This window comes from Rhizobium sp. RSm-3 (assembly GCF_001854685.1).
In the GTDB taxonomy this organism is placed as follows: domain Bacteria; phylum Pseudomonadota; class Alphaproteobacteria; order Rhizobiales; family Rhizobiaceae; genus Rhizobium; species Rhizobium ecuadorense.
This window is the reverse complement of sequence record NZ_MAWZ01000002.1, coordinates 569,507-624,497: the sequence shown is the minus strand read 5'-3', so window position 1 is coordinate 624,497 and position 54,991 is coordinate 569,507. Positions and strand designations below refer to the sequence as shown.

At 62.6% G+C, this 54,991-nt stretch carries 54 protein-coding genes (2 of these 54 cut by a window edge); 24 read left to right on the top strand and 30 right to left on the bottom strand.

The window, feature by feature from the left end:
- On the bottom strand, positions 1 to 1,584 hold the 5' portion of the coding sequence (locus BBJ66_RS06125; RefSeq protein ID WP_071085665.1) for a pseudouridine synthase. The gene continues 444 nt to the left of window position 1, outside the view; 1,584 of the gene's 2,028 nt are visible here — the first part of the coding sequence; it begins with the start codon at positions 1,582 to 1,584; its stop codon lies beyond the left edge, outside the window.
- Between the two features lie 90 nt (positions 1,585 to 1,674).
- Here BBJ66_RS06125 and BBJ66_RS06120 point away from each other — a divergent pair, with 90 nt between their 5' ends.
- Positions 1,675 to 2,112, top strand: coding sequence for a nucleoside deaminase (locus BBJ66_RS06120; RefSeq protein WP_071085658.1), 438 nt, complete (start codon positions 1,675 to 1,677; stop codon positions 2,110 to 2,112).
- 225 nt (positions 2,113 to 2,337) lie between these two features.
- Here the strand turns inward: BBJ66_RS06120 and BBJ66_RS06115 are convergent, their stop codons facing one another.
- Together BBJ66_RS06115 and ileS are read right to left on the bottom strand one after the other, a co-directional pair.
- On the bottom strand, positions 2,338 to 2,967 hold the full coding sequence (locus BBJ66_RS06115) for a hypothetical protein (RefSeq protein WP_049735938.1): 630 nt from the start codon (positions 2,965 to 2,967) through the stop codon (positions 2,338 to 2,340).
- A 131-nt stretch (positions 2,968 to 3,098) separates the two neighbouring features.
- Positions 3,099 to 6,026, bottom strand: a complete 2,928-nt coding sequence (gene ileS / locus BBJ66_RS06110; protein ID WP_071085656.1) for an isoleucine--tRNA ligase — start codon at positions 6,024 to 6,026, stop codon at positions 3,099 to 3,101.
- Positions 6,027 to 6,369: 343 nt separating this feature from the next.
- Here ileS and BBJ66_RS06100 point away from each other — a divergent pair, with 343 nt between their 5' ends.
- Together BBJ66_RS06100 and BBJ66_RS06095 are read left to right on the top strand one after the other, a co-directional pair.
- Complete coding sequence (locus tag BBJ66_RS06100) at positions 6,370 to 6,633, top strand: type II toxin-antitoxin system Phd/YefM family antitoxin (protein ID WP_071085652.1); 264 nt, start codon at positions 6,370 to 6,372, stop codon at positions 6,631 to 6,633.
- Entirely contained in the window at positions 6,630 to 7,088 is a 459-nt protein-coding gene (locus tag BBJ66_RS06095) for a type II toxin-antitoxin system VapC family toxin (RefSeq protein WP_071085650.1), read from the top strand. The genes BBJ66_RS06100 and BBJ66_RS06095 overlap by 4 nt, the downstream gene beginning before the upstream one ends.
- A gap of 27 nt (positions 7,089 to 7,115) precedes the next feature.
- Here BBJ66_RS06095 and BBJ66_RS06090 read toward each other — a convergent pair whose 3' ends face one another.
- Together BBJ66_RS06090 and BBJ66_RS06085 are read right to left on the bottom strand one after the other, a co-directional pair.
- Positions 7,116 to 8,099 (bottom strand): bifunctional riboflavin kinase/FAD synthetase, encoded by a 984-nt coding sequence (locus tag BBJ66_RS06090; RefSeq protein WP_049735935.1) that lies wholly within the window; start codon positions 8,097 to 8,099, stop codon positions 7,116 to 7,118.
- Positions 8,100 to 8,113: 14 nt separating this feature from the next.
- Positions 8,114 to 8,962, bottom strand: a complete 849-nt coding sequence (locus BBJ66_RS06085) for a TIGR01459 family HAD-type hydrolase (RefSeq protein WP_049735934.1) — start codon at positions 8,960 to 8,962, stop codon at positions 8,114 to 8,116.
- A 285-nt stretch (positions 8,963 to 9,247) separates the two neighbouring features.
- Here BBJ66_RS06085 and groES point away from each other — a divergent pair, with 285 nt between their 5' ends.
- Positions 9,248 to 9,544 carry a co-chaperone GroES gene (gene groES, locus BBJ66_RS06080; protein WP_003545797.1) on the top strand — a complete coding sequence of 99 codons (297 nt, stop codon included), beginning with the start codon at positions 9,248 to 9,250 and terminating at the stop codon, positions 9,542 to 9,544.
- A 71-nt stretch (positions 9,545 to 9,615) separates the two neighbouring features.
- Entirely contained in the window at positions 9,616 to 11,256 is a 1,641-nt protein-coding gene (gene groL, locus BBJ66_RS06075; RefSeq protein WP_049735933.1) for a chaperonin GroEL, read from the top strand.
- 64 nt (positions 11,257 to 11,320) lie between these two features.
- Here groL and BBJ66_RS34550 read toward each other — a convergent pair whose 3' ends face one another.
- Entirely contained in the window at positions 11,321 to 11,581 is a 261-nt protein-coding gene (locus BBJ66_RS34550; RefSeq protein ID WP_128146127.1) for a hypothetical protein, read from the bottom strand.
- A 331-nt stretch (positions 11,582 to 11,912) separates the two neighbouring features.
- On the opposite strand from BBJ66_RS34550, the gene BBJ66_RS06070 reads away from it, so the two are divergent.
- Positions 11,913 to 12,359: a hypothetical protein gene (locus BBJ66_RS06070; protein ID WP_049735931.1), complete on the top strand. Its 447-nt coding sequence runs from the start codon at positions 11,913 to 11,915 to the stop codon at positions 12,357 to 12,359.
- Between the two features lie 62 nt (positions 12,360 to 12,421).
- On the opposite strand, the gene BBJ66_RS06065 is transcribed toward BBJ66_RS06070, so the two are convergent.
- Positions 12,422 to 13,132: a glutathione binding-like protein gene (locus tag BBJ66_RS06065; protein ID WP_071085648.1), complete on the bottom strand. Its 711-nt coding sequence runs from the start codon at positions 13,130 to 13,132 to the stop codon at positions 12,422 to 12,424.
- A 211-nt stretch (positions 13,133 to 13,343) separates the two neighbouring features.
- On the opposite strand from BBJ66_RS06065, the gene BBJ66_RS06060 reads away from it, so the two are divergent.
- Entirely contained in the window at positions 13,344 to 13,757 is a 414-nt protein-coding gene (locus BBJ66_RS06060) for a DoxX family protein (RefSeq protein ID WP_049735929.1), read from the top strand.
- A gap of 194 nt (positions 13,758 to 13,951) precedes the next feature.
- On the opposite strand, the gene hisG is transcribed toward BBJ66_RS06060, so the two are convergent.
- The 3 genes from hisG to hisS form a co-directional block, all read right to left on the bottom strand.
- A complete protein-coding gene (gene hisG, locus BBJ66_RS06055; RefSeq protein WP_071085645.1) occupies positions 13,952 to 14,647 on the bottom strand; it encodes an ATP phosphoribosyltransferase in 696 nt (231 codons plus the stop codon).
- Positions 14,644 to 15,765: an ATP phosphoribosyltransferase regulatory subunit gene (locus tag BBJ66_RS06050; protein ID WP_071085643.1), complete on the bottom strand. Its 1,122-nt coding sequence runs from the start codon at positions 15,763 to 15,765 to the stop codon at positions 14,644 to 14,646. Before BBJ66_RS06050 ends, hisG begins: the two co-directional genes overlap by 4 nt.
- 177 nt (positions 15,766 to 15,942) lie before the next feature.
- The gene (gene hisS / locus BBJ66_RS06045; RefSeq protein ID WP_071085642.1) at positions 15,943 to 17,463 is read right to left on the bottom strand and encodes a histidine--tRNA ligase; all 1,521 of its coding nucleotides are present in this window, start codon (positions 17,461 to 17,463) and stop codon (positions 15,943 to 15,945) included.
- A gap of 135 nt (positions 17,464 to 17,598) precedes the next feature.
- Here hisS and BBJ66_RS06040 point away from each other — a divergent pair, with 135 nt between their 5' ends.
- From BBJ66_RS06040 to copM, 3 genes are all read left to right on the top strand, one after another.
- Positions 17,599 to 18,354: a hypothetical protein gene (locus tag BBJ66_RS06040; RefSeq protein WP_071085640.1), complete on the top strand. Its 756-nt coding sequence runs from the start codon at positions 17,599 to 17,601 to the stop codon at positions 18,352 to 18,354.
- A gap of 80 nt (positions 18,355 to 18,434) precedes the next feature.
- Positions 18,435 to 18,803 carry a hypothetical protein gene (locus BBJ66_RS06035; RefSeq protein ID WP_071085638.1) on the top strand — a complete coding sequence of 123 codons (369 nt, stop codon included), beginning with the start codon at positions 18,435 to 18,437 and terminating at the stop codon, positions 18,801 to 18,803.
- Positions 18,804 to 18,879: 76 nt separating this feature from the next.
- Complete coding sequence (gene copM / locus BBJ66_RS06030) at positions 18,880 to 19,236, top strand: CopM family metallochaperone (RefSeq protein WP_071085636.1); 357 nt, start codon at positions 18,880 to 18,882, stop codon at positions 19,234 to 19,236.
- 186 nt (positions 19,237 to 19,422) lie between these two features.
- On the opposite strand, the gene BBJ66_RS06025 is transcribed toward copM, so the two are convergent.
- A complete protein-coding gene (locus BBJ66_RS06025) occupies positions 19,423 to 20,472 on the bottom strand; it encodes an aldo/keto reductase (RefSeq protein WP_071085635.1) in 1,050 nt (349 codons plus the stop codon).
- A 341-nt stretch (positions 20,473 to 20,813) separates the two neighbouring features.
- Here BBJ66_RS06025 and BBJ66_RS06020 point away from each other — a divergent pair, with 341 nt between their 5' ends.
- Positions 20,814 to 21,518: an HAD family hydrolase gene (locus tag BBJ66_RS06020; RefSeq protein ID WP_003588314.1), complete on the top strand. Its 705-nt coding sequence runs from the start codon at positions 20,814 to 20,816 to the stop codon at positions 21,516 to 21,518.
- Between the two features lie 13 nt (positions 21,519 to 21,531).
- Here the strand turns inward: BBJ66_RS06020 and BBJ66_RS06015 are convergent, their stop codons facing one another.
- Both BBJ66_RS06015 and BBJ66_RS06010 read right to left on the bottom strand, forming a co-directional pair.
- Entirely contained in the window at positions 21,532 to 22,041 is a 510-nt protein-coding gene (locus BBJ66_RS06015) for a hypothetical protein (protein WP_071085633.1), read from the bottom strand.
- Complete coding sequence (locus BBJ66_RS06010) at positions 22,038 to 22,667, bottom strand: DNA-3-methyladenine glycosylase I (protein ID WP_049735921.1); 630 nt, start codon at positions 22,665 to 22,667, stop codon at positions 22,038 to 22,040. Before BBJ66_RS06010 ends, BBJ66_RS06015 begins: the two co-directional genes overlap by 4 nt.
- Before the next feature lie 263 nt (positions 22,668 to 22,930).
- Between BBJ66_RS06010 and BBJ66_RS06005 the strand changes: the two genes are divergently transcribed.
- From BBJ66_RS06005 to BBJ66_RS05995, 3 genes are all read left to right on the top strand, one after another.
- Positions 22,931 to 23,680 (top strand): L,D-transpeptidase, encoded by a 750-nt coding sequence (locus tag BBJ66_RS06005; protein ID WP_049735920.1) that lies wholly within the window; start codon positions 22,931 to 22,933, stop codon positions 23,678 to 23,680.
- 135 nt (positions 23,681 to 23,815) lie between these two features.
- A complete protein-coding gene (locus BBJ66_RS06000) occupies positions 23,816 to 24,502 on the top strand; it encodes a L,D-transpeptidase (protein WP_049735919.1) in 687 nt (228 codons plus the stop codon).
- A gap of 123 nt (positions 24,503 to 24,625) precedes the next feature.
- Entirely contained in the window at positions 24,626 to 25,300 is a 675-nt protein-coding gene (locus BBJ66_RS05995) for an outer membrane protein (RefSeq protein WP_049735918.1), read from the top strand.
- A 155-nt stretch (positions 25,301 to 25,455) separates the two neighbouring features.
- On the opposite strand, the gene BBJ66_RS05990 is transcribed toward BBJ66_RS05995, so the two are convergent.
- From BBJ66_RS05990 to BBJ66_RS05975, 4 genes are all read right to left on the bottom strand, one after another.
- Positions 25,456 to 25,896 (bottom strand): hypothetical protein, encoded by a 441-nt coding sequence (locus tag BBJ66_RS05990; protein ID WP_049735917.1) that lies wholly within the window; start codon positions 25,894 to 25,896, stop codon positions 25,456 to 25,458.
- A gap of 39 nt (positions 25,897 to 25,935) precedes the next feature.
- Entirely contained in the window at positions 25,936 to 27,246 is a 1,311-nt protein-coding gene (gene glcF, locus BBJ66_RS05985) for a glycolate oxidase subunit GlcF (RefSeq protein ID WP_071085632.1), read from the bottom strand.
- 221 nt (positions 27,247 to 27,467) lie between these two features.
- A complete protein-coding gene (locus BBJ66_RS05980) occupies positions 27,468 to 28,670 on the bottom strand; it encodes an FAD-binding protein (RefSeq protein ID WP_071085630.1) in 1,203 nt (400 codons plus the stop codon).
- Positions 28,667 to 30,106, bottom strand: a complete 1,440-nt coding sequence (locus BBJ66_RS05975) for an FAD-linked oxidase C-terminal domain-containing protein (protein WP_071085627.1) — start codon at positions 30,104 to 30,106, stop codon at positions 28,667 to 28,669. Before BBJ66_RS05975 ends, BBJ66_RS05980 begins: the two co-directional genes overlap by 4 nt.
- A 142-nt stretch (positions 30,107 to 30,248) precedes the next feature.
- Between BBJ66_RS05975 and BBJ66_RS05970 the strand changes: the two genes are divergently transcribed.
- Positions 30,249 to 31,145, top strand: coding sequence for a LysR family transcriptional regulator (locus BBJ66_RS05970; RefSeq protein WP_049735913.1), 897 nt, complete (start codon positions 30,249 to 30,251; stop codon positions 31,143 to 31,145).
- A 76-nt stretch (positions 31,146 to 31,221) separates the two neighbouring features.
- Here BBJ66_RS05970 and BBJ66_RS05965 read toward each other — a convergent pair whose 3' ends face one another.
- Positions 31,222 to 32,073 carry a LysR family transcriptional regulator gene (locus tag BBJ66_RS05965; RefSeq protein ID WP_071085625.1) on the bottom strand — a complete coding sequence of 284 codons (852 nt, stop codon included), beginning with the start codon at positions 32,071 to 32,073 and terminating at the stop codon, positions 31,222 to 31,224.
- Between the two features lie 138 nt (positions 32,074 to 32,211).
- On the opposite strand from BBJ66_RS05965, the gene BBJ66_RS05960 reads away from it, so the two are divergent.
- Positions 32,212 to 33,225, top strand: a complete 1,014-nt coding sequence (locus BBJ66_RS05960; protein ID WP_071085623.1) for a zinc-dependent alcohol dehydrogenase family protein — start codon at positions 32,212 to 32,214, stop codon at positions 33,223 to 33,225.
- Between the two features lie 109 nt (positions 33,226 to 33,334).
- Here the strand turns inward: BBJ66_RS05960 and BBJ66_RS05955 are convergent, their stop codons facing one another.
- Both BBJ66_RS05955 and BBJ66_RS05950 read right to left on the bottom strand, forming a co-directional pair.
- Positions 33,335 to 34,492, bottom strand: coding sequence for an adenosylhomocysteinase (locus BBJ66_RS05955; RefSeq protein WP_071085621.1), 1,158 nt, complete (start codon positions 34,490 to 34,492; stop codon positions 33,335 to 33,337).
- Between the two features lie 65 nt (positions 34,493 to 34,557).
- Positions 34,558 to 35,469 carry a LysR substrate-binding domain-containing protein gene (locus tag BBJ66_RS05950; protein ID WP_190238028.1) on the bottom strand — a complete coding sequence of 304 codons (912 nt, stop codon included), beginning with the start codon at positions 35,467 to 35,469 and terminating at the stop codon, positions 34,558 to 34,560.
- 264 nt (positions 35,470 to 35,733) lie between these two features.
- On the opposite strand from BBJ66_RS05950, the gene BBJ66_RS05945 reads away from it, so the two are divergent.
- From BBJ66_RS05945 to BBJ66_RS05925, 5 genes are all read left to right on the top strand, one after another.
- Positions 35,734 to 36,264, top strand: coding sequence for an NUDIX hydrolase (locus BBJ66_RS05945; RefSeq protein WP_071085618.1), 531 nt, complete (start codon positions 35,734 to 35,736; stop codon positions 36,262 to 36,264).
- 63 nt (positions 36,265 to 36,327) lie between these two features.
- Positions 36,328 to 37,827 carry an inorganic phosphate transporter gene (locus tag BBJ66_RS05940; protein ID WP_071085616.1) on the top strand — a complete coding sequence of 500 codons (1,500 nt, stop codon included), beginning with the start codon at positions 36,328 to 36,330 and terminating at the stop codon, positions 37,825 to 37,827.
- 66 nt (positions 37,828 to 37,893) lie between these two features.
- Positions 37,894 to 38,631, top strand: a complete 738-nt coding sequence (locus tag BBJ66_RS05935; RefSeq protein ID WP_071085614.1) for a 16S rRNA (uracil(1498)-N(3))-methyltransferase — start codon at positions 37,894 to 37,896, stop codon at positions 38,629 to 38,631.
- A gap of 148 nt (positions 38,632 to 38,779) precedes the next feature.
- The gene (locus BBJ66_RS05930; protein WP_071085612.1) at positions 38,780 to 40,153 is read left to right on the top strand and encodes a glutamate--cysteine ligase; all 1,374 of its coding nucleotides are present in this window, start codon (positions 38,780 to 38,782) and stop codon (positions 40,151 to 40,153) included.
- A 148-nt stretch (positions 40,154 to 40,301) separates the two neighbouring features.
- Positions 40,302 to 41,165: a DUF937 domain-containing protein gene (locus BBJ66_RS05925; protein WP_049735904.1), complete on the top strand. Its 864-nt coding sequence runs from the start codon at positions 40,302 to 40,304 to the stop codon at positions 41,163 to 41,165.
- Positions 41,166 to 41,252: 87 nt separating this feature from the next.
- Here the strand turns inward: BBJ66_RS05925 and BBJ66_RS05920 are convergent, their stop codons facing one another.
- Complete coding sequence (locus tag BBJ66_RS05920; protein WP_049735903.1) at positions 41,253 to 41,552, bottom strand: DUF1127 domain-containing protein; 300 nt, start codon at positions 41,550 to 41,552, stop codon at positions 41,253 to 41,255.
- Positions 41,553 to 41,754: 202 nt separating this feature from the next.
- Here BBJ66_RS05920 and BBJ66_RS05915 point away from each other — a divergent pair, with 202 nt between their 5' ends.
- Entirely contained in the window at positions 41,755 to 42,711 is a 957-nt protein-coding gene (locus BBJ66_RS05915) for a LysR substrate-binding domain-containing protein (RefSeq protein WP_003588350.1), read from the top strand.
- Between the two features lie 20 nt (positions 42,712 to 42,731).
- Here BBJ66_RS05915 and BBJ66_RS05910 read toward each other — a convergent pair whose 3' ends face one another.
- The 4 genes from BBJ66_RS05910 to BBJ66_RS05895 form a co-directional block, all read right to left on the bottom strand.
- Positions 42,732 to 43,373 carry a TetR family transcriptional regulator gene (locus BBJ66_RS05910; RefSeq protein ID WP_071085610.1) on the bottom strand — a complete coding sequence of 214 codons (642 nt, stop codon included), beginning with the start codon at positions 43,371 to 43,373 and terminating at the stop codon, positions 42,732 to 42,734.
- A 267-nt stretch (positions 43,374 to 43,640) separates the two neighbouring features.
- Positions 43,641 to 46,697, bottom strand: coding sequence for an autotransporter outer membrane beta-barrel domain-containing protein (locus tag BBJ66_RS05905; protein ID WP_244511622.1), 3,057 nt, complete (start codon positions 46,695 to 46,697; stop codon positions 43,641 to 43,643).
- 331 nt (positions 46,698 to 47,028) lie between these two features.
- Positions 47,029 to 47,445 carry an MAPEG family protein gene (locus BBJ66_RS05900; RefSeq protein ID WP_071085606.1) on the bottom strand — a complete coding sequence of 139 codons (417 nt, stop codon included), beginning with the start codon at positions 47,443 to 47,445 and terminating at the stop codon, positions 47,029 to 47,031.
- Positions 47,446 to 47,552: 107 nt separating this feature from the next.
- The gene (locus BBJ66_RS05895) at positions 47,553 to 48,308 is read right to left on the bottom strand and encodes an SDR family oxidoreductase (protein WP_071085604.1); all 756 of its coding nucleotides are present in this window, start codon (positions 48,306 to 48,308) and stop codon (positions 47,553 to 47,555) included.
- A gap of 92 nt (positions 48,309 to 48,400) precedes the next feature.
- Here BBJ66_RS05895 and BBJ66_RS05890 point away from each other — a divergent pair, with 92 nt between their 5' ends.
- A complete protein-coding gene (locus tag BBJ66_RS05890; protein WP_071085602.1) occupies positions 48,401 to 49,318 on the top strand; it encodes a LysR family transcriptional regulator in 918 nt (305 codons plus the stop codon).
- Positions 49,319 to 49,325: 7 nt separating this feature from the next.
- On the opposite strand, the gene BBJ66_RS05885 is transcribed toward BBJ66_RS05890, so the two are convergent.
- From BBJ66_RS05885 to BBJ66_RS05875, 3 genes are all read right to left on the bottom strand, one after another.
- Positions 49,326 to 49,880: a hypothetical protein gene (locus BBJ66_RS05885; protein ID WP_071085600.1), complete on the bottom strand. Its 555-nt coding sequence runs from the start codon at positions 49,878 to 49,880 to the stop codon at positions 49,326 to 49,328.
- Positions 49,881 to 49,882: 2 nt separating this feature from the next.
- Positions 49,883 to 51,367 carry an IMP dehydrogenase gene (guaB, locus tag BBJ66_RS05880; RefSeq protein WP_071085598.1) on the bottom strand — a complete coding sequence of 495 codons (1,485 nt, stop codon included), beginning with the start codon at positions 51,365 to 51,367 and terminating at the stop codon, positions 49,883 to 49,885.
- A 280-nt stretch (positions 51,368 to 51,647) separates the two neighbouring features.
- A complete protein-coding gene (locus BBJ66_RS05875) occupies positions 51,648 to 52,640 on the bottom strand; it encodes an MBL fold metallo-hydrolase (protein WP_071085596.1) in 993 nt (330 codons plus the stop codon).
- A gap of 225 nt (positions 52,641 to 52,865) precedes the next feature.
- Between BBJ66_RS05875 and BBJ66_RS05870 the strand changes: the two genes are divergently transcribed.
- On the top strand, positions 52,866 to 54,290 hold the full coding sequence (locus tag BBJ66_RS05870) for a DHA2 family efflux MFS transporter permease subunit (protein WP_049735894.1): 1,425 nt from the start codon (positions 52,866 to 52,868) through the stop codon (positions 54,288 to 54,290).
- A 55-nt stretch (positions 54,291 to 54,345) separates the two neighbouring features.
- Here the strand turns inward: BBJ66_RS05870 and BBJ66_RS05865 are convergent, their stop codons facing one another.
- Positions 54,346 to 54,729: a VOC family protein gene (locus BBJ66_RS05865; RefSeq protein WP_049735893.1), complete on the bottom strand. Its 384-nt coding sequence runs from the start codon at positions 54,727 to 54,729 to the stop codon at positions 54,346 to 54,348.
- Positions 54,730 to 54,784: 55 nt separating this feature from the next.
- Positions 54,785 to 54,991, bottom strand: the final stretch of a protein-coding gene (locus BBJ66_RS05860) for an RlmE family RNA methyltransferase (protein WP_071085594.1). It continues 513 nt past the right edge of the window; only the last 207 of its 720 coding nucleotides appear in the window; the start codon falls outside the window, past its right edge; the stop codon is at positions 54,785 to 54,787.

The window sequence follows — 54,991 nt, the reverse complement described above, 5'->3', positions numbered from 1 at the left end:
CCGCGGCTTGCGATCACCACGCGGCTTGTCGCCGAACGACCGATCGCCACGCGAGGGACGATCCCCGAAAGGCCGGTCGCCGCGCGGACGCTCCGGACGGCCTTCGCCGGTAGAGCTTCTGGTACGCGGGCGTTCGTCACCCGCTTCGCGGGGACGGCGTTCGCCGCGCGCCGGGCGGTCGCCATAACCGCGGTCTTCGCGGGCCGGACGATCCCCGAACGAGCGCTTGCGGCCGCGGCCCTCGCCCTCATCCTTGCGGTGAGGCTCCTCGCTCGAGCGGATCCATTCGCCGTCCTCCTCGCGCACGCGGTTGATCTGCGTGCGCGGGCGATCCTCGATATGGTGGAAACCGGCGCTCTTTGCCGGCGTCTGCTCGCCGCGCCGGCGCGCGGTCTGCTCATTCTTGGCGGCTTTCGCGGCCGCCTTTTCGCCGAGCGGCCGGGCGCCCGGCGCCATCCAGACATTGGCGCTGCGGCGCTGGCCGAGCGGCTGCGGCCGTTTCGGCTTATCGTCGTCGAAGCGGCCGCCATCACGGCGGTCGTCATCCTTGCGCCCGCCACCGCGGCGATCGTCGCGCTTGGTGTCGAGGCGGCTCAGCGCCCGTTCGCGCTTGTCCTCGTCGCGGCGCGGACGCTGCTCGCGTTTTTCCGGGGCCGCGGCTTCAGCCTCTTCCTCGGCGGCAACGGCCGGCACATTGTAGATCGGCGCGTCGAAATTCGCCTTGGCTTCCTCGATCAGGCGCGGGCCGAGCTGGTCGCGCAGCGTGCGGCCGCGCACCTCGATGACATGGCCTTCCGGCAGGTCGCCGAGCTGGAACGGGCCGTAGGAAATGCGGATCAGGCGGTTGACGTCGAGGCCGAGCGCGCCCATCACGTTCTTGATTTCGCGGTTCTTGCCTTCGCGAAGGCCCATGGTGATCCAGACGTTCGAGCCTTGCGTGCGGTCGAGCGTCGCCTCGATCGAGCCGTAGAGCACGCCGTCGACGGCGATGCCGTCCTTCAGCTTATCGAGCGCGTCCTGATCGATCTCGCCATGGGCGCGGACACGGTAGCGGCGCAGCCAGCCGGTCGCCGGCAGCTCGAGCGCGCGGGCAAGACCGCCGTCATTGGTCAGCAGCAGCAGGCCTTCGGTGTTGATATCGAGACGGCCGATCGACATGACGCGCGGCAGTTCTTCCGGCAGGTTGTCGAAGACGGTCGCGCGGCCTTCCGGATCGGCATTGGTGGTCACCAGCCCGGCCGGCTTGTGATAGAGCCACAGCCTGGTGCGCTCGATGCCGCGGATCGGCACGCCGTCGACCTCGATGCGGTCGGCGAGCGTGACGTTGACGACGGGGGTTTCGAGAACCCTGCCGTTCAGCGTCACCCGGCCTTCCATGATCATGCGCTCGATGTCGCGGCGGGAGGCGACGCCGGCGCGCGCCATCACCTTGGAAATGCGTTCGGCCTTGGCCTCGCCTTCGGTCTCGGCCGCGGTCGCAGCCTTTGCCGGCTTTACGCCGCCCGACTTCGCGCCGGCCTTCGGCCTGTCGTCCCGTGAAAAGGGCTTTGCGCCCGGGCGTTTTGGCTTGTCTTTGGGTGTCATTTGTTGTTTGCCTGCCTTTTGGGCCTGTCTATCAGGTCACGCATCTGCGGTTAAGTGGAAATTCGTGCGATCGTGAAGACAAATCGTTTCATGGAAATGGCGCTCGAAGAGGCGCGTGCCGCCGGAGAACGCGGCGAGGTGCCGATCGGCGCCGTCGTCGTCATCGACGATATCGCCGTTTCACGCTCGGGAAACCGCACGCGCGAGCTCAATGACGTGACCGCACATGCCGAAATCGCCGCGATCCGGCTGGCCTGCGAAGCGCTCGGACAGGAGCGTCTTGTTGGCGCCGATCTCTATGTGACGCTCGAGCCTTGCACCATGTGCGCGGCAGCCATCTCGTTTGCGCGTATCCGCAGGCTCTATTACGGCGCCGAAGACCCGAAGGGCGGCGGCGTCGACAATGGCGTGCGATTTTACGCGCAGCCGACCTGCCATCACGTCCCGGAGGTCTATTCCGGATTCAACGAGGTGCAATCGGCCGAGATCCTGCGGACGTTCTTTTCGCAAAAGAGAGAGGCGCCGTAGCCTGAGGCGCGTCGCCATCTTCGACTGTCGCGCCAATGGCTGCCCCTCACCCTAACCCTCTCCCCGCTCGCGGGGAGAGGGGACGTGCCCTGCAGGAAGCTGGTGGGGAACGGAGAGGTTGCAACATGTCCCTTCGCCCCGCAGGCGGGGAGAAGGTGCCGGCAGGCGGATGAGGGGCTACCCTCCCCGATCCCTGAGGCGGCGTCTCAGTGCCTAGACAAGCCGCTATTGCAGGAAGTTCCACCACTGCTTGCCGCTGTTGGCGATCGCCGCATCCTTCTTGCGCTTCTTCTGCTTCTTGAGCTCGGGCTCGCCGACATCATCAAGCTTTGCCGGATCGTCGACAGTGCGGTAGCCGGGGGGCGGATCGGAGATATAGCGGCGCTGATCGATATAGGAGCCCTTCTGCAGGGCGCGGGCTTCACGATAGGCCTTGGTCTGGGCTTCCGTCGTGCGCCGGCCGCCTTCGATGGCGGAGCTTGCCAGCGGCGAGCGGTAGTTCGGATTGTCGGAATTGGCGTCGGCCTCGGAAACCAGGCGGGCGCGGGTTTCCTCGGGCGATTCAATCCATTGCGGATTGTCCTTGTTGGCGACCGTCGGCTGCGGCGCAACGAGGGTCTCCCTCTGCGCCTCGGCCGGCAGCACCAGCGTCGGGCGCGGGGTGTACTTGACGCCCTTGTTCTTCGGGTCGGGCCCGGTCAGCGAGACGGACTGGCCGAGATCGTCGGTCAGCTGCTCCATGGCGGTTTTGTCGGTGCCGTAGGTCGGGCTGCTGGCGCAGCTGGACACCAGGGAGCATCCCGCCATGACAACAGACAGGCAGGCGCCCATACGGAACCAATGCGTTGCGAACATGAAAACCCTTCCAGCCACCGGTGCAATCGTTGCCCAACCGGACAACCGTCCCCCTGACGCAAAAATCCGGCCATTTTCAGGCAGCTTTTACCGGATGAACCGCGAAAGCGCAATTCACCCGGCAATATTCTTCACTTGAGCAGCGCAAGCTCGCGAAGGGCGGCAGCGTCACGGGCCGAGACATCGGGATAGTCTGGATCGGAACCGACATCCCGCGTGATGCGCCAGGAGCGGGCGCATTTGACACCTTCGGCCAGCGTCGGCACGACCGCGACTTCAGGCACTTCGGCCAAGCGGAAGGCTTCCGCCGGACCGGCGTCCGCCTTGATGGTGATGCCCGAGGTGATGCAGACTTCGGTAAAGTCCTGGCCCTCGAGCGCCTTGATGAGCTCCGGATCGGCGATGTGGACGACCGGTGCTGCTTCCAGCGAGGAGCCGATGCGCTTGTCCTTGCGCTCGATTTCCAGAGCGCCGGTGACAACCGAGCGGACGGCGCGGATCTTCTTCCACTTCTCGGCCAGGGCATCGTTGCGCCATTCCTTGGCAACCGGGGCAAACTGCTCCAGATGCACGGAAACGGCGGCAGGGTTGCGCGACAGCCAAGCTTCCTCGGTGGTGAAGGGCAGCATCGGAGCAAGCCAGGTCACCATGCAATCGAAGATCTGGCGGATGACGTGCAGGCTGGCGCGCCGGCGCAGGCTCGACGGCGCGTCGCAATAGAGCGCATCCTTGCGGACATCGAAATAGAAGGCCGAAAGCTCGACATTGGCGAAGTCGATCAGCGCGCGGGCGATCTTCTTGAAGTCGAAGGCGTCGTAATTCTCGCGCACCAGCTCGTCGAGTTCGGCAAGCCGGTGCAGCATCAGCTGCTCCAGCTCCGGCAGATCGGCAAAGGCGATCTCCTCGCCCTTGTCGTGGGCAAGCGTGCCGAGCATCCAGCGAATGGTGTTGCGCAGCTTGCGATAGGCGTCGACATTGGTCTGGATGATCGTCTTGCCGACACGCAGGTCGTCGGCATAATCCGAGGTCATCACCCAGAGGCGCAGGATGTCGGCGCCTGCATCCTTCATCACTTCCTGAGGTGCCGTGACGTTGCCCTTCGACTTCGACATCTTCTCGCCCTTCTCGTCCATGGTGAAGCCATGGGTGAGGACGGCGTTGTAAGGCGCGCGGCCGCGAGTGGCGGCAGATTCCAGGAGCGACGAATGGAACCAGCCGCGATGCTGGTCGGAGCCCTCGAGATAAAGATCGGCCGGCCACTTCAGGTCCGGGCGGTCTTCGAGCGTGAAGGTGTGAGTCGAACCTGAATCGAACCAGACGTCGAGGATATCCATGACCTGCGACCACTTGGCCGGGTCATGCTCGTTGCCGAGGAACCGCTCCTTGGCGCCTTCGGCGAACCAGGCATCAGCGCCCTCGACGTCGAAGGCATCGAGGATGCGGCGGTTGACGGCCTCGTCCTGCAGCACGGCGCCATGTTCGTCGACGAAGACGCAGATCGGCACGCCCCAGGCGCGTTGACGAGAAAGCACCCAGTCCGGGCGCTGCTCGATCATGGCGCGCAGGCGGTTCTGGCCGGCAGCCGGCACGAAGCGGGTGTCGTCGATTGCGGTGAGCGCACGGGTGCGCAGCGTCGTTCCATCCGCCAGCGTCTTGTCCATATAGACGAACCACTGCGGCGTGTTGCGGAAGATGACCGGCTTCTTGGAGCGCCAGGAATGCGGATACTGGTGCTTCAGGCGGCCGCGGGCAAAAAGCGCGCCGCCTTCGATCAGCGCCTTGATGACGCGGTCGTTGGCATCGCCCTTCTTGCCGTTGTCGTCGATGACGCGGGCGCCTTCGAGGCCGGGGGCGTCTGCCGTGTAGAAGCCGCCGTCGTCGACCGGGAACGGGATCTTGGTCTCGATGCCGCGCGCGTCGATCTCGCGGGCATGCGCCATCCAGACGTCAAAGTCTTCGCGGCCGTGGCTGGGCGCCGTATGCACGAAACCCGTACCGGCATCGTCGGTGACATGGTCGCCCTCGAGCAGCGGCACGGCAAATTCATAGCCGCCGCCGAGCCCCTTGAGCGGATGCGCGCAGGTGATCCCGGCAAGATCGGCAGCCGTAACGTCGGCAAGGCGCTTGTACTGCAGCTTCGCTTTGGCGAAGGATTCTTCGGCCAGCTGATCGGCAAAGATCAGCTTCTCACCCGGGCGCGGGCCAAAATCATTCTCGGCAGCCGTGACTTCATAGAGGCCGTAGGCAACCCGCGAGGAATAGGCGATCGCCCGGTTGCCGGGGATCGTCCAGGGCGTCGTCGTCCAGATGACGACTGAGGCATCCAGCAGATGGAACTTTGCTTCCGCGCCGTCACGCACGACGAATTTCACCGGGAACTTCACCCAGATCGTATCGCTTTCGTAATCGTGATATTCGACTTCTGCTTCCGCCAGCGCGGTGCGCTCGACCACCGACCACATGATCGGCTTGGAGCCGCGATAGAGCTGGCCGCTGGCGGCGATCTTCAACAACTCGCCGGCGATGCGGCTCTCCGCGTGAAAATTCATCGTCAGATACGGGTTGTCGAAATCGCCGACGATGCCGAGGCGCTGGAACTCGTCGCCCTGGACCTTGATCCATTTTTCGGCATAGGCGCGGCACTCGCGGCGGAATCCGATCATCGCCGCCGGCTCCTTGAGATCCGGCTTGGCCTTGCCCTTGGCGCGATAGTTCTCCTCTTCGATCTTCCATTCGATCGGCAGGCCGTGGCAATCCCAGCCGGGCACATAATTGGCGTCGTAGCCGCGCATCTGGAACGAGCGGTTGATGACGTCCTTGAGGATCTTGTTCAGCGCGTGGCCGATATGGATGTTGCCGTTGGCATAGGGCGGGCCGTCGTGCAGCACGAACTTTTCGCGGCCGGCGGCCGAGGCGCGCAGTTTCTTGTAGAGACCCATCTCCTGCCAGCGCTTGACCAGCTCCGGCTCCTTCTGCGGCAGGCCGGCGCGCATCGGGAAATCGGTTTCGGGCAAATAGAGGGTCTTCGAATAGTCGATCTTTTCGGCGGTGTCGGTCATATCGGGACAATCGTTTCTGGCGGCCCAGGAAGGGGCGCAACGGCGTGAAAAAGCTGGTGACGGAAGCGCTTATATCCAAGCGCCAAAAACCCGGACCTCCCGGCCGCTTAGCGCGCGCGGAAGGCCGGGCCGATAATTCGCATCGTCATCGCCAGCCGAAATTTCGTCATAGCGCCGGTTCATAGGCGTTTTTGCCCGGAAAAGGAAGAGCAGAATTCGCGGGGCGGCAATCGGCCCCGATGGCAGGAATTGCCGCAGATTCATCTGTCAAGAAAGTGAAGAGGCTGGAAAACCCTCGCTGCCTGCGATATGATCTGACTATCTGACCAGCAGGCGGAGGCGCATGAAAAAAATCACGAAACAAAGCTGGAAGCTCGAAGAGGCGAAAGCGCGTTTCAGCGAGGTGGTTCGCCGGGCCCACAGCGAAGGACCGCAGCGGGTGACGGTGCGCGGCCGCGACAGCGTCGTCGTCATCAGCGTCGAAGAGCTCGACCGGCTGACCAAGGCCGAACCGAAAATGCCTTTCGTCACTTTCATGGAGAGCCTCGATCTCAAGGATCTCGATCTCGAGCGGGAGGCCGATTACGGACGGGATGCCGCGCTGTGATCGGCTGGCTGCTGGATACGAATGTCATATCGGCGCTGATCAATCCGAACGGTGCACCCTCCGTCAAATCCTGGGCTGCGGCTCAAGACGAGGAGCGGATGTTCATCAGCATCCTCACTCTGGCGGAATATGACAAGGGCATCGAGAACCTGCCAGAGGATGACCAGAACCGCTATCGTTATGCGGCTGCGCGCGATACTTTGGAGGAGAGATTCTCTGCGCGCATTCTCTCGTTGAACGATGCAGCCATTAGGCGCTGGGGCGTCATTTCGGGACGCGTGAAATTGAGGACCGGACATGCGCCGTCGGTGGTCGACACGATGCTCGCTGCCACCGCCATCGAGCACAATCTCTATCTGGTGACGCGAAACGTCAGGGATACGCGCTTCTCCGGCGCTGATGTCTTCGATCCGTGGACGAACGATCCTGTTCAGTTTCCCTTGAGCCGGAGATAGCCGATCAGAGCCACGCTGACGGCGGCCTCAGGAAAAACAAAGCTTCCGGTCGAGTTCGCCGAGCGGCGTCACACCTGATAGCAGCGCCCTCGCCTCTTCCTCGTCGCGCTTGATCTGGGCGACGAGCGGATCAAGGCCGTCGAATTTCAGCTCGGGCCTGATGTAGCCGAAGAAGGAGACGGCGCAGCGCTGGCCGTAGAGATCGCCGCTGAAATCGAAAAGATAGGTTTCGAGCAGCGGCGCGCCGTTTTCCGTCACCGTCGGGCGGCGGCCGTAGCTCGCGACGGCGTCATGCAGCGTGCCGTCCTGGCGGCGGAAGCGGACGGCGTAGATGCCGGCGGCGAGTTCCACCTCCGGCGGCAGGCGCATGTTGGCGGTGGGAAAACCGAGCTGCCGGCCGAGCTTCTCGCCGTCGATCACCTCGGCTTCGACAGTATAGCGGTAGCCGAGCATGCCGGCGACTTCGCTGACGCTGCCTTCCTTCAAAAGCGCGCGGATATGGCTCGAAGAGACGACATCGGCGTTTTCGTCGCGGAAGGCATCGATCAGGGTGACGCCGAAGCCGTAGGTCTGGCCGGCATTCATCAGGAAGGCCGGACCGCCCTCGCGGCCGCGGCCGAAATGGAAATCGAAGCCGGTGACGACCTCGGAGGCGCCGAGCCAGTCCTTGAGGATCGAATGGATGAAATCATCGGCCGAGCGCTGCGAAAACTCGTAGTCGAACGGATATTCGATGACGGCGCTGAAACCGAGCGTTTCCAGGATGCGGGCTTTCAGGGGCGCGGGCGTCAGGCGGAAAACCGGCGTCTCAGGCCGGAAGACCGTGCGCGGATGCGGCTCGAAGGTCAGCACCAGCGCGGGGATGCCGCGCGCCTTGGAGATTTCGAGCGCGCGGCTGAGCACCGACTGGTGGCCCCGATGCACGCCGTCGAAATTGCCGATGGCGATGACGCCGCCCTTGAGATGGGCGGGCAAGGGTTCCCGGGTTTCATTGCGATGGAAGACGGTCATCGGCTGGCTTCTCTTTATGCGAGGCGTGGCATCCACCACTTCGGCGTGGCTTTTTCGCGATCGAGATAGGCGTTGAGGATCGCCTCGTCGGTCTCGCCGTTCAAGGTGTATTCCTTGGCATGGATACCGCCGCTGATGTAGAGAAGGTCGAGGCCGTAATTCAAGGCGCCGCGCACATCGGTCGGCATGCCGTCGCCGATTGCCAGCACACGTTCGACAGGGAAATCGCCGCGAAGCTCGCGGGCAGCGGCCAGCGTCGCCTCATAGATCGGCTGGTGCGGTTTTCCGGCGATGCGGGTGCTGCCGCCAAGCTGCTCGTAATAGGCGGCCATGGCGCCGGCGCAGGGGATGATGCGATGGCCGCGCTCGACGACGAGGTCGGGATTGGCGCAGATCATCGGCACCTCGCGCGCCTGGAAATCCAGAAGCATCTCGGTGTAATCTTCCGGCTTCTCGGTCTCATCATCGAAAAAGCCGGTGCAGACCAGCGATCGCGCTTCGCCGGCCGGCACCCGCTCGACGCCGATGCCTTCGAGAAGCGCCTTGTCGCGCTCGGGGCCGAGCAGAAAGACCGTCTTCGGCCCTTCGGCAATCAGCCGGCGCGTGACGTCGCCCGAGGTGACGATCCGGTCATAGGCGCTGTCGGGAACGCCGATCTGGCGCAGCTGCTCGACCACCTGCCAGGAAAGGCGCGGCGAATTGGTGATGAGGACGACGGCGACGCCGCTTACGCGGGCCGCTTCAAGGGCAGCAGCGGCCTTCGGAAACGGCTCGACGCCGTTGTGAACGACGCCCCAGACATCGCAGAGCACCACGTCATAATGACCGGTTATCTCCGAGAAGTTTTCTATCCGCCTGGCCATTCCGATTTCCCGATTTGCTTCAGTCACCGGTGACATTGCAAAGGCGCAAGGCGATGGCAAGGCATTTTCTTCGCGGCCGGCCCGCGGCAGCGGGTTTCGGCGGCAATCTCCGCAATTCTCCGGCCTCTTCACAATTCCGGCACAAAAATTCGTGATGGCTCTCATTGACTCCTCTTGGAGCCATCCCTAAATGCTCGTCGCTAGCACTCACCGCAAGGGAGTGCTAACATCTATCCATGTGGGCCGCTCCGGTCCGCGAATGTCATTCGATCGAGGGATTAGACAATGGCAAGCACCAACTTCCGCCCCCTTCACGACCGCGTCGTTGTTCGCCGCGTTGAGTCCGAAGCCAAGACCAAGGGTGGCATCATCATTCCCGATACCGCCAAGGAAAAGCCGCAGGAAGGCGAAATCGTCGCCGTCGGTTCCGGCGCTCGTGACGAGTCCGGCAAGGTCGTCGCACTCGACGTCAAGGCTGGCGACCGCATCCTGTTCGGCAAGTGGTCCGGCACCGAAGTCAAGATCGACGGCGAAGACCTTCTGATCATGAAGGAAGCCGACATTATGGGCATCATCGGCTGATCAGCCGCTGGCCTTTCCGACGTAGCCGACGGGTCCCAGAACCCGGACACTCGAATTGAGGAGTTTCAATCATGGCATCTAAAGAAATCAAGTTTGGTCGCACCGCGCGCGAAAAGATGCTGCGTGGCGTCGACATTCTCGCCGATGCAGTCAAGGTAACGCTCGGCCCGAAGGGCCGTAACGTCATCATCGACAAGTCCTTCGGCGCTCCGCGCATCACCAAGGACGGCGTTTCCGTCGCCAAGGAAATCGAACTGGAAGACAAGTTCGAAAACATGGGCGCCCAGATGGTCCGCGAAGTTGCTTCGAAGACCAACGACATCGCCGGCGACGGCACCACGACCGCAACCGTTCTTGCCCAGGCGATCGTTCGCGAAGGCAACAAGGCCGTTGCAGCCGGCATGAACCCGATGGACCTGAAGCGCGGTATCGACCTCGCTGTTGCCGACGTCGTGAAGGATCTCCAGGCCAAGGCCAAGAAGATCTCCACATCTGAGGAAGTTGCACAGGTCGGCACGATCTCGGCAAACGGCGACAAGCAGGTCGGTCTCGACATTGCCGAAGCCATGCAGAAGGTCGGCAACGAAGGCGTCATCACGGTTGAAGAAGCCAAGACCGCCGAAACCGAACTCGAAGTCGTCGAAGGCATGCAGTTCGACCGCGGCTACCTCAGCCCCTACTTCGTGACCAACCCGGAAAAGATGATCGCCGACCTCGAAGATGTCTTCATTCTCCTTCACGAGAAGAAGCTCTCGAACCTGCAGTCGATGCTCCCGGTTCTCGAAGCCGTCGTCCAGACCGGCAAGCCGCTCCTCATCATCGCTGAAGACGTCGAAGGCGAAGCTCTTGCGACCCTCGTCGTCAACAAGCTGCGCGGCGGCCTCAAGATCGCTGCCGTCAAGGCGCCGGGCTTCGGCGACCGCCGCAAGGCCATGCTCGAAGACATCGCCATCCTGACGGGCGGCACCGTGATCTCCGAAGACCTCGGCATCAAGCTCGAGAGCGTCACGCTCGACATGCTCGGCCGTGCGAAGAAGGTTTCGATCTCCAAGGAAAACACCACGATCGTCGACGGTTCGGGCGCCAAGTCCGACATCGAAGGCCGTGTTGCCCAGATCAAGGCCCAGATCGAAGAAACCACCTCCGACTACGACCGCGAGAAGCTGCAGGAACGTCTTGCCAAGCTCGCCGGCGGCGTTGCCGTCATCCGCGTCGGCGGCTCGACGGAAGTCGAAGTGAAGGAAAAGAAGGACCGCATCGACGACGCGCTCAACGCGACGCGCGCTGCCGTTCAGGAAGGCATCGTCCCCGGCGGCGGTATCGCTCTGCTTCGCTCCTCCACGAAGATCACCGTCAAGGGTGCAAACGACGACCAGGAAGCCGGCATCAACATCGTTCGCCGCGCCCTGCAGGCCCTCGTTCGCCAGATCGCTGAAAACGCAGGCGACGAAGCTTCGATCGTTGTCGGCAAGGTCCTCGACAAGAACGAAGACAACTTCGGCTACAACGCCCAGACGTCTGAATTCGGCGACATGATCTCCATGGGTATCGTCGACCCGCTCAAGGTCGTTCGTACCGCGCTGCAGAACGCTGCTTCTGTCGCATCGCTGCTGATCACCACCGAAGCCATGATCGCCGAACTGCCGAAGAAGGATGCCCCTGCCGGCATGCCGGGCGGCATGGGCGGCATGGGCGGTATGGACATGATGTGATAGGCCAACGGCCTTTCACAGCATCGTCCGTAAAACCGCCCATCATCTAAGATGGTTCAGCGCGTCAAGCGCGCTGAACTGGCGGTATGGACATGATGTGATAGGCGAAAGCCGTCACTGACATCCATTCCGGCACATCCGGATCAGGAAGGGCGGCCCTCGGGTCGCCCTTTTCTTTTGCGCTCAAATTGATTCGTCGGTTGCGCACAATTCTATGGCGCGTCGCCCACTCCCCGGCTGAAGCTTTCGCGAAGCTTGCGTTGCCGCGCTTTTTCAGGCCATCGGTCTGCGTGAGAGATTGCAGCGTTGCCGCACTATTCTTCACCTCATATCGCGTGGAACCGTATCCAAAGCCCGCAAATTTGATGTTTCGGCGCTGCTTCCCCGCTGGATAGGCTGAGGACGCCGGCATTCCCGGAAAAATGCCGATCCGAACAACCCTTAAAAAGCCGTTGCCGTTTGTTCAAAAGCCCCTATAAATCCGCGCTGCAATTGAAGCGCGCCCACCAAACGGGCGCGAGAGACGTTCCGCCGGCCCGATGGCCGCGGCAACGATCGCCGGTAAAAGCACGGGCATCATGCCTGCTGCTGCGTGATCCTGTTTTTGTGTTTACCGAGCGTGCGGCGGAGGAGCTGCATGCGAACGGGGGAACGCCTTGTTTAAGATCGTCAAAGCCAATGCAGCCGTACCTTTGACACCCGGCTCGCTTGAGCACCACAATCAAAATGACGAGATGGTGGCTCAGTTTTCGATTTCCGAAACCTGGACCGGAGATTTGTCGAGCGGCATGCTCCGCCTCGGCGAATGGAGCGCGATGCTGCACGGCCTTTCCGCACGGGACTGCGGGCTCTTGAGCCTGATCCGCTGCTACGACAGCAAGGACCGCAGCCACGTCCTGGAGCTGTTCGAGCAGGCGGCCACGCTCTCCTCCTCCTTCTGTTTTTCGACGACGATCATCATGCCGAACGGCTTGCGCCAGCCGCTCTTCTGCATGGGCGAGTCGAACGGGCTCGAGGAAAAATACAGCGGCAGCATGGTCGGCGTCTTCATCTTTCCGCGCTTCAAGCTTGAAGGTTCCAGACAGATCACAAGCCCGCGATAAAACTGGCATTGCAGGGCAAAAGGCCGTCCCCGAAGACGGCCTTTGTATTTTCCGGCGGTCCGTTACTCCGGCTTGACCGGAATGTTCAGCCCCTTCTCGCTGGCCGGGCGGGCGATGCAGCGCTGCAGCCAGTCCATGACGGCGGGGAATTTTGCATAGTCGAGAACCTCGCGGCCGCCATAGAAGATGTCGGCGCCGCGAACCCAGGTGAAGGTGGTGATGTCGGCGATCGTATATTGATCACCCATGATCCACTGCCGGCCCTTCAGCCGGCCTTCGAGCACGCCGAGCAGCCGTTTGGACTCGTCGCGGTAGCGTTCCACCGGATAAGAATTGTTGGCGACCTTGTCGGCGGCGAATTTGTAGAAATGTCCGAACTGGCCGAACATCGGGCCGATGCCGGCCATCTGGAAAAACACCCACTGGATGCATTCGTAGCGGCCGGCGGCGTCCTCGGGGATGAGCCTGCCGGTCTTTTCCGCGAGATAAAGCAGGATGGCGCCGGATTCGAACAGGCCGATCGGCTTCCCGCCCGGGCCGTTCGGATCGATGATCGCCGGAATGCGGCCGTTCGGGTTGAGGGATTCGAATGCCGGCGACTTCTGCTCGTTGACGGCGAAGGAAATGTAATGCGGCTCATAGGCGAGCCCGAGTTCCTCAAGCGCGACCGATACCTTCACCCCGTTCGGGGTCTGCAGGGAATAGAGCTGGATGATGTCGGAATTTCTAGCCGGCCAGCGCGCCGTGATCGGAAATGCGGACAGATCTGCCATCGGATTCTCCTTATTGGGCGCCGACCATAAGAGACCGGACGCGCCAAAGGCAAGCGGCGGTCGGCAGCGCATCGTTCCATATTATTGAACAAACTGTCCGCATCTGTTTATCTTTCCATAACGCCGGAAAAGAGCGACATAGGAGGCATCCGAGGTCCACACGGTGCCGGGGCACCAAGATCTCCAGAGCCATTCAACGGAGACAGCATCCATGTCGAACGCCATTATCCTGATTGCCCGTATTCTTCTGTCTTTCATGTTCATCCTTTCCGGCTTCATGAAGCTCACCGATCCTGCCGGTACTGCGGGCATGATCGCCGGTGCCGGCCTGCCGGCAGCAACCCTGTTGGCCTATGTCGCAGGCCTTTTCGAACTGCTGGCCGGCCTTGCGGTTCTCACCGGCTTCCAGGTCCGTATCGCCGGCTGGCTGCTCGCCGCCTTCTGTGTCTTCACGGGCGTTGCCTTCCATCTGCCCTACGCAAGTGGCACGGAACTCGTGAATATTCTCAACCAGATCATGGTCATGAAGAACATCACGCTTGCCGGCGCGTATGTATTGCTCGCCACCGTCGGTGCCGGTGCCTATTCGATTGACGCCCGCCGCGGCGCCTATGCGGCTGCCTGATCCAGCAGACCTCCTCCCAGACATGGAGAACCCGCCGTCATTGAATTGACGGCGGGTTCTCTTATGCATTGATGGCTAGAGCATGATGCCGAAAAGTGTGCGCGGTTTTCGGCCGACATCATGCTCTAACTCTTTAATTTAGAACAGGATTCAGATTTTCGGCCAAACGGGCCTAAAATCATCCTGTTCTAGGATCAGAGAGCCGCGCGCACCGCTTCGATAATTGCCTGCACGACGGGTTCGTCGGCATGGCTTTCCTTGCGGGCGCGCACCAGGCAGGCCTGCGAATGCAGGATGACACCGTCCTGGAGCACCTTCAGGCGGTTGGCGCGCAGCGTCGAGCCGGTGGAGGTGATATCGACGATGATATCGGCCGAGCCGGAGGCAGGCGCGCCCTCGGTGGCGCCGAGGCTCTCGACGATGCGATAGAGCTGGATGCCGTGCTGGCTCGAAAAGAACTGCTGGGTCAGCCGCCAGTATTTGGTGGCGATGGCCAGGCGCCTGGAATGACGGGCGCGGAAATCGGCGGCGACATCGCCGAGATCGGCCATGGTCTCAACATCCAGCCAGATCTCCGGCACGGCGACGACGACATCGGCATGGCCGAAGCCGAGGCGGGCACAGAATTCGACGCGCTTGTCGACTTCGGCAAAACCCTCCCGCATCAGATCCTCACCGGTAACGCCGAAATCGACGGTGCCGTTGCCGAGCTCGCGGGAAATTTCGGAGGCCGAGAGGAAGGCGACCTCGACATCGTCCCAGCCTTCGACGCGGCCGCGATAGGAGCGGTCGTTGCCGACGGCCGTGATCGGCATGCCGGCACGCTCGAAGATCGCCGAGGCGTCGTCCTTCATCCGGCCCTTGGAGGGAAGCGCGATGGTGATGGTCATGCGGCTGCCCTTTCGGTTTCGATGCGGTCGAGCCAGAAGGAGAAGCCGACGGCCGGAATGCGGTCCGTCGCGCCGAGGAAGGTCAAGAGCTTATCGTAGCGGCCGCCGCCGGCCAGAACCGCCGTCGAACCCTCAACCGTCACCTCGAAGACGAGGCCGGTATAATAATCGAGCGGCCGTCCGAAGGCGGCGCGATAATCCAGGCAGGACAGATCGACGCCGGCATCGGCAAGGGCGCCGACGCGACCGTTGAAACGGGAGAGTGCATTGCCGAGCTTCAGGCCGGCAGCATCGGCAAAACCGGCGAGCGCCGCCGACGCATTGACGAGCGGCACGTCGAGCGACAGGAACTCTTCCAGCACATGGAAGGCCGCATCGTCGAGACGCGTCTCGGACAGGATGAGCTTTTCCTTGAGCCGCCGGGCAATCTCCAGCGGCGAACGGCTGGCATTGGTCGAATAACCCGTTGCCTGCATTTCCTGCTCGATATGGGCGATCAGCGCCTGTTCGTCGCCCGATGCGATAAGCCTGGCGATATCGTCGTCGAGACCGGTGACGAATTGCGGGCTGACGAGGCCGGCCAGCAGCGCTTCCAGCTGCGTCATGTTGCCGAAGGCGTGGATCAGGCGCTTCTGCCAGCCGAGCGGCAGGCCGAGCGCCTGGACGACGGCTTCGAACACCGCCTGGTCGCCAAGCGTCACCGACAGGCGACGGCCCGGCAGCAGGCGGGCGAGAATGCCGGTGGCGTCGCCGATGGCGCGGGCATCGGCGCTCGGTATGTTGATATCGCCGAGATCTTCGATGCCGGCCTGGTAGAATTCATTGGCACCGTCGCGGCGCTGGCGGAAGACCTCGCCGAGATAGGCGTAACGCTTCGGCGTGCCGGTCGCCGTCTCGATGTGGCGCAGACAGACAGGGATGGTGAATTCGGGACGCAGGCAAAGGCTGGCGCCGGTTTCGCTCTCGGTCATGAAGATGCGCCGGCGCAGATCCTCGCCGGCGATGTCGAGGAACGGCTCGGCCGGCTGAATGACAGGCGTATCGATGCGCTCGACGTTGCGGGCGTCAAATTCGGCCAGCAGGTCGGCGGAGAATTCGGGGAGGTTGATCAGGGGCATTGCATCCCTCCTGAGAAAATTCCCCTCCCCAACCCCTCCCCACAGGGGGGAGGGACTAACCCGCTGCGACCGTCGAAACACATCAATAACATCGTCGGTGAAGCGAACGTTGAGTTGGGCAGAGCGGCGCCGCTTGAAGCCCCTCCCCCTTGTGGGGAGGGGTTGGGGAGGGGTCTATCACGCATCGCCTGCCCTCTTCCGATCCTCCGCCTGCGCCGCAAGGATCTCCCTCACTTTGGCGACGAGGTCGGCTTCCGGCACCGTTTCCTGTGCCACACGCGCTTCGCGCCAGCTGGCATTGTCCTCGATCTCGCCGGAAAGCCGCTTGCCCTCGATCAGATCCTTGATCTGCACGACGCCGGTTGCGCGTTCGTCGCCGCCCTGGATGATGGCGACGGGGCAGCCGCGGCGGTCGGCATATTTCAGCTGGTTGCCGAACTTCTTCCAGTTGCCCTGGAACATTTCGGCGCGGATGCCGGCGGCGCGCAACTGCTGCGTCATCTTCTGATAGCGGCCCATCGCCTCGACATCGCCATCCATGACGGTGACCAGCACCGGCTCGATCACTTCGCTGGCGCCGAGCTTGCCGAGGTTCTTCAGCGCCGTCATCAGCCTGGAGACGCCGATGGAAAAGCCGGTTGCCGGAACCGGCTGCCCCATGAAGCGGGAGACCAGGCCATCATAACGGCCGCCACCGCCGACCGAACCGAAGACGACCTTTTCACCCTTTTCGTTGGTGACGTCGAAGCCGAGTTCGGCCTCGTAGACCGGGCCGGTATAATATTCGAGGCCGCGCACGACCGAGGGATCGATCTTGATGCGGTCGGACTGATAGCCGGCGCTCTTGACCAGCGCGCCGATGAAGTTCAGTTCCTCGACGCCTTCAGCGCCCTTCGAGGTTCCGGCAACGAGTTCGGCCAGGCGCTCTGCACTTTCGGCATAGTTCTTGATGCCGACGAAGAATAGCACCTTGTCGATCTGCGCCTGGTCGAGGCCGGCGCCCTTGGTGAAGTCGCCGGACTCATCCTTGCGGCCGGCACCGAGCAGCAGGGCCACGCCCTCAGGCCCGAACTTGTCGAGCTTGTCGATGGCGCGCAGCACGCTGAGCCGCTGGCCTGCCTTGTCGTCGCCGCCGAGACCGATCGCCTCGAGCACGCCGTCGAGGACCTTGCGGTTGTTGACGCGGATGACGTAGTCGCCGCGCTTGATGCCGAGGGCTTCGAGTGCATCGGCCATCATCATGCACATTTCGGCATCGGCTTGGACACCCGGCGCGCCGACCGTATCGGCGTCGAACTGCATGAACTGGCGGAAGCGGCCGGGGCCCGGCTTCTCGTTGCGGAAGACGTAACCGGCGCGATAGGTGCGGTAGGGCAGCTGGATCTCGTTGAAATTCTCGGCGACATGGCGGGCGAGCGGCGCCGTCAGGTCGTAACGCAGCGACATCCACTGCTCGTCGTCGTCCTGCAGCGAGAAGACGCCCTCGTTCGGCCGGTCGCTGTCGGGCAGGAATTTGCCCAGCGCATCGGTATATTCGAACAGCGGCGTTTCGTGCGGATCGAAACCATAATGCTCGTAGACTTCCCGGATCTTTGCCGTCATCTCGTTGACGGCGCGGATATCGCCGGCCGTCCGGTCGACGAAGCCGCGCGGCAGGCGGGCCTTGAGCTTTTGCGGTTTCTTCTGCTTGTCGTTCATTTCCGGGAATTCCGCTGACTGTGACAGTGGCGGTTTCCTAACCGATCGGGCGGGGAGCGGCAAGGGCGAAGGGTCTTGAAGCCGCAGGCAGAATCGATTGAAGCAGAGGCGTCCATCAGAAATGCGGAAATACTCATGATCACCGAGGCGCTTCTCTATGCGGCGACTTTGCCATTTACCGGCAAGCCCTATCGAAAGTTCATCCGCTATTCCGTCAATCTCTGGTCGCGGGCCGGGCGTTGTGCCGCCGATTGGGCCGAACATGAAGAAATGAGCAGGAATGCGATCCGCGCGGCGGCGGCCGGTCTCCGGCAGAAGCGGACCGCGGTCGTGCTCGGTTCCGGCCTGCTGCGCGACGTGCCGATCGAAGAGTTGGCGCGCAATTTCGACACCGTCGTGCTGGTCGATCTCGTCCATCTCGCCTCGCTGCGTCTGTGGCTGACGGCCAAGGGCTATCGCAATGTCAGGCTGATCGAGCGCGATCTCTCCGGCTATGACGATCTCGCCGCCGGCAGAGCGCCCGAACCGCTCGGCTTCCTGCGCACCGTGCCCTATCTCGATTTCGTGGTTTCGGCCAACCTCCTGTCGCAGATCGGCCGCGGCGTGAAACGGCGCTACGAGGCCGAGGCCGGCGGCATGCCTGAAGACACGGTGGAAAGGCTGATTGCGGCGCATCTGGCCGGGCTTGCGGGGCTTGCCTGCCGCCATTGCCTGGTCACCGACATTGCCTATGCCGTCATCGACCGCAACGGCCGCACGCATGAGGAGGCCGACCTGCTGCACGGCGTCCCGCCGCCGCCGTCAAAAGCAGCCTGGACATGGCCGGTGGCGCCACTCGGCGAGGAGAGCCGGGACTACCGGATCGAGCACAAGGTGATTGCCGCCTGGTGAGAGGCAATGACGATGCGGTCACCGAATGTTCACCGCCAGCCGGATTGGCTTCCGGCCGGCATTCCCCTATATGAAGGACCATGCGCACGCTCGCCCTCGTCACGATGGTTCTCAGCTGGCTGGTCTACAGCGCCATGTCCGCTTGGGCGGGCTGTCCGACCTGCGCGTCGATGAACGCGCCTAGTGCCGCCGAGGCGGGCGGCATGCACCATCAAATGGCCGGCATGGCAATGCCCGATGCGAGCGGCAAGGCCGCTCCCATGAAGGATCCCTGCGCCACCAGCAACGCGGCGCATATGCCGCTTTGTGCCGCCTGCCTGCTGCTGCCGCCGGCGATGTTGGTCGCAGACAATGCAAAGCCTGTTTTCGCCTATCCTGCGCCGGCGCTTGCCCGTGCCCTGGATGATAACCGCCCGGCCCCGCAGGCGCCCCCTCCCCGATTGTCCTGACATCGCATCCCTCCATACGGAATGGGCGGCCTCGGCTGCCTGGAAGACCTATTGTCAGACAGAGGAAGGACCTCTCATGTCTTTGAAAATCATCACGCTTACCGCAATGCTCACCGCCGCCGCGCCGTCTTTTGCCGAAGACATGTCCATGGACATGAGCAAGCCGATGGGCAGCCACGATGCATCCAGCCAGGCCTTCAGCGAGGCGAACGACAAGATGCACAAGGATATGATGATCGAATATAGCGGCAATGCCGACGCGGATTTCGTCCGCGGCATGATCCCGCACCATCAGGGCGCGATCGACATGGCGAAGATCGAGCTTCAATACGGCAAGGATGCCGAAATCCGCAAACTCGCCGAAGGGGTGATCAAGGCGCAGGAGGCCGAGATCGCCGAGATGAACGCCTGGCTGAAGGCCCACGGCAAGTAACAAGCCGTCCTTGATTGCCGATAAAGTCGTCCACTCCTCTTTCGTCCTGCTCGGGCTTGTCCCGAGCATCTGCAACGAGTGCAGCAGATCCTCGGCACAAGGCCGAGGACGACGCCGAGTAAAGAGCGAGGTTTGCAAGAAATGTGAACGCCGGAATATCCGGCGTTCCGCAAGTTCACGGCGCTTTCAATCCTTCGGCTCGAAATCGACCGGCCGGCGGCCGGCTGCCTGCCGCGACAGCATCCAGCCCGGATATTCGGGGGCAAGGGCGCTGACCTCGTCGAGCTTCGACATATCGTCACCATCGAGCTTCAACTTCACGGCCGCAAGGTTCTGGTCGAGCTGATCGACATGCTTGGCGCCGATGATAACAGTGGTGACGAAAGGCTTGGCAAGGATATAGGCGAGCGCCACGGTGGCGACGCTGACGCCGTGCTTTTCGGCAACCTCGCGCATGACTGCGACGCAGGCCCAGGCCTTGTCCTTGTCGACCGGCGGAAAGTCGAAACTGGCGCGGCGGCCCTCGCCGTTACCGGGCGCGCCGGGACCGTATTTGCCCGACAAGAGACCGCCGGCGAGTGGCGACCAGACCATCAGCCCGAGCTTTTCCTCCTGCATCATCGGCACGATGTCGCGTTCGAGATCGCGGCCGGCGATGGAATAATAGGCCTGCACGGTTTCGAAGCGGGCAAAGCCGCGGCGCTCGGAGAGACCGAGCGCCTTGGAAATGCGCCAGGCCTGCCAGTTGGAGACGCCGATATAGCGCACCAGGCCGCGGGAGACGAGATCGTCAAGAGCGCGCAGCGTCTCCTCGATCGGCGTCACCGTATCGGTCGCGTGGATCTGATAGAGGTCGATATGATCGGTCTGCAGGCGCTTCAGGCTCGCCTCGACGGAATCCATGATATGGCCGCGCGAGGCGCCGCGGTCGTTCGGCTTGTCCCCCATGACGCCATAGACCTTGGTGGCGATGACAACGTCCTTGCGGGGGACGTCGAGGTTCTTCAGCGCCTGGCCGAGCAGCCTTTCGGACTCGCCGGCGGAGTAGACGTCGGCCGTATCGATGAAGTTGACGCCTGAGGCGAGCGAGCGCTCGACGATCCGGTCGGCGGCATTCTGGTCGACATCGGCGATGGCGCCCCACATGGTGCCCTGTTTGGCTTCGCCGAAGGTCATCGTGCCCAGGCAGATTTCCGAGACGAAAAGTCCCGTATTTCCGAGTTGATTGTAACGCATGGTCGAAAAAATCCTTTGTGTCTGCCGCAAGAGGGGCTTGCGAACTGAAGAACTTCATTTCTTGATTATTGGCCTGCGTGTGACAGGCACAGCCGTGGCTGGCTGCAAGGTGAGGCAAACTCGATGTAGTGCGGCGGCAGCGCTTTTCAACGTCGCGCCCTTGTCTCGACACAGCCCTTGTCTCGACACAGGCGAGCGATAGATTGCCGGCGATATTTCAAGAACAGGATGATTTTCGGCCGGGTCGGTCTAAAATCTGAATCCTGTTCTCAATTATAGAGTTAGAGCATGATGGCCGAAAACCGCCCAAACTGTTCGGCATCATGCTCAAAGGTACGCATATGACGACGCGACCCCTGACCACGATCGGCTTCGATGCCGACGACACGCTCTGGCAGAACGAACAATATTACCGGCTGACGGAAGCCCATTTCACCGGGCTTCTTGCCGATTTCGCCGAAGGGCCGAAGATTTCCGAGCGGCTGCTGGAGGCCGAAAAACGCAACCTTCGCCATTACGGCTTCGGCATCAAGGGTTTCACGCTGTCGATGATCGAGACGGCGATCGAAATCACTGAAGGCAAGGTGCCGGCCGGCGTGATCGCCAAGATCCTCGATACCGGCCGCGACCTCCTTTCCCATCCCGTCGAAACCATGCCGCATGTGCGCGACACGCTGGAAGCGCTTTCCGGCAAATATCTGCTTGTAATGATCACCAAGGGCGATCTCTTCGACCAGGAGCGCAAGCTTGCCCAGTCCGGGCTCGGCGACTTCTTCGATGCCGTCGAGATCGTCTCCGACAAGACGGCCGTCACCTATCGCCGCATCTTCGCCAAGGTCGGCGACGGGCCGGAACGGGCGATGATGGTCGGCAATTCGCTGAAATCGGACATCGTGCCGGCGATCGCCGCCGGCAGCTACGGCGTCTTCGTGCCGCACGAACTCACCTGGGTGCTGGAACATGTGGACGAACCGACGGAGGCGCCGCGTTTCCGCAAGATCGGCCATCTCGGCGAATTGCGCGACCTGATCGACCGGCTGGCATAGCCGGACGCTCCCCCTATTGCTGTTTGGCAGGCGCCTTCGGAAAGAGCGACGGGCGCTCCGGCTCGGCCGGCGGCTGCGGCTGCTTCGGGGCAGCGGCCAAAGGCTCGATCAGGATGCTGAAGGGAGCGCCGAGGCCGCGGCGGGGCGAGACCTTGGAATAATAAGGACGCAGCAGCCAGGTGGTGTTTTCCTTGACCGTCGTCTCGAAGCTCAAGCCGTCCTCGTCGGTGCCGAAGAAGGCCTCGTCATCGGGTTTCGACAGGTCGAAGATCGCCAGGAAGGCAAATTTGCTCTTGGTGGCAAAGTCGATCTTCACATGCTGGCCGGCGCGCACCGGCAGCGTGTAGACATGGCTGTTGCCGAATTTCGTCCAGCCCTTGAGCTGCATGGTGACGGCCGGGAATTGCAGCTTCTCCAGCTTCTCGCCCGGATCGAGCTGCGGCGTCTGCGCCAGAGCGGGGACCATCAGGAGGAAAAGGGCAGCGGCTGCGATCAATGTTCTCACGGATGCATCTTCTTTCATGGTCGGACCAGCACGGCGCGCATCGCCTCGACCTCGGGCCGGCAGAAACAGCCCTCCAGATGATCATTGACGAGACCCATCGCCTGCATGAAAGCATAAACTGTGGTCGGGCCGACAAAGGTCCAGCCGCGTTTCTTCAGATCCTTGGAAATGATGACCGAGGTCGGCGTCGTCGGATTGGCGACGATATGCTCGCGGTCGACCACTCCAGGCCGCTCGTTATGACCGGGTTCGTAGCGCCAGAAATAATGGGCGAGCGAGCCGAATTCGTCCCTCAGCGCAATGGCGCGCCTGGCATTGTTGATGGTCGAGACGATCTTGCCGCGATGGCGGATGATACCGGCATCGGCAAGGCAGCGGGTGACATCCTCGTCGCCGAAAAGTGCAACCTTTTCGAAGTCGAAGCCTGAGAAGGCGGCGCGGAAATTCTCGCGCTTGCGCAGGATGGTCAGCCAGGAAAGACCGGACTGGAAACCTTCAAGGCAGATCTTCTCGAAGAGGCGGATGTCGTTGGTGACGGGGCGGCCCCATTCCTCGTCATGATAGCGAAGATAATCGGGCAGATTGGCGTGCCAGTGGCAGCGGCTCCTGCCGTCCTCGCCGATGATGATGCCTGTCTCGCTCATGTCCGCTTCATTCCCGGGTCCGTCTGTTTGCCGGTCCGCCTGGTTTTCCGGTCATGATTCCGGCTTTACCATTTGCAAACCGTCTTTCCAAACCGAACGGTAACCCTGACGAAAAGTTTATCCCACAGGTCGAGTTTTCATGAATCGATCTTTACCATTCGCTGGCGGATTGGGTGGCAGCGTCTTTCCCGGGCGTGAACATCTCCGCCCGGGCGGAACGTCTCCGCCAGCGCATTTTCGGCCATTTGTAGAGAGTCCGTCCGATGATGAAACAGCTTGTTCTTGCCGCAGCCGTCTTCGGCATTTTCTCCACGGCCGCCCTTGCAGACGACCGCTACGCCACGCGCCCGCCCGTCGTGCTCAGCCCCGATCTGACCGCGCCCTGGATCAACCAGCTCGGCGGCGGTGCGGTTCGTCCCGTCGTCTATCAGCGGCCGGTCGTCCGGCAGCCGCAGCGCGGGCTTTTCCAGCGCCGCGTGCTGCGTCAGGCGCCGCAAGTCGCACCGCAGACCGTCTCGGCGATCAACCCGGGCATACCGTCGATCCGTCATCCGATCGAGCCGCAATTCCTGCCGCAGATGGTCGATTACGACACCCAGGAAAAACCCGGCACGATCGTCATCGATACCAACAACCGCTTCCTCTATCTGGTGATGGACGGCGGCAAGGCGCGCCGTTACGGCGTCGGCGTCGGCAAGCCCGGCTTCGAATGGGCCGGCGCCCACAAGATCACCCGCAAGCAGGAATGGCCGGACTGGACACCGCCTTCCGAAATGATCAGCCGTGAAGCCGCCAAGGGCCACTACCTGCCGGCGCGGATGGATGGCGGCGCGGAAAACCCGCTCGGCGCCCGCGCCATGTATCTCGGCTCGACGCTCTACCGCATCCACGGCACCAACGCGCCCTGGTCGATCGGCAGCGCCGTCTCCTCCGGTTGCATCCGGTTGCGCAACGAGGATGTCGTCGATCTCTATGACCGCGTCAGCGTCGGAACCCGCGTCGTCGTCATGTAACGGCACATACGATATCTTGGAAGCCGCAAGAACAGGCGGCTTCCTTTCCCGAAAATGCTTTATCCGGCCGGGCCGATCTTGAATCGGGCAGAAGTTCATGTAGCTTCAGGCGGATTTGCTTGAGGGGAATCGATCATGATCAAATTGATGCCAGGTCTGGCCGCGGCCGGACTTGTCCTGTCCTTGATGTCTACATCCGCCTTTGCCGCGCCTGCCGGCTCCGACAATACGCAGCGCCCGGCGCAAGTCGTGCGTGTGGCGCAGATGCCGAAATATGTGAAGCCGCAGTTCAAGCGCAAGAAAGTGCGGCTGGTGACGACGGAAGCGGCCGGCACCGTGATCATCGATACCAACAACAAATATCTCTACCTCGTCGAAGGCAGCAACCGGGCCACCCGCTATGGCATCGGCGTCGGCCGCGACGGCTTCGGCTGGTCGGGTATCGTCAAGATCGGCCGCAAGGCCGAATGGCCGAGCTGGACGCCGCCGGCCGAGATGCGCCGCCGCGAAGCCGCCAAGGGCCACATCATTCCCGCTTTCCAGGAAGGCGGCGAGGACAATCCGCTCGGTGCGCGGGCCATGTATCTCTACCAGGGCGGCCGCGACACCATCTTCCGCATCCACGGCACCAACCAGCCCTGGACGATCGGCCTCAACATGTCTTCCGGCTGCATCCGGATGATGAACCAGGACGTGACGCATCTTTACGATCGCGCCCCCGTCGGCACCAAGGTAATCGTCATCGGCCCCGGCAACAGGCAGGGCAAGGTGGCGTTCGAGGACAGGGGCATCGACGTGCTGCGGACCATGTTCGGCGGCTGAGCAACACTTGCTAAAAAACGAAAGGCGCCTCTCGACGGCGCCTTTAATTCCCTTGGACTTTGCGGCGGAAAGCTGGCAGATGTGCCTAGGAGTCGACATATTTGCAATATTCGGGGCTATTCAATGACATATGCGCTGCGTTCCTCCGCCTCCCTGCTTGCGGGCATCGCGTTTTTCACCATCTGTTCGGCAGCCTCCGCCTCGGCGGAAGACCTGCAATTCTCCATCTACGGCGGCTATCAGACGGCACCGCACAGCGGCGTCGATCTCTCCGACGGCACGCATTTCACCGCCGGCTGGGAAGGCAAATCCTTCGGCGCCCCGCCTTACTACGGCGGCCGCGTCACCTGGTGGCTGGAGAATTTCAACAAGCCGAACTGGGGTATCTCGCTCGATTATACCCATGACAAGGTTTATGCGGACGACGATACACTCGCCAAGACCGGCTGGTCGCATTTCGAATTCACCGACGGCCTGAACCTGCTGACGGTGAACGGCCTCTATCGCTTCCAGGATCCGAGCCGCCGCTGGACGCCGTATCTCGGCGCCGGTGTCGGCGTGAACATTCCGCATGTCGAAGTGATTCGCCCCGAAGGCAAGACCTGGGCTTATGAATTCGGCGGCGTGACGCTGCAGGCCCAGGCCGGCGTCGACTTCAAGGTGACCGACCGCTGGTCGACCTTCGTCGAATACAAGGGCACCTATTCGCGCGTCGACGTTCCGATCGACAGCGGCGTGGACCTGAAGACCAACATCTTCACCAACGCCGTCAATGTCGGCGTGTCGTTCCACTGGTAATTGAATCGTTAGAGCGGTCCAGTTTTCAGGACCGCTCTATTTTGCCGTGGCGCAGTTCCTGAGGGAACGCCGCTTCGCATTTTTCCTGAAATTGTCTATTTTTCTGTGACGCAATTCCGGACGGAAAACCGCTTCGCACTTTTCCTGAAATTGCTCTATTTGGTGCCGCAGCTGACCTTGCCCTCGACGGCAAAGGGCTTTTCACCGCCTGCGATCGTCAGGGAATAGGTGCCGCTGAAATTTGCCGCCGGCTTGCCGCGTTCGCCGGCAACCACGACCAGATCCAGCGTTGCTCCGCCGGTGTCGTCTTCGCCGCCATCAAAGACCTCCAGCAGCAGATCGCCATCGCGCGACCAATGGTTGGTCAGATGCTGCGATTCGAAAACACGCTTGCCGAACACGGTCGCCTGGGCCGGATCCTTGATAACAAGCGCGCCGCGGAAATGGTTGAGCTTGTGGCCGGCATCGCTTTCGAAGCCGCTTTCAAGCGTGAAGCGCGCTTCCTTGTCATCGGCAGAACAGAAGAAACGGCTGTCGGCATGGGCGGCGCCCGCCGCACCGAGCAGTCCCGCAAATACGATCATTCCCCGCCACATCGTCTAAACTCCCGAGACCGGCCCGACAGGCCTTTCACGTCAGCCTAACGGCAAATCTCTTAATTTTTCCGGCACAGCGCCGCCATAAGCCCAATCGAGCAGCTCGACCGTATGCAGGATCGGCATGCCGGTGCCGGTGGCGATCTGGGTGATGCAGCCGATATTGCCGGTGGCGATGATATCGGCCTTGGTGGCTTCGATGTTTTTGACCTTGCGTGCCTTCAGCGCCGCCGAAATCTCCGGCTGCATGATGTTATAAGTGCCGGCCGAGCCGCAGCAGATATGGCCTTCGGCGGGATCGCGCACGGTAAAGCCCGCCGCTTTCAGCAATTGCTTCGGCGTCAGCGTGATGCGCTGGCCGTGCTGCATGGAACAGGCGGAGTGATAGGCGACCGTGATGCTCTTCGGCATGTGCGCCGGCAGGTCGAGGGTTGCGAGATATTCGGTGATGTCTTTCGCGAGCGCCGAAACTCTCGCCGCCTTGGCCGCATAGGCGGGATCGAGGCGCAGCATATGGCCGTAATCCTTGATCGTGGTGCCGCAGCCCGAGGCGGTGATGATGATCGCGTCGAGCCCCTGCCCGTCGATTTCGCGGGTCCACAGATCGACATTGGTCCGCGCACTGGCGAGCGCCTGTTCGACGCGGCCCATGTGATGGACGAGCGACCCGCAGCAGACCTCGCCCTCCGGCAGCACGACCTCGACGCCGAGCCGGGTCAGCAGCCGGATCGCCGCCGCATTGATGCCGGGATCGAGCACCGGCTGAGCGCAGCCGGAAAGCATCGCCACCCGGCCGCGTCGTTCCGTCTCGGGTTTGTAGCTGCCGGGTTTTGCCAAGGCCGACGCTGCGGGCACGCGGCGCGGCGCAAGCGCCAGCATGGCGGCAAAGGGTTTCAGCGCGCTCCCTCGCATCAGGCCGGCAAAGGGTCGGCCGAGGCGGGCGAGATTGAGCGCCAGGCGGAAGCGGCCGGGATAGGGCAGCACCGCAGCAAGAATGGCGCGCGTCAGCCGGTTGATCAACGGGCGCTTGTAGGTCTTTTCAATATGGGCGCGGGCGTGATCGACCAGATGCATGTAATCGACGCCGGAGGGACAGGTGGTGACGCAGGCCAGGCAGGAGAGACAACGGTCGATATGGGTGACGACCTCGGCATCGGCCGGCCGGCCGTTTTCCAGCATGTCCTTGATCAGGTAGATGCGGCCGCGCGGACTGTCGAGCTCATTGCCGAGCGTCACATAGGTGGGACAGGTGGCGGTGCAGAAACCGCAATGGACGCATTTGCGCAGAATCTTCTCGGATTCGGCGACATCCGGGTCGAGGAGCTGGGTGGGGGTGAAGTTGGTTTGCATTTACGCGGCCTCCAGCGCGCCCTTCGCCCCGGCGGGGAGAAGGTGCCCGAAGGGCGGATGAGGGGGCCGCACCCGGGACAGAAGCGAGAAGACAACAGACTGCATGCCGTGTGGCCCCCTCATCCGACCCTTCGGGCCACCTTCTCCCCGCCGGGGCGAAGGGGGCGCTGGAGGCACCCTCGTGCAATCCATCGAGCGTGGGCAGTCGGCAACAAGCATCTTCACCACCCCATCTTCCCCGGATTGAAAATCCCGGCCGGATCGAACTTCTCCTTCACCCGCCGCGACAGCATCGCCACCGCCTCGGGCTCCGAATGAAAGGCCGCGGTTTCCGCCCTCGCCTGCCCCGACGCGCGGATCAGCGTCGCGTGGCCGCCGCCGAGCGCCTTGATGTAGCGGCGCACCAGCTCGCCCTCGGGGCCGGCCTCCATACGCATCCAGACGAGACCGCCCTGCCAATCATAGAAGGCGTCGACACCGGCTTCGAGGCGGAGCGCCGCGACCAGCTGGTGGCCGGTGCCGGGGGCGACCGAGACACGCCAGACCGGCCGCGCCGGGCCGTCGGCATAGGGCAGCACCTCGCGGATTTCCCGCCAGAGCCTGCGGCTTTCCGGTTCATCCAGCCGTGTCACCGCTGCGAAGGCCGACATTACAGCCGCAAGCTTTTCGATGCGCACATCGACCGAACCGGCGAGGCCTTCGATGCGCAGAACCGTCGCCTCGCCTTCCGGCAGCTTGCCGGCAAGGAATTTCCAGGTCACCGTCAGCGGTAGATGCGCGGCACCCGAGACTTCGACCGGCAGCGCCATCGCCGCCGCCATGGCGTTTGCTGCCTCTGCGTCGTTGAGGCCTGACAGAAGCAGCGTTCGCTCCGTTTTCGGACGGGGCGGCACGCGGAAAGTGACTTCCGTCAGAAAACCGAGTGTTCCGTACGAGCCGGCGATCAGCTTGACGAGGTCGAGGCCGGTGACGTTCTTCATCACCCGGCCGCCGGCCTTGATGATCTCGCCCCTGCCGTTGACGAAGCGCACGCCGAGCAGGCTGTCGCGGGCAGCACCCGCAATGAGCCGGCGCGGCCCGGAGACATTGGCGGCAAACACGCCGCCGATGGTCGGCTCGCCGGATGTGCCCATGACAGGGCGATGATCCATCGGCTCGAAGGCGAGCATCTGGCCGCTATCGTAAAGCGCCGCCTCGACCTCGGCGAGCGGCGTTCCCGATCGCACCGTCATGACCATTTCACCGGGATTATAGGCGACGATGCCGGCAAGCCCGGTCGAGCGTAGCCGCTCCTCGGCGGCGACAGCATTGCCGAAGCCCGAGCGGCTATCGCCGCCACAGACGGCCAGCGGCCGGCCCCTGTCGGCATGGGCGCGGACGATCGCCGCCGCCTCTTCCTCGCTCGTCGGCATCAGATCGATCATGAGGCGGGGCGCCCTTCGAGCGGGAAGACCTTAGACGGATTGAGAAGCCAGTCGGGATCGAAGGCGGCGCGCGCCGCCATCTGCTGGGCAAGGTCGGCCTCGGAATATTGATGCCGCATCAGGTCGCGCTTCTCGATGCCGACGCCATGTTCGCCGGTGAGGCAGCCGCCGGCGTCGACGCAGAGTTTGAGGATATCGTTGCCGGCCGCCTCGGCGCGGGCGGCATCCTCAGGATCGTTGGCGTTGAACAGGATCAGCGGGTGCATGTTGCCGTCGCCGGCATGGAAGACATTGGCGACCCGCAGGCCGTAATGATCGATGATCTCCGCGGTCTTCTTCAGCACATGGGACAGCTGGCTGAGCGGCACGGTGCCGTCCATGCAGATATAGTCGGCGATGCGGCCGGTGGCGCCGAAGGCGGATTTGCGGCCCTTCCAGATCAGCGCCGCTTCGGTCGCCGACTGGCATTCGCGCACCGTCTTGACGCCGTGCCGGCGGGCGATCTCGACGATGTCCTTCAAGGTCGCGTCCATTTCCGCTTCCGAGCCTTCGACCTCGACGATCAACAGCGCGCCGACATCAAGGGGATAACCGGCATGGGCAAAGGCTTCGCAGATCTCGATCGCCGGCTTGTCCATGAATTCGATCGCGACGGGAATGATGCCGGCGGCGATGACATCGGCGACACAGGCGCCGGCTTCTTCCGAAGCTTCGAAGCCGAAGAGCACCGGGCGCGCTCCTTCCGGCTTGGCGATCAGCCGCACGGTCGCCTCGGTGACGATGCCGAGCTGGCCTTCATGGCCGCAGACGAGGCCGAGCAGGTCATAACCGGCCGCATCCAGCGCCTTGCCGCCGAGTTCGATCACCGTGCCGTCGACCAGCACCATCCTGATGCCGAGCAGATTGTTGGTGGTGACGCCATATTTCAGGCAATGGGCGCCGCCGGAATTCATGCCGATATTGCCGCCGATGGTGCAGGCGAGCTGCGAGCTCGGATCCGGTGCGTAGAAAAATCCATCCGCCGAAACGGACTCGGAGATATTGAGATTGGTGACGCCGGCCTGAACGACGGCAGCGCGATTGGGCAGATCGATTTCGAGGATGCGGTTCATCTTCGACAGGCCGAGCACGACGGCATCCTCCTGCGGAATGGCGCCGCCGGAAAGCGAGGTGCCGGCGCCGCGCGGCACGACAGGAATGCCGTAGCGGTGGCAATAACGCATGATGGCCGAGACCTCGGCCGTCGTACGCGGCAGGGCAACGGCGAGCGGCAGGCGGCGGTAGGACACGAAAGCATCGGTCTCGAAGGGAACCAGCTCGCGCGGCTCATGCACCAGGCATTCCGGCGGCAGAAGATCTGTGAGATCGGCGACGATCTGGTCGCGGCGGGCCAGGACGTCGGCGCGGGGTTTGAGAAACGGAATGGCGTCGGACATGGCGCTCTCAGGTCTCTGACATCGTGACGACGGGAAATGACGGCCGCAAACCTCCTGCCGCCGATAAATCGGCTTAGCACTTTCCCGAAAGGGGCGCAAATGCTAAGCACTTATGCCAAAAGGGGAAATAATCGAAAACCGCATGACCAATCTGGGCGATCTCGAAATCTTTGCCAAGGTCGTTTCGACGGGCAGCATGTCGCTTGCCGGGCGGGCGCTCGGCTTCTCCCCAGCCGTCGTCTCCAAGCGGATCAAGCGGCTGGAGGACCGGCTCGGCACCCGGCTGTTGCAGCGCACGACACGGCAGATCTCGCTGACGGAAGCCGGACAGGGCTTCTACGACCGCGTTCTCGGCATTCTCGCCGGGCTGGAAGAGGCAGAATTCTATATTTCCGGCCGCTCGGCGCAGATGCACGGCACGCTGAAGATCTCTGCGCCGACCTCCTTCGGGCGCATGCACATCGCGCCGCATCTGAAGGCGTTCATGCAGGCGCATCCGGAACTGGCGATCAATCTGGTGCTGACCGACGAATTCAGCGACATCGTCGGCGGCGGCTTCGATCTGGCGATCCGCATCGCCGAACTCACCGATTCGAGCCTCGTCGCCCGCCGGCTGGCGCCGGTGCGCCGGCTGCTCTGCGCCTCGCCGGATTATCTCGCAGCCCACGGCAAGCCGAGGCACATCGACGAACTGAAACACCATCGCTGCCTGCCGGCGCATAATGGCGATACCTGGCGGCTGAACGGGCCGGACGGGATGCTCAGCCTGCGGCCGGAAGGCATGCTGATCAGCAATTCCAGCGAGGTGATCCGCGAGGCGGTCATCTCAGGCCTCGGGATCGCACTGCGCTCCACCTGGGATATCGGCGAAGAGCTGAAGGCCGGCCGGCTGGTGCAGGTGCTGCCGGCCTATGAGGGCTCGCACAATGTCGCACTTTCGGCCGTCTATCCCAGCCGGCAGTTCCTGCCGGCCAAGGTGCGGCTGTTCATCGACTATCTCGCCGAGCTTTATGGGCCAGTGCCCTATTGGGAGCGCTGACGGCACATCTAACCAAATGACGCGATGTCGCCTCAAAAAGCCGCTCACATGTTTCGGATCATGCTCCCCCGTCGGTTCAGTGCGCCAATCTCTCGATGACGAGATCCAGCAGGGCGCGCAGCCGCGCCAGGCGCTTCATGTCGCGGTGATAGCCGACCCAGGTGTCGCGGCCGGGCGGTGCCTCCCCAAGATCGACCAGTTCAATAGCAGCAAGGGAATCGCCGAGAGGCCGCGGCAGGACGGCGAACCCCGCTCCATTGGCACAGAGCGCCGCCTGCACATCGCGGCTGTTGCTGCGCATGACGATTTCGGCCCGCGGCAAGAGGCGCTGCAGCCAACCGACATCCGGCATGTCGCCGAAAGCCTCGTCCATGGTGACGAGGCGGGCGCCCGCTCCGTCAAATGCCCTCGGGTGCGGCGCGCCGCGCTGGCTGTAAAGGCCGTATTTGATATGGATAAGCTTGCGCGATATGATCTCCGCCTCTGTAAAAGGCTGAATACGAAATACGAGGTCGGCTTCTCGTCGCGGCAGGCTGAGAAGTCGGCTGTCGGTCAATAATTCGACTACCACTTTGGGATGGAGTTGCGAGAATTCCGTCAGCACCGGCGAAAGCACATGCGCGCCGAACCAGTCGGACGAGGACAGCCTGAGAAAACCACCGAGCTGGCGGCTGCCGCCGGCAAGGATGCGCTGCATAGCAAACGTCTCCTCCTCGATGCGTTCGGTACCGGCGAGCACGGCCGCGCCTTCCTCGGTCAGCACGAAGCCCTCGGTCGTGCGCTGAAATAACGTCTGCCCAACGGACGCTTCCAGGGCACGCAACCGCCGGCCCATCGTCGGCTGGGTCAAACCGAGGCTGCGGGCTGCGGCCCCCAGCGTTCCGAACCGCGCGATCGCCAAAAAAATCTTCAGGTCACTCCATTCCATCGCTCGTATCCGTCAAACAAAAATGCATGGGCTTCAGTCTTTCTCTTTTATTTTCATTCGCGTTTCAATGAGCGATCTTTTCTCCCAGAAAAGCCCGTTGCGACCGTAGACGCCGCGCAGCAAACGAAGGAGAGTTGCATGTCGAGACAATCAACGATGAAAGTGATGCTGGCGGAATCGCCGAATTCGCCATTGCGGATCGCCGATGTTGCGAAGCCGGTGCCGGGTGAAGGCCAGGTCCTGGTGCGTATCTTGGCGAGCGGTGTCAATCCGCTCGACCTGAAGATCAGGGCCGGCAATGCGGCCCATGCACGCCACCCCCTTCCGACCGTGCTTGGCATCGATATGGCCGGCAATGTCGAAGAGATCGGACCTGGCGTCGGTGGTTTCCGTCGCGGCGAAGCGGTCTACGGCATGACCGGCGGCGTCGGCGGGGTTCAGGGATCGCTTGCCGAATTCGCAGCCGTCGACACCGCACTGTTGGCTCCAAAGCCGCAGAACCTTTCGATGCGCGAGGCGGCAGCATTGCCGCTGATCGCCATTACTGCCTGGGAAGGGCTCGTCGACCGCGCCGCGGTGAGTGCCGATCACAAGGTGCTCGTGCTGGGCGGCGGCGGTGTCGGCCATATCGTCGCGCAGATCGCCAAGGCCGTCGGGGCGGAGGTCTATGTCGTCGATGGCGCTTCGAAAGTGGACTATCTCGCCGGTCTTGGTGCAACGCCGATCGATCGTGCCGCAGAAACGGTGGAAACCTATGTCGCTAGATATACCGGTGGCAAGGGTTTCGATCTGGTCTACGACACGGTCGGTGGCCAGGGGCTCGATACGGCGTTCCAGGCCGTCAGCCGGTTCGGCCATGTCGTAAGCTGCCTTGGCTGGGGAAATCACGCTCTGGCGCCGCTCTCCTTTAAGGCGGCGACCTATTCCGGGGTTTTCACGCTGCTGCCGCTTCTGACCGGCGAAGGACGCCCCCATCACGGCGAGATTATGCGGGAAATGACGAAACTGGTGGAAGCCGGCAAGGTGATGCCGAGGCTCGACCCGCACCGCTTCACACTTAACGATACCGACGAGGCACATCGGCTGATCGAAAACCGGCAGGCGGACGGGAAAGTCGTCGTCGAGATCGATCGATCTCAGGGTGCCGAATGACTGGAACAGGATGATTGAGGCCAGGGTCGGCCTTAAATCTAATCCTTTGCCAAATCAGAGAACTGCGCGTGGCGTCGTCCGAAAACACTCACATTTTTCGGCATCATCCTCAGCGCGCCAGAGCAAGATAAGCATTGGCCACCATCGCGTCGATATCGCCGGGCACAGGCACGACGCAGGATTCGGGGCCGGCCTCGCCCCTGGCGATGCGTTCCAGGCAGCGGGCCTGCAGGGTGAAGCCGAGATCCATCGATTCGACCGTGTTGCCGAGCGGGCGCGGGCCGGCGAGATTGGCCATGTGACCGCCGCCGAGCACATGGAAAGAGCGGCCGTCGCTGAGATGGAAGGTCTCGATATGATCGGCCTCGTAGCGATCGATGCCGATGACATCGGGATGGCGGCGAAAGGCCTCGACATCGATCTCATGCGGGAAATGGCCGCCATTCATCAGGATCGCGCCGTCCTTGACGAGCGGCAGGTCGGCTGCTGTGACGATAGCGGCAAAGCCCGTGACGGTGACGATTATATCGGCCGAGCGGATCGCCGCTTCGCGCAGCGGCGTGACGAAACCATCGAGATGAGCTTCGAGGGTGGCCACCGCATCGATATCGACCACACTGACGGTGGAAAAAGCGTTGCGGAAACAGGCGGCCGTGCCCTTGCCACAGGCGCCGTAGCCGAAGACCGTCACGCGTTTGCCATTGGTCGAGCGGTTGGTGAAGCGCAAATAGCTTTCGAACAGGCTCTGTCCCACGGCATGCCTGTTTTCGGCGAACTGCTTGATCGGGCTGTCGTTGATGACGAGGATCGGCATGGCGAGGCGCTGGCGCAGCGGCAGCAGACGTGTCCGGCCCGAGGTGGTCTCCTCGGTGCCGCCGCGCAGAGCGGCATAGGGGTTTTCCGCCGCGATGGCGAAGAGATCGCCGCCATTGTCGAGCAGCAGATCCGGCCTTTCGGCGATCACCGCTTCGAGGCTGCCATGATGGGTGGCGGCATCGGTGGTCTGCGTGGCGAAGACCATAATGCCCTGCGATTGCAGGAACTCGACCGTCGACGGCTGGGTGCTGTTGAGATTGCCGGTGCAGACGAGACGCGCGCCGCCGGCGCGAAGCGCCATCAGCAGCGCCACCGTCTTCGGCTCCAGATGAATGCCGGTGCCGATCGACAGGCCCTCGAAGGGCCGCGTCCGCTCGAATTCGGCCGCCGTCGCCTTCAGCAGCCGGCAGCTGCTGCCGATCCAGTCGATGCGCGTCGCGGTCTTTTCCATCATCTCATCCCTGCTGCCGATCTCTCGACATTTCTAGCGAAGCCACAGGGCGGCGAATATGGAGGTTATTCTGACGACGGAGCAGAAAATCTGCCCTTTCCGCTCGGCTTCCCGGATTGGTGCAGCCAGCCGGACAAAGCGGCAAAACCCGGACGTTTGGCATCCGGCGTGCGGCAGCAGAGGCTGTAGCCGGACGGACGCGCGATGAAGCCATAGGGCGCGACCAGCTGCCCGCGCTGAAGATCGTCCTCGATCGAGGCGCGCGGCGCAACGGCGATGCCGAGTCCGGAGCGGGCGGCAGCGAGGGCCAGCAGCAGATCCTCGAATTCCTGACGGCGGGAAAAGGCGACCGGCGGCGTGCCGCTTTCGGCAAACCATTCGTCCCAGAGCTTGGGAACGCTGCGGCTGGCGAGCATGGTCAGCCGGCCCATCGCCGCCGGCTCTTCCGACAGCATTGCGGCAAGCGCCGGTGTGGCGACCGGGCCGAACTCGTCTTCCATGAAGCGCACCGCGGTCACGCCGGCGGCCGGCCGATATTCGCCGCCCATGATCACCGCGTCCAGTTCCGGGTGCATCTGCAGCGGTTCGACCACGCTCATCGGCACGATATCGATCGCCATATCGCCGAGGTTCGCCTGCATGGCGGCAACGCGCGGCATCAGCCACCAGACCGCAAAAGCCGAGGGCACGCCGAGCCGGATGCGGCCCGGCACGACGCCTTCGAGCTCACAAGCGGCGCGCTGCAGAATGTCGAAAGCCGCACCGCAAGCCTCGGCGAAAGCGCTCGCCTCTGCGGTCGGGACCAGCCTGCGTCCGTCGCGCAGAAAGAGCTTGCGGCCGAAGTGGCCTTCCAGCGTGGCGATCTGCTGGCGCACGGCGCCGCGCACGACGTTCAGCTCTTCCGCAGCCTTCAGAATGCTGCCATGACGGCAGACCGCCTCGAAGGCGCGGACGGCATTGAGCGGCGGAAGACGCATGATGACCACGATCACAAATGATAGTGGATCACTTGATCTTGCCATTGAAGGAAAGGCAAGACCACGCCATATTGTACAGCTGTGCAATGTGACGCATTCGAGACAGGACATGACGGATTTCTGAGCCTGCCCCAGCTCGATTTCCCTTAAGGAACGGCGATCCAGTCGCGTTTCGGAGCGTCCGCGGCTTTTGGATTGTGTAAGCTTTTCGTGATACACGTATATGAGTGATTCCTAACAACCACTGCGAAGGTGACCCGACCATTGACTCTTCTCGCCCGATTGGCATCCGATGTGCAGCTGATGTTCCGGCGTCCGCCGCGACAGCAATATGGTGCGATCTGCTATCGGGTGAAGAAGAAAAGCGGTGAGGTCGAGGTGCTGTTGATGACCAGCCGCGATACCGGCCGCTGGGTCATTCCCAAGGGCTGGCCGATGACGGGCAAATGCGCCCATGAGGTCGCCGCACAGGAAGCCTTCGAGGAAGCCGGCGTCCGCGGCGCGGTCGAGACGGAAACGCTCGGCGCTTACAGCTATTCGAAAGTCCTGCGCGACGGCGTGCAGGTGGCCTGCAAAGTGCAGGTCTATGCGCTCGAAGTCACCGACTTGGCGAAGAATTTCAAGGAAAAGGGCGAACGCCGCATCGAATGGGTCTCGTTCGACGAGGCGGCCGGGCGCGTGCGCGAGCCGGAACTGCGCGGCCTTTTGCTGGCCTTCAAGCGAAAGATGACCGAGAGGCTTTCGGCCAAAGCGATAAAGCAGGGACCGGCAGGAAAGCAAATTCCGGCGGAATGAATCCTGCCATCTTGCGCTGCTAGAAAAGTGGCGTAGAAGCAGATTTCATAGCCCGGGAAAAGAATGCCGCCACGTCCCACAGTCCTCACGAAACGCACGCTCGACAAGGACCTCGCCAAGATCACCCATGCCGAGGACGCGGCGAAGCATGTCCTGCGGCGGCTGGTGGCGCCCGGTCTCGGGCTGATCTTCGTCGGTCTCGCCATGCTTTTTGCCGGCGTCTACGTGTTCGACCGGCCGGGAGCGGTGCTCATCGTGGCGGCGGCAGCCCTTGCCGGCTACATGGCGATGAACATCGGCGCCAATGACGTGACCAACAATGTCGGCGCGGCCGTCGGCGCGCGCGCCATGACGATGGGCCAGGCGCTTGTTATCGCCGCGATTTTTGAGGTTCTCGGCGCGACGATCGCCGGCGGCGAGGTCGTCAGGACGATTTCCTCCAACATCGTCGACGCCGTCCAGGTGCCGCAGGCGGCACTCGGCTGGATCATGATGGCGGCGCTGATGGCGGCCGCCCTCTGGATCCATCTCGCGACCTGGATGAACGCCCCGGTGTCCACCACCCATGCGATCGTCGGCGCGGTGATCGGCGCCGGCATCGCAGCCGTCGGGCCGGAACCGGTGAATTGGCGGGTGATGGTGGAAATCACCTCGAGCTGGATCACCTCGCCGCTGATCGGCGGGCTGATCGCGGCCGGGCTGCTCTACCTCGTCAAGACGCTGATCATCTATCGCGACGACAAGATCGCGGCGGCTCGGCGCTGGGTGCCGGTGCTGGTCGCGGTGATGACCGGCAGCTTCATGGCCTATATGGTGCTGCAGCTGTCGCCCACTGGCAAATTTCCGTCTTTCACCATCATCCTCGTCGGCATCGGCATCGGGCTTGTCAGCTGGCTCATCGCCCGGCCGCTCGTGCTCGCCCAGGCGCGCGATCTCGAAAATCGCAACAGCTCGCTGCGGGTGCTGTTCCGGCTGCCGCTCATAGGCTCTGCGGCGCTGCTTTCCTTCGCGCATGGCGCAAACGATGTTTCGAACGCGGTCGGGCCGCTTTCGGCGATCGTCCACTCGGTCGGCATCGGCGGCGGTCACGGCATTGGCCATCCGCCGCTCTGGGTGATGCTGATCGGCGCCTTCGGCATCTCCGTCGGCCTGCTGCTGTTCGGGCCGCGCCTCATTCGCCTCGTCGGCGAGGAGATCACCAAGCTCAATCCGATGCGCGCCTATTGCGTCGCGCTGTCGACTGCCTTCACCGTCATCGTCGCCTCCTGGTTCGGCCTGCCGGTCAGCACCACGCATATCGCCGTCGGCTCCGTCTTCGGCGTCGGCTTCTTCCGCGAATGGTATACGCGCCATTCGAAGCGCCGCATCGCCTATATCAGGCGCAGGGTCGAGACTTTCGATATCGACGAGCCGGAGGAGCCGAACGTCCACGAGACCCGGCGACGCTATCTCGTGCGCCGCTCGCATTTCATGACCATCGTCGCTGCCTGGATCGTCACCGTGCCGGTTTCGGCAGCGCTTGCGGCGGGGATTTATTGGGTTATGTTCGCGCTCTTCGTCTAGAACAGGATGCCGTTCGAAAACCGCTCACGCTTTTCGGCATCATGCTCTGAACCCCGTGAGTTTTAAATGCGCGCCAATTTCCGCATGCAACGGCTTTTCGTCGACGCGCCGCTTTCTGCCGGCGCCGCCCTTGAGGTGAATGGCGACCAGTTCAACTATCTCGCCAATGTGCTGAGGATGGAGGAAGGTGGAGAGGTTTTGCTGTTCAACGGCCGTGACGGCGAGTGGAAGGCGACCCTGACGTTCCCCACGCGCAAACGCATTCAGCTGAGAGCAATCGAAGAGACGCGGCCGCAGCCGGCGCCCTGCGACCTGCATTATCTCTTTGCGCCGCTCAAGGTCGGCCGCATGGATTATCTGGTGCAGAAGGCAGTTGAAATGGGCGCCGGACTGCTGCAACCGGTCATGACCCAGCACGTCCAGGGCAAGATCACCAATCTCGACAAGCTGCGTGCCAATGTCGTCGAGGCGGCGGAGCAATGCGGCGTTCTCGGCATTCCCGAGGTGGCCGAGCCGGTGCGGCTTCTCGACCTGCTCGACCGCTGGCCGAAAGAGCGCCGCATCATCTATTGCGACGAGGGTGATGCCGGGCAAAACCCGCTGCCGGTGCTGTCGTCAATCAAGGAAAGGCATCTCGCGCTGCTCGTCGGGCCCGAAGGCGGCTTTTCCGAGGAAGAACGGGCGCGGCTTCGAAGCCTCGATTTCGTCACCGCCATTCCGCTCGGACCGCGCATCCTGAGGGCCGATACGGCAGCCGTTGCGGCACTCGCCGTGGTCCAGGCGGCGATCGGCGACTGGAGCTGAAGAGCGAAACGGGTGGACACGGAAATTGCTGTTATTTTTTTGATGCGTCATTGAAAGAATTTCACTTGCAACATACGTGGCTTGGGTCCTAATCACCCTTCCAGCTGCCCGGCCCCCTGGGCGCCTTTTTCGAATGCAGGTACCCCGCATGGCCCGCGACACCACCGACCAGACGCCGCTCTCTTCGGTTCAGGATCTGACCGATTATATCGCCGCCGGCAACAAGCCGCGGGAGCGCTTCCGGATCGGCACCGAACACGAGAAATTTGCCTTCTTCCGTGCCGACAACAGTCCGGTTCCCTATTTCGGTGATGCCAGCATTTCGGCCCTTTTGACCGGCCTGCAGGCGAAAAGCGGCTGGGAGCCGATCATCGACGGCGGCAACATCATCGGCCTTGCCGAGCAGAACGGCATGGGGGCGATCTCGATCGAGCCCGGCGGCCAGTTCGAACTCTCAGGCGCGCCGCTCGAAACGATCCACGAAACTTGCAGGGAATCGAACCAGCACCTGGCGACGGTACGCGAAATCGCCGAGCCGATGGGCATCCGCTTCCTCGGCATCGGCGGCAGTCCGAAATGGACCTATGCTGAAACCCCGCAGATGCCGAAATCGCGCTACGAGATCATGACCCGCTATATGCCGAAGGTCGGCAGCCAGGGTCTCGATATGATGTACCGCACCTGCACGATCCAGGTGAACCTCGATTTCTCCTCCGAAGCCGACATGCGCCAGAAGATGCGCGTCTCGATGAAGCTGCAATCGCTGGCGACCGCCCTCTTCGCATCCTCGCCCTTCACCGAGGGCAAGCCGAACGGGCTGCTCTCCTGGCGCGGCGATATCTGGCGCGATGTCGATAACCGGCGCGCCGGCCTGCTCGATTTCACCTTCCGCGACGACTTCGGTTTCCGCGACTATGCCGAATGGGCGCTCGACGCGCCGATGTATTTCATCGTCCGCGGCGGCCGCTATCACGACTGTACCCACGTCACCTTCCGTCAGTTCATGAATGGCGCATTGAAGGGCGAGGTCGCCGATCCGGCGCCGACGATGGGCGACTGGACGAACCATCTTTCGACGCTCTTCCCCGACGTCAGGCTGAAACGTTTCCTCGAAATGCGCGGCGCCGACGGCGGCCCATGGCGGCGCATCTGTGCGCTGCCGGCCTTCTGGGTCGGCCTGCTCTACGACGATGCCGCACTCGCCGCCGCCGACGAACTGACGAAAGACTGGGGCTTTGCGGAGGTCGAGGCCCTGCGCAATGCCGTTCCGGCGCAAGGGCTGAAGGCCGAGTTCCGCGGGCATCCGCTCTTCGACACCGCGCGCGAAGTGATCGGCATATCAAAGGCCGGCCTCAAGGCGCGCGGCAAGCTCAATCGCGAAGGCCAGGACGAGACGATCTTCCTGGCGCCGCTCGACGAGGTGCTTGCCAAGAAGGCGACGCTCGCCGAGGATCTGCTGTCGCTCTATCACGGCCGCTGGAACGGCTCCGTCGAGCCGGTGTTCGAGGACTATCAGTACTGAGCCTGCGCCGATTTCGCTCCAATTCGGAAAACCGTCCGGCACTTTTGCCGGAAGGGCTTTAAGTTCTTATGGCAAAAAGCCGTTTGCACATTATCGTTTCCGGATATAGTGGCGTTACACGCGTCACGACTCGGGGAAAGGGACCTCCATGCTGCCACTCTTCGACATGATGATGCAGGCGCAGAACGGCGCGGCGATGGAGGCGATCGCCCGCCAGTTCAACCTCGCGCAGGAACAGGCGACCAAGGCGATGGCGGCGCTGATGCCGGCCTTCTCAGCCGGCCTGAAACGCAGCACCAGCAACCCTTACGATTTCGTCGGGCTGATGCAGGCCGTCTCCTCAGGCAATTATGCGCGCTATTTCGAGGATATGAGCCGGGCCTTCACGCCGGAGGGTATTTCCGACGGCAACAATATCCTTGCTCAGCTTTTCGGTTCGAAGGAGGTTTCGCGCGCGGTCGCCGCCCAGGCCGCACAGATGACCGGCATCGGCCAGGATATTTACAAGCGGATGCTGCCGGTGCTGGCCGATACGCTGATGGGCGGGCTCTTCAAGCAGACAACCGGCCAGATGGCCTCGCCGGTCAACCCCTTCGTCAACAAGGCAATGGGCGAGACCATCCAGCAATGGCTCGAAAGCACCGGCTTCGCACCGAAGCAGAAAGCCGCGCAGCCGAGCATCTTCGACAATCCCTTCACCCAGGCGATGCAGCAGATGTTTTCGGTACCGAAGGCCGCACCGGCTCCTCAGCCGAACCCCTTCCTCGACAATCCCTTCGCCAAGGCCTTCCAGGAAATGATGGCCGGGCTTGGGCAACCGCCGGCGGCCAAGCAGCCGGCTGCCAAGACGCCCGAGGCGCCGAAGGAAGAGACGAAGGTCAATGCCGACAGCTATACCGAGATACTGAACGCCATGTTCGATAGCGGGCTGGAAGTGCAGAAGACCTACCAGAGGAACCTCGAAGCGATCTTCGAAACCTATCGGCCGAAGCCGCCTGAAACCAAGGCATAAAAAAACCCGGAGATGGCTTGGGAAAGCCGATCACCGGGTCAAGCGGCAGGGCTATTGGCTATCACCCTGCGGGGAAACTCGACGCGCCTATTCGTTGTAGGAGCGGAAGAGCTGCAGGCGCCAGCGATTGCGCGCCGAGCGCGTCAGATGTTCCGAAGGGTCCTCGAAAAAGGTCGAGGCCAGGAACGCGGAGGTCAGGTCGGCCCTGCTCAGGCCGATATCCCTCAGCTGACTGTCATTCAGATCGTGCAGCGTGTTGATCTCCATGCGATTGCGGAACCCGCGAAAGAGGGAGACCAGCGGAGCGAGGCCTGCCGCCAGACGCTGGAAAAGCGTCGGGGTAAGCTTGCTGCAGTCGAGTTCTAGTGTTCGTTCTGTCGTGTGCATCGAACTCTCCTTTCTCGGGCACGCAACAACCCACCCCTCCCGCGAGGTCGTGCGGGAAGGGATAAAGCTGAATTTGGCTTGGACAGGCAGGGTGTCTGTCCTTCACTTTGCTTGATTTGCACCCCGAAGATGCCAAAGAGCTATTGATCAGTCCAACGAATGTTTCTAATGATTATCATCAGCTATCTTTATGGGTGACACCATGTCCGCGCCTCTTGATCTCGACCAGTTGCAGACTTTCATCGCCATCGTCGATTCCGGCAGCTTCACCAAGGCGGCCGACAGGGTCTACAAGACCCAATCGGCCGTCTCCATGCAGATGCGCCGTCTCGAAGAGCGCATCGGCAAGCAGCTGTTCATCAAGGATGGACGCGGCAACCGGCTAACGGTCGAGGGTGAAAAACTGCTCAACTATGCCCGGCGTATCATCCGCCTCAACAATGAGGCGATCGCCGCCTTCGACGACAACAGGCTGGAGGGGACGCTGCGCATCGGCACGCCTGATGATTATGCCGACCGCTACATGCCCGAAATCATCGGCCGCTTCGCCAAGACGCATCCGAATGTCGAGCTCTACATCGTCTGCGAGCCCTCGGTGGATCTGGCCGAGCGCATGCACAAGGGCGAGCTCGACATCGCCCTCGTTACCCACAATCCGCGCGAGCGCATGTCCGATGTGGTCAGAACCGAGCCGCTCTGCTGGGTGGGTTCGGCCAACCATCCGATCCGCGACGACGCGCCGGTGCCGCTTGCCGTCGGCCGGCGCGACTGCCAGTGGCGCCAGCTCGCCTGCTCGGCGCTGGATGCGGTGGGACGCGAACACCAGATCCTGTTCACCAGCTGGTCCTGCACAGTCGTTGCCGCTGCCGTGCTTGCCGGCATGGCAGTCTCGGTCATGCCGGAATCGGCGCTGCGCACCGGCATGAAGGTGCTGAGCCAGGCGGACGGCTTTCCGGCGCTGCCGCCGGTGCAGATCGGCATCATGAAGCGGCCGGGGGTTTCGCTCTCGCTGATGAATGCGATCACCGCGCATATCACCGCCTGCCTCGACAACATCACGCCCGCCGTCGTCGACGACACGCTGGAGGCCGATGTCAAATCCGCTCAGGCCCGCCTTTATCCGCGGCTGAAGGCCGCCAATATGGTGCCGAGCTGGTAAGACGTAAGAGGTAAGCGCCCTCAGGCGGCGCGCTGAGCGGTCGCGGCGAAAAGGGAGCCGCGGATGACGCGTTTCCACTCATCGAGCATGCGCCGCGCCAGGGCCTCCTCGCTGACGGCGGCAAGCCGGATGACGGCGCCGATCAGGTGGCTGAACAGGTAAGTGCGCGCATACATCTCTTCGTCGCAAAGATCGGGCGCCAGCTTGCGCACGGCCTCATGAAAGATGCCGGCAACCTGGCCGCTATGCTCCATATTCAGCTGAAGCAGATCCTGGTCGGTTTCCGTTCCCATCCAGACGCCAAGATAGACGGGATCATCGTGGTAGGATTCGTAATACCAGTCGATCATGTCGCAGACGAGGTCGAGCGCCTGGTCGAGCGTCTGAACGTCGGCAAACATCGCCGCCGTCTTTGCCTGGATCGCCGAGGCGTGCTGGTCGAACAGGGCTTTGACGATGGCCGCCTTTTCGGGAAAATACTGATAGACCGAGCCGATCGGCACTTTGGCGGCGACCGCGAGCTCTGTCATCCGCATGGCGCTGACGCCCTTTTCGGCAATGATCTTGGCGGCGGCAGCGAGAATGAGATCCAGCCTCTGGATACTGCGCTCCTGTTTCGGCTGCCTGCGCAAGCCGATCCGATCCATGCTTTCCATGCCCATGTCGTTCCCATTCTTATCGTTCGCGCGGGGTAGGCATCATGCCAAATCAGCGCGTCGGGCGGGTATGACATTGCAGGTCTTCATCAGTCGTAAATGAAAACGCCCGCATTTTAACGACCGGCAAAAGCGTAGAAAAAACGGGACTCTAGGCGCGCTCCGCTGAGTTGCATTTACATCTTTAAGCGGTAAATGGTTGTGAAATTCCGGGGTGGAAAGGTGCAGACGTCGCCACCCCTCGTTGCGAAGGAATGATAGGTTCAGCGGATTTTAGAATTTCATCGACAAGGCCGCCCTGACCCCATGCTGCTGCGCATTGTCGGCAATCTGGCCGGAATAGCCGATGCCAAGGGCAGAGCCCTCGCTGAGGTCGAAATCGAGCCCGACGTCGAGAACGAAGGCGTTCTCCGCCAGCGCCACACCGGCGACGGTGAAAGCGTCCCCCCCTGTGAAAGCCTGCGTCGATACGGGTACGATGTCGCGGGCGGCATGCCGCCAGCCTGCCATGCCGCGCAGCGTGGCGTCCGTCTGGCCCAAGAGGATTTCCATTTCGGTATGCAGGCCAAGCGTTGTTATGGTGGTGTTGGTCGTGCGGCCGGCGCTATCGAGCGCGGCAGCCCCGCCCTCTTCGGCGAAACCCGCCGTGCGAAAACCGACATGGGCGAGATTGGCGAAGGGCTCGAAGGCGGCCGCCGCCGTCTCAAACCGGTAGCCCAGCTCCGCAAAAGCCTGCAGCGTGCCGGCGTCATAGCTTGCTTCCAGCCTGTCCTCGAAGCTGCCGATGGTGACGCGGCGGCTGGTGTCGATCTGATGCCAGGTGTGAGCCAGGCCGGATCGGAAGGCGAGACCGCCCCATTGCGTGCCGGCATAAAGACCGAGGTGATAATCGTCACTCGATCCCGAGGAAGCGCGGTGGCGCGGATCGAAGCCGGAATTGCTGTAACCGGCCATCACGCCGAACCTGATGTCATCGAAGCCGGTGTCGACGCCGGCGAGAAAACCGCCGGTCCGGTGGTTGAGGGTGGCGGCATTGCCATCCGTGCGTATCTCGCTCCTGCCGCCGAAGGCGGTGCTCCAGAACACCGGCGCGTCGGCGTCATCGGCAGCGATCAGTTCCGGAGCGGCCGGCCAGAAGGCCTGTATCGGGGTCGCGGTGGCGCCGGCATTGGCGAAAGCCGACCGCAGGCGTTCGTTGGCGGCCTCGCGGACAAACAGGCTCTGCGTGATCAGCGCCGTTTTGATCGAGGCGTGGATTTCGCCGGAAAGCGCATCGAAGCTCGCTTGGACCTGGGGCTCGTCGTCGGGCAAGGTGACAATGGCATCGTAGATGTCGTTGCCGGAGCCGAGCGCTTCGGCAGCCTGCGCCGCGGCAAACTGGTTGCGTGTCGCCGCCATGTCGCTGAAGCGCACATCGTTGCGTGCGATTTCCAGATAGACATTGTTCGGATCGTAGGAGAGGTCGGCATCCAGAAAGGCATAATTGGAGGTGACGGCGCCGAATGTCCCGCTGATCCCACCGCTCGCGGTGAGGATCGTATAGGTGGAGAACGGCTTGTAGTCACCATTCATGCCGATGTGGCTAACGGTGGCACCGTTCAGAAACGCGGTGCCGGTGACCGAGATCAAATCGCTGGCGGTGCCGGCTGGATCGACCTCGACCTCATAGGTGGCGCCCGCATCGAAAGTGAGGTTGCCGCCGACCGTCAAGGTCCCGATCGAGTTGCCGGGCGCAATGGTGACGCCGGCGCCGGCGCTCAGCGCACCGACATCACCAGACCCGCCCAGCCTGCCACCGGTCATCGTGAGGATGCCGCCAAGGCTGCCGTTGACGATGAGGCGGCCACCCGAAACCGTGGTCGTGCCTGTAAAGGCCGAACTGTTGCCGGTCAGGCGCAAGGTGCCGCTGCCGAGCTTGGTCAGGTCGCCGCTGCCGGAGAATATGCCGCCATAGATGCCGTCGCTCGCCTGATCGATGGTCAGGTCGCCGCTGCCGAGGGCGATCTCGCCGCCGCTTCCCGCAAGCTGCCCCATGGTCAGGTCGAAGCCGCCGAGATCGAGGATGCCGCCGTTGACCGCATAGGCGCCGTTCTGCACGAAGGCGCCGGCGCTGCCCGCCAGCAAGGTGCCGGCCTCGACCGTCGTCACGCCGGTATAGATGTTGGTGCCGGACAGCGTCAGCATGCCGCTGCCCTGCTTGGTGAGGCCGCCGGTCCCTTGCAGATCCGTTGATATGCCGATGGCAAAGCCGTTGGTGTCGATAAAGGCGCCACCCGCATCGAAGATGACCTCGCCGGCGCTGAAACCGCCGAGGAAATTTGCCTCATTGCCCGTCGCGCGCAGAATGCCGCCGTCGAAGACGAGGCTGGCGTCACCGGCGCCGCTGTCGATATAACTGGTCTCCAGGATGCCACGCCCGTTTCCGGCGCTTCCGGCGATGTTTACCGTTCCCGTCGCACCCGAATCGTCGGCGATGACGACCCCGGAAGCCGAAATCAGGCCGCCGTTCTCGATCGTCACGCTGCCCGAGCCGAATTCGCCCACATACAGCTCATTGGAATTGATCCAGCTCGACCCCGCGCCGGTCACGCTGGCCACGCCGCTGCCGTCTGTACTGAAGCCGACGTATCCAAAGCTGCCGGTGACAGTGCCGCCGTTCGAAATGGTCAGTGATCCCGCGCCTACCTCGCCGACCGAGACATCATCGGTATTGCTCCAGAGCGAGTTTGCGCCCGTGACGACCACCGCACCGACAGCCGTGATATCGTTGCCAATATAGCCGAATGTGCTGCTGACCGTCCCGCCATTCGAGATGGTCAGCGTGCCGGTGCCGCTGTCGCCGACAGTGAGTTCCTGGGAATTCGTCCAGGTCGAACCGTTGCCTGTGACCGTCACCGTGCCGCTGGCGCCGGAGAAATAGCCGATGTGGCCGATTGTATTGTCGACGGCGCCGCCGTCGTCGATGGTGAGCGTGCCTGCGCCCTCATGGCCGACGTAAAGGTCGTTGGAATTGTTCCAGCTCGAGCCCGTGCCCGTGACCGTCGCCGTGCCGCTGGCGCCGGGATCGACGCCGAGCACGCCGGTGTCATTGCTGACCGTGCCGCCGTTACGGATGATCAGGGTCGCATCGTCGCCGTTCTGCTCGCCAATGAGGAGGTCGTCATTGATCGTCCATGGGCTCGGCTGCGTGCCCGGACCGGTGCCCGCCGGGTCGTTGCCGTCGACGATCTCCGTGTCGCTGCCGCCGATGACCTGCTGCGCAGATCCCGGCTCTGCCGCCAGCATCAGCGCCAGCGCCGCGGTGCTCGCCGATCCCGCAAGTCGCAGCATGGCCCTCCGATGAGTTGCCGCCCCGCCTGTCTTCTCACCCATCTTCGCCCGCAAATCGTCCCTGCCACTATTCGCTCGCGTAGAAATAGGTCAATTGATTTAAATATTGGTAACCATGTTTCTGAATTGTTCTTCGGCCGCTGAAGAATAGCGGTTTCCCAGCCAGTCCACCCTTGGGAACCGGCACAGGTGCGCATGACTATATTGTCGGCAGACGACAGCGTCGCCGGTCTTTTCAGACGCGTGAGGGATGCTGTAACATTCTGAATTGCTGAATAATTCTGGCCTTGAACCGATTCCGATCCGGGGCTGGCCGGTAGTGCGGGGGGCGCTATCCCATTGCCATCCAGGCGGCGAGCCAGACCCACATGGCGGCGAGCGCGAGATAGCCGGCGGCAAAGAGCGGGCTGCGGTAGCGGAGGTCGTTGCTGGTCACGTGGACGGCGGCATGGGCATAACGCAGGGCGACGAAAAGCCAGGCGAGGCCGACGGCGACGATATTATCGGCCTCGGTGACATAGAGAAGAATACAGCAGGCATAGAAGAGCACCGGCAATTCGAACTGGTTGGCGAGGCAATTCTTGACGACGAGGCTTTCGGCCGGCTCGCCGCGATTTTCGCGATAATCCGATTTTGCGATGCTGCCGGCGCGGACCATTTTTGCGCGCCGCTGCCCAAGAAGCGCATAAAGACCGTAGACCAGCGCCACATGGGCAAGGAGTGGCCAGAAGATTTCATAGCCGGTCATTTCGGCACTTCCTTTCCGCTTTCGCATGTCGCGAGGAGCATTAGCGGAAAGGTTAAGCGGATGCCAGGGGCGGCTCGCCGCTGGCATCCTCAAACCCGATATTGTCTTTACACCTGGGCGCTGCCGCCATCGACGAAGAGTTCGGCCCCGGTAACGAAGCTGGAATCATCCGAGGCGAGGAAGAGTGCGGCAGCGGCAACTTCCTCGGCACGGCCAACCCTGCCCATTGGCACCTGAGCCGCCAGGGCATCGAGCAAACCCTGCTGTTGGGCTGGATCCTTACCCGCCAATTCGACCAGTCCGGTCGTTTCCGTGGGGCCAGGACTGAGCGTGTTGATCCGAATGCCGCGATCCTTCAAGTCGAGGATCCAGTTGCGCGCAAAGCTGCGCAAGGCGGCTTTCGATGCGGCGTAGACGCTGAAGGCGGGAGTGCCGCTCGAGCCTGCTGTTGATCCCGTCAAGATGATCGATGCTCCTCGAGAGAGCAGCGGCAAGGCCTTCTGCACCGTGAAGAGAACCCCCTTCACGTTTCGATCGAATGTGTCGTCATACTGCTCTTCCGTGATTTCGCCGAGAGGCAACATGGAGCCGCCGCCTGCGTTGACGAAGAGCACGTCAATTCTTCCTGCCTCGGCCTTCACCTTCTCATAGACGCGATCGAGGTCGGCGAGATTGGCTGAATCAGCCTGAATTCCCACAACTCCGCCGCCGATTTCAGCGATTGCTGCGTCGAGAACGTCCTTGCGACGGCCCGTGATGAAAACCCGTGCGCCCTCGACCACGAAGCGCTTCGCTGCTGCAAGGCCAATGCCGGAGGTGGCGCCGGTGATAACCGCAGTCTTCGCATTCAATCTTTGTGTCATTGTCGTCTCCTTTGGTTCGACCGAAGCTGAGATATGGACGGAGGTATCGTTTCGGAATAGAAAGAATTGAAAGCCATTGTTTCAGGAATGAAATGACTAAGTTTCCCGATTTCGAAGGCCTGGCGATGTTCGCAAAGGTCGCCGAGGAGCGTTCTTTCGTGCGGGCTGCGCAGACGCTCGGCGTGTCGGTGCCGACGGTTTCGCGAGCCGTGAGCCGCCTTGAGCAGAGGCTGGGCGCAAGGCTCTTCAACCGCACCTCTCGACAGCTCGCTTTGACTGATTTCGGCCTGCGACTGGTCGACAGCGCCGCACGGATCTATGCTGAGGCAGAGATGGCAGAGGACGCCGCCCGGGAGCTTGCGACCCGACCGAAGGGGCTCATCAGGCTAGCCGCGCCGATGGACTTCGGGACACGCTGGCTGGCGCCGATCCTGCCTGACTTTTTCGAGCTCTTTCCGGAGATTTCCATCGACCTGCACATGAGCGATGCCGTCGTCGATATCGTGGGCGACGGCTTCGATGCGGCACTCAGAATCGCGGTCCTGCCGGATTCGTCATTGGTCGCGCGCAGGCTGGCGCCGGTGGATCGCTTCATTCTCGCGGCACCCGCATACCTGGAACAGTACGGCGTGCCGGAACATCCCCGCGAGCTAACGGCTCACCACTGCCTTGGATACGCCTACAGGGCGCGACAGGATGTCTGGCGCCTGCGCAATAGCGAAGGCAAGGAGGAGGTCATCGTGCCAAGCGGCTCTCTCAGGTCCACCAGTTCGCAAGCATTGGTGCCAATGGCGCTACGGGGCCTCGGGATCATCGAACTACCCGAATTTCTCGCGCATGACTATCTCGTCGACGGCCAACTGACGCCAATCCTTGCCGACTGGACGCTGGCGACCGGCGCACTGTATTTCGTCACACCTTCGGCTCGGAGCCGGCCAGCGAAGGTCGACGTCCTTGCCGATTTCATGATGGCGAGACTGTCAAATCCGGTTTGGCGGAGGAGGAGCTGACGCCGCTTCAATCCCGGCCTGGCGACAGCCAGCGGAGGATGGAAAGCCGGGCGATAAGGATGAAGCAGATGGCGAGACTTGCGAATTTCAGCCGTGTCATCCACGGCAGCAGCTCGGCTGCGAGATTTGCGGATCCACTGTCGCCGAAGGCGATCAGGCTGGCAATATTCTCACCATAGTCGGCAATGCCGTAGAGGAACGGCAGCAGGTAGGCCACCTTGGCGGCGAGCGGATGTTCCGATCGGCCGAACCACGCGCCTGCGGGACCAAGCTTGACGAAGGCGAGGAACAGCAGCGCCGTCAGCAGGGCCGGAAAGATCAGTTCCGGCCCGAAATACATGGCTCTGAGCAGCCGGGTCGCCGTCTCGTTCTCATCGAGCAGCTTCTGCATGTGGAAGACGGCCGCTTCGTCGTAACCGGCGAAATAGGTATCGAGCACCGCCTGCCCGGTCTCATGTTTGAACGGCACGACGAAGCCGAAGGTGGTCCAGGCGAGCACGGCAAGGCAGAGGGCTGCGAGCAGCGCGACGATCCAAAGCGGAATTGCGCTGCCCGCTTTCATGATCAGAGGCCGGCGCCCGGATAGTTCGGGCTCTCGCGGGTGATCGTCACGTCATGGGCGTGGCTTTCGCGCAGACCGGCGCCGGAGATCCGCACGAAGGTGGCGCGCTCCTGGAAATCCTTCAGGTCCTTGCCGCCGACATAACCCATGGCCGCCTTGAGGCCGCCGGCAAGCTGGTGGACGACGGCCGAGACCGGCCCCTTGTACGGCACTTGGCCCTCGATGCCTTCAGGCACGAGCTTCAGCGTGTCGCGCACTTCCGCCTGGAAATAGCGGTCGGCCGAGCCGCGGGCCATGGCGCCGACGGAGCCCATGCCGCGATAGGCCTTGAAGGAACGGCCCTGGTAGAGATAGACCTCGCCCGGGCTCTCATCGGTGCCAGCCAGCAGCGAGCCGATCATGACGGCGGAAGCGCCGGCGGCGATCGCCTTGGCAAGATCGCCGGAGAATTTGATGCCGCCATCGGCGATCACAGGCACGTCCTGAGCCTGCGCTGCCTGAACGGCCGACATGATGGCGGCGAGCTGGGGAACGCCGACGCCGGCGACGATGCGCGTCGTGCAGATCGAGCCCGGGCCGATGCCGACCTTGACGGCATCCGCACCCGCTTCGATCAGCGCTCGCGTTCCGTCATAGGTGGCGACGTTGCCGGCCATGATGCGCACCGAATTGGAGAGCTTCTTGACGCGGGTGACGGCATCCAGCACGCGCTGCGAATGGCCATGGGCGGTATCGACGACCAGAAGGTCGACGCCGGCATCGATCAGCCGCTCGGCGCGCTCGAAGCCGTCATCGCCGACGCTGATGGCGGCGGCGGCGCGAAGCCTGCCCTGCGCATCCTTGGAGGCGTTCGGGTTCAGCTGCGACTTCTCGATGTCCTTGACGGTGATCAGGCCGACGCAGCGGCCTTCGGTATCGACGACCAGCAGCTTCTCGATGCGATGCGAGTGAAGCAGGCGCTTGGCCTCCTGCTGATCGACGCTCTCCTTGACGGTGACCAGATTGTCCTTGGTCATCAGCTCGTGGATCTTCTGCTCCGGATCGGAGGCGAAGCGGACGTCGCGGTTGGTCAGGATGCCGACGAGGCGGCCCGACTTCTCGACGACGGGAATGCCGGAGATGCCGTGCGACTTCATCAAGGAGAGCGCTTCGGCAAGCTTTGCCTCCGGGCCGATGGTGACCGGATTGACGACCATGCCGCTTTCGAACTTCTTCACCTGGCGGACTTCTTCGGCCTGCTCGACCGGCGTCAGGTTGCGGTGGATGACGCCGAGGCCGCCGGCCTGGGCCATGGCGATCGCCAGACGGCTTTCGGTGACGGTATCCATGGCCGAAGACAGGATCGGGATGTTGAGATCGAAATCGCGGGCGATGCGGGTCGCGATGTTCGTCTGGCCGGGCATGACCTCGGAGTGGCCGGGCTGCAGCAGCACGTCGTCGAAGGTAAGCGCGTCCGCGCCGGTTGCCGTTTCAATGATGCGTGCCATGGCCAAATTCCTTCATTTAAGAAAATGCAACCTGGCCCGGAAACGAATCGTCCGCCCCGGCGGTGTGCATGGGATTGCTTGGAAGTTGGCGAGGGCTGGTAACACGTCTATGACAGGAAGGAAATAGCAAAAAGCCCGGCCTGTCCGCCGGGCTCGTCATGGGTGCCATGCATCTAAAGCGCATCGCGTCAAACTTGGTTGATGCGACGCGCTTTAGCTCTTTGTTTGCGCATGTCGTAATCCCGGAACCGCCGCACACTTCCGGGCGACATGCGGTAGATCAGATGTCGAACTGATAGGTCTTCGGCACGAAGCGATAGCCGCCATCCTGCCTCTCAGCAAAACCGACCGCCGGGAATGGCATGTGATAGCCGAGGAAGGCGATCTTCTCGGTCGCGATCATGTCGAAGACCTTGCGGCGGGCGATCGCTGCCTGCGCCTTGTCCATGTCGAAGCGCACTTCCCAATCCGGGCGCAGCAGCGACAGAATATAGTGATTGGCCGTATCGCCTGTGAGAACCAGGCGCTTTCCTACCGATTCGACGTGGAACACCATGTGCCCCGGGCTGTGACCGGCTGCCAGCATCGCCGTCATGCCGGGCGCGACGCTGTCGCCGTCCTTGATGAAGGTGGCTTTTTCGACGAGCGGCGTCACATTGGCGAGCACGGCCTTATGGCCGCCCTCGGCGGGCGTGCCCTCGCGCGCCTTGTTCGACCAGAAATCATATTCGGCCTGGCCGATGATATAACGGGCATTCTTGAAGGCAGGCGCGCCATTTTCCATCAGCCCGCCGATATGGTCGCCATGCAGATGGGTGAGCGCGACGACGGTGACGTCATCGGCCGAGTATCCCGCGGCCTTCAGGCCTTCGAGGAGCTTTCCGGCGCCGCGTGGACGACCGCCAGCGCCGAAGCCGGTATCGACGAGAATAACATCCGAACCGGTATCGATCAGGGCCGGCGCATAGCCGTTCACGAGCTTGTCGGCCGGCAGAAAGTTTGCGGTCAGCAATGCCCTGACCGCCTCGGGGTCCTGATTTGTGCCATAGGTTTCATGAGGCTTTTCGGAAATGTTGATGCTGTCGCGGACGACGGTGAGCTTATAGGAGCCGAGCTTGAATTGATTGATTTCGGGCAAAGGGGTTAAATCCATTTTATTGCTTTCTCCAGTCGCGGCCGCTTCGGCCGTCTTTCTTAAAATGACCGGCGCTGCGAGCAGGCTGAGGCCTGCGGCAAAAAGGGTGCGCCGCTTTATTCCCGACGAAATTGCCATATGTCTATCCTCCCATGAGGTGCGGTGCGTCGCCGCACGGCCCCCGATGTCGGTTCCAGCCGGATTTATATCTCAATCTTGCCACCCGACGTTGTCGGACAACCCGTCTCACGCAGACGTGAAGCAAACCTGTCGTCGAGGCGGATTGAGGGATTGGCAGGCTTCTGAAGTGGGACTAAACAGCACGAGCCTTCCAGCTCTGCAGCCCATCAAGGCCTCCCGCCTATGAACCGCATCGTTCCGCTGATCCTCGCCGTCGCTCTTTTCATGGAGCAGATGGACTCCACCGTCATTGCAACCGCGCTGCCGGCAATCGCAGCGGATCTTAATGTCGGGCCGATCACGCTGAAGCTGGCGCTGACCTCCTATATGGTGGCGCTGGCGGTGTTCATCCCGGTCAGCGGCTGGATGGCCGACAGGTTCGGCGCCAAGAACATCTTCCGCCTTGCCATTTCCGTCTTCGTCATCGGCTCGATCTTCTGCGCCATCTCGTCCAACCTCGTCGAATTCGTCTTCGCCCGCTTCCTGCAGGGCATGGGCGGGGCGATGATGACGCCGGTCGGCCGTCTCGTGCTGGTGCGCACGACAAAACGCAGCGATCTGGTTTCGGCCATGGCGCTGCTCACCATCCCGGCGCTGGTCGGCCCGCTCACCGGCCCGCCGCTCGGCGGCTTCATCACCACCTATTTCAGCTGGCACTGGATCTTCCTGATCAACGTGCCGGTCGGCGTCATCGGCATCTGGCTGGCGACGATCTTCCTGCCGGAGGTCGAGGCGACGGCGCCGCCGAGGCTCGATTTCACCGGTTTCGTGCTCACTTCGTTTTCGGCCGCGGGCGTCGTCTTCGGTCTGTCGGTGGTCAGCCTGCCCGCCCTGCCGCCGATCATCGGCGTCACCGCCACCGTGATCGGCCTCGTCTGCAGCGTCCTCTATATCCGTCATGCCAGGCGCCACCCGGCGCCGATCCTCAACCTCGACCTGTTCAAGAACCCGACGTTCCGGGCCTCGACGCTCGGCGGCACACTGTTTCGCATCTGCGTCGGCGCCATGCCCTTCCTGACACCGCTGATGCTGCAGCTCGGTTTCGGGCTGACGCCGTTCCAATCCGGCATGATCACCTTTGCCGGGGCGATCGGGGCGATCACCACCAAATTCATGGCAAAGCGCGTCTTTGCGGCCGCCGGCTTCCGCACGACGCTGCTTTGCGCCGCCATGGTGACGACGCTCGTGACCGTCGTCACCGGCCTGTTCACGCCGGCAACGCCGCATCTGGTCATCATCGGCGTGCTGTTGCTCGGCGGCTTCTCCCGCTCCTTCATGTTCACCGGCGTCAATGCGCTTGCCTTCGCCGATATCGACGATGCGCAAGCGAGCCAAGCGACATCGATGAGTTCGGTGATGCAGCAGATCAGCCTGGCGCTCGGCGTTGCGGTCGCCGCGGCGATCCTGGAAAGTTCGATCTATATCAGGGGCGAAGCATTGCAGGTCGCCGATTTCCATCTCGCCTTCTACATCATCGCCGGACTGACCGTCATCGCCACCATTCCCTTCGTCAGAATGGACCGCAACGCCGGCGCACTCGTTTCCGGCCACCGCGCGAAGGCGGTGACGCAGTCTCCGATCGACACCGAGCAGCCGGCGGTGAAATAGGCTCAAGCCGCTACAGCGTCCCTCGCGCGCCTCAAAAGACGCGCGGCGCTGTAAGCTATTCGGGGTTTTCGCAGACGGCCGAGAGCTTGTTGCCGTCGAGATCGCGGACATAAGCGGCATAGAAATGGGCGTGGTAGGAGCGCAGGCCCGGCCCGCCTTCATCGATGGCGCCTGCGGCAATCGCAGCCGCGTGGAAGGCATCGACAGCGGCCCGCGTTTCGGCCGCGAACGCCACCATGGTGCCGTTACCGGCAGCCGCCCGGCGGCGATTGAAGGGCGTCACCACCCAGAAGCGGCAGCGCGTATCGCTTTCGGCGGAATAGCCGACCTCCTCTTCCGAATAATGCTGGCGGCGATAGCCGAGCAGAGGCAGCACGGCATCATAAAAATGTCCGGCGCGATAAAGATCATTGGTTCCGAGCGTGACGTAGAGAAGCATGGGACCAGCAGCTCAGCTCTTGATGTTGCCATCATCGGCCGGGACCGGCCCAAGATCAAGCGTGCTCTGCGTCACCTTCTGCCTTGCGGCCCTTGAAGCCCTTGGCCAGCAAAAACATCTCGACCGATTCGGCGCGCGACGCGTTCGGCTTGACGTGGACGACCTGGCGGAAGTTCTGTTTCAGCATGGCGAGCAGCTCACGTTCGGTGCCGCCCTGGAAGGTCTTGGTGAGGAAATGCCCGCCCTCCCCCAGCACCTCGAC

Excerpts from the sequence above, each read along its gene's own strand:
- BBJ66_RS06120 (WP_071085658.1), top strand. The coding sequence starts at position 1,675 with ATGGAAATGGCGCTCGAAGAGGCGCGTGCCGCCGGAGAACGCGGCGAG.
- BBJ66_RS06115 (WP_049735938.1), bottom strand. The coding sequence starts at position 2,967 with ATGTTCGCAACGCATTGGTTCCGTATGGGCGCCTGCCTGTCTGTTGTC.
- ileS (WP_071085656.1), bottom strand. The coding sequence starts at position 6,026 with ATGACCGACACCGCCGAAAAGATCGACTATTCGAAGACCCTCTATTTG.
- BBJ66_RS06100 (WP_071085652.1), top strand. The coding sequence starts at position 6,370 with ATGAAAAAAATCACGAAACAAAGCTGGAAGCTCGAAGAGGCGAAAGCG.
- BBJ66_RS06090 (WP_049735935.1), bottom strand. The coding sequence starts at position 8,099 with ATGACCGTCTTCCATCGCAATGAAACCCGGGAACCCTTGCCCGCCCAT.
- BBJ66_RS06085 (WP_049735934.1), bottom strand. The coding sequence starts at position 8,962 with ATGGCCAGGCGGATAGAAAACTTCTCGGAGATAACCGGTCATTATGAC.
- groES (WP_003545797.1), top strand. The coding sequence starts at position 9,248 with ATGGCAAGCACCAACTTCCGCCCCCTTCACGACCGCGTCGTTGTTCGC.
- groL (WP_049735933.1), top strand. The coding sequence starts at position 9,616 with ATGGCATCTAAAGAAATCAAGTTTGGTCGCACCGCGCGCGAAAAGATG.
- BBJ66_RS06065 (WP_071085648.1), bottom strand. The coding sequence starts at position 13,132 with ATGGCAGATCTGTCCGCATTTCCGATCACGGCGCGCTGGCCGGCTAGA.
- BBJ66_RS06060 (WP_049735929.1), top strand. The coding sequence starts at position 13,344 with ATGTCGAACGCCATTATCCTGATTGCCCGTATTCTTCTGTCTTTCATG.
- hisG (WP_071085645.1), bottom strand. The coding sequence starts at position 14,647 with ATGACCATCACCATCGCGCTTCCCTCCAAGGGCCGGATGAAGGACGAC.
- BBJ66_RS06050 (WP_071085643.1), bottom strand. The coding sequence starts at position 15,765 with ATGCCCCTGATCAACCTCCCCGAATTCTCCGCCGACCTGCTGGCCGAA.
- hisS (WP_071085642.1), bottom strand. The coding sequence starts at position 17,463 with ATGAACGACAAGCAGAAGAAACCGCAAAAGCTCAAGGCCCGCCTGCCG.
- BBJ66_RS06040 (WP_071085640.1), top strand. The coding sequence starts at position 17,599 with ATGATCACCGAGGCGCTTCTCTATGCGGCGACTTTGCCATTTACCGGC.
- BBJ66_RS06035 (WP_071085638.1), top strand. The coding sequence starts at position 18,435 with ATGCGCACGCTCGCCCTCGTCACGATGGTTCTCAGCTGGCTGGTCTAC.
- copM (WP_071085636.1), top strand. The coding sequence starts at position 18,880 with ATGTCTTTGAAAATCATCACGCTTACCGCAATGCTCACCGCCGCCGCG.
- BBJ66_RS06025 (WP_071085635.1), bottom strand. The coding sequence starts at position 20,472 with ATGCGTTACAATCAACTCGGAAATACGGGACTTTTCGTCTCGGAAATC.
- BBJ66_RS06020 (WP_003588314.1), top strand. The coding sequence starts at position 20,814 with ATGACGACGCGACCCCTGACCACGATCGGCTTCGATGCCGACGACACG.
- BBJ66_RS06015 (WP_071085633.1), bottom strand. The coding sequence starts at position 22,041 with ATGAAAGAAGATGCATCCGTGAGAACATTGATCGCAGCCGCTGCCCTT.
- BBJ66_RS06010 (WP_049735921.1), bottom strand. The coding sequence starts at position 22,667 with ATGAGCGAGACAGGCATCATCATCGGCGAGGACGGCAGGAGCCGCTGC.
- BBJ66_RS06005 (WP_049735920.1), top strand. The coding sequence starts at position 22,931 with ATGATGAAACAGCTTGTTCTTGCCGCAGCCGTCTTCGGCATTTTCTCC.
- BBJ66_RS06000 (WP_049735919.1), top strand. The coding sequence starts at position 23,816 with ATGATCAAATTGATGCCAGGTCTGGCCGCGGCCGGACTTGTCCTGTCC.
- BBJ66_RS05995 (WP_049735918.1), top strand. The coding sequence starts at position 24,626 with ATGACATATGCGCTGCGTTCCTCCGCCTCCCTGCTTGCGGGCATCGCG.
- BBJ66_RS05990 (WP_049735917.1), bottom strand. The coding sequence starts at position 25,896 with ATGTGGCGGGGAATGATCGTATTTGCGGGACTGCTCGGTGCGGCGGGC.
- glcF (WP_071085632.1), bottom strand. The coding sequence starts at position 27,246 with ATGCAAACCAACTTCACCCCCACCCAGCTCCTCGACCCGGATGTCGCC.
- BBJ66_RS05980 (WP_071085630.1), bottom strand. The coding sequence starts at position 28,670 with ATGATCGATCTGATGCCGACGAGCGAGGAAGAGGCGGCGGCGATCGTC.
- BBJ66_RS05975 (WP_071085627.1), bottom strand. The coding sequence starts at position 30,106 with ATGTCCGACGCCATTCCGTTTCTCAAACCCCGCGCCGACGTCCTGGCC.
- BBJ66_RS05970 (WP_049735913.1), top strand. The coding sequence starts at position 30,249 with ATGACCAATCTGGGCGATCTCGAAATCTTTGCCAAGGTCGTTTCGACG.
- BBJ66_RS05965 (WP_071085625.1), bottom strand. The coding sequence starts at position 32,073 with ATGGAATGGAGTGACCTGAAGATTTTTTTGGCGATCGCGCGGTTCGGA.
- BBJ66_RS05960 (WP_071085623.1), top strand. The coding sequence starts at position 32,212 with ATGTCGAGACAATCAACGATGAAAGTGATGCTGGCGGAATCGCCGAAT.
- BBJ66_RS05955 (WP_071085621.1), bottom strand. The coding sequence starts at position 34,492 with ATGGAAAAGACCGCGACGCGCATCGACTGGATCGGCAGCAGCTGCCGG.
- BBJ66_RS05950 (WP_190238028.1), bottom strand. The coding sequence starts at position 35,469 with ATGCGTCTTCCGCCGCTCAATGCCGTCCGCGCCTTCGAGGCGGTCTGC.
- BBJ66_RS05940 (WP_071085616.1), top strand. The coding sequence starts at position 36,328 with ATGCCGCCACGTCCCACAGTCCTCACGAAACGCACGCTCGACAAGGAC.
- BBJ66_RS05935 (WP_071085614.1), top strand. The coding sequence starts at position 37,894 with ATGCGCGCCAATTTCCGCATGCAACGGCTTTTCGTCGACGCGCCGCTT.
- BBJ66_RS05930 (WP_071085612.1), top strand. The coding sequence starts at position 38,780 with ATGGCCCGCGACACCACCGACCAGACGCCGCTCTCTTCGGTTCAGGAT.
- BBJ66_RS05925 (WP_049735904.1), top strand. The coding sequence starts at position 40,302 with ATGCTGCCACTCTTCGACATGATGATGCAGGCGCAGAACGGCGCGGCG.
- BBJ66_RS05920 (WP_049735903.1), bottom strand. The coding sequence starts at position 41,552 with ATGCACACGACAGAACGAACACTAGAACTCGACTGCAGCAAGCTTACC.
- BBJ66_RS05915 (WP_003588350.1), top strand. The coding sequence starts at position 41,755 with ATGTCCGCGCCTCTTGATCTCGACCAGTTGCAGACTTTCATCGCCATC.
- BBJ66_RS05910 (WP_071085610.1), bottom strand. The coding sequence starts at position 43,373 with ATGGGCATGGAAAGCATGGATCGGATCGGCTTGCGCAGGCAGCCGAAA.
- BBJ66_RS05905 (WP_244511622.1), bottom strand. The coding sequence starts at position 46,697 with ATGCTGCGACTTGCGGGATCGGCGAGCACCGCGGCGCTGGCGCTGATG.
- BBJ66_RS05900 (WP_071085606.1), bottom strand. The coding sequence starts at position 47,445 with ATGACCGGCTATGAAATCTTCTGGCCACTCCTTGCCCATGTGGCGCTG.
- BBJ66_RS05895 (WP_071085604.1), bottom strand. The coding sequence starts at position 48,308 with ATGACACAAAGATTGAATGCGAAGACTGCGGTTATCACCGGCGCCACC.
- BBJ66_RS05890 (WP_071085602.1), top strand. The coding sequence starts at position 48,401 with ATGACTAAGTTTCCCGATTTCGAAGGCCTGGCGATGTTCGCAAAGGTC.
- BBJ66_RS05885 (WP_071085600.1), bottom strand. The coding sequence starts at position 49,880 with ATGAAAGCGGGCAGCGCAATTCCGCTTTGGATCGTCGCGCTGCTCGCA.
- guaB (WP_071085598.1), bottom strand. The coding sequence starts at position 51,367 with ATGGCACGCATCATTGAAACGGCAACCGGCGCGGACGCGCTTACCTTC.
- BBJ66_RS05875 (WP_071085596.1), bottom strand. The coding sequence starts at position 52,640 with ATGGCAATTTCGTCGGGAATAAAGCGGCGCACCCTTTTTGCCGCAGGC.
- BBJ66_RS05870 (WP_049735894.1), top strand. The coding sequence starts at position 52,866 with ATGAACCGCATCGTTCCGCTGATCCTCGCCGTCGCTCTTTTCATGGAG.
- BBJ66_RS05865 (WP_049735893.1), bottom strand. The coding sequence starts at position 54,729 with ATGCTTCTCTACGTCACGCTCGGAACCAATGATCTTTATCGCGCCGGA.